The sequence below is a fragment of the Bradyrhizobium sp. LB14.3 genome, assembly GCF_040547985.1.
GTDB lineage: Bacteria > Pseudomonadota > Alphaproteobacteria > Rhizobiales > Xanthobacteraceae > Bradyrhizobium.
Map to the genome: position 1 here is coordinate 56,538 of NZ_JBEPQT010000009.1, position 56,309 is coordinate 112,846.

At 64.9% G+C, this 56,309-nt stretch carries 52 protein-coding genes, 1 tRNA gene and 2 pseudogenes (2 of these 55 cut by a window edge); 22 read left to right on the forward strand and 33 right to left on the reverse strand.

Annotated elements, in window-relative coordinates; translation table 11 throughout:
* Nucleotides 1-101, reverse strand: partial view of a hypothetical protein gene (locus ABIB00_RS18525; protein WP_354105338.1) — the 5' end (the start) only. It extends 1,438 nt beyond the left edge of the window; 101 of the gene's 1,539 nt are visible here — the first part of the coding sequence; its start codon is at nt 99-101; its stop codon lies beyond the left edge, outside the window.
* 93 nt (nt 102-194) lie between these two features.
* The gene (locus ABIB00_RS18530; protein WP_354105474.1) at nt 195-1,169 is read right to left on the reverse strand and encodes a hypothetical protein; all 975 of its coding nucleotides are present in this window, start codon (nt 1,167-1,169) and stop codon (nt 195-197) included.
* Nucleotides 1,170-1,458: 289 nt separating this feature from the next.
* Here ABIB00_RS18530 and ABIB00_RS18535 point away from each other — a divergent pair, with 289 nt between their 5' ends.
* Both ABIB00_RS18535 and ABIB00_RS18540 read left to right on the forward strand, forming a co-directional pair.
* Nucleotides 1,459-1,830 carry a Crp/Fnr family transcriptional regulator gene (locus ABIB00_RS18535; protein WP_247348750.1) on the forward strand — a complete coding sequence of 124 codons (372 nt, stop codon included), beginning with the start codon at nt 1,459-1,461 and terminating at the stop codon, nt 1,828-1,830.
* Nucleotides 1,827-2,639 carry an MBL fold metallo-hydrolase gene (locus ABIB00_RS18540; protein ID WP_354105339.1) on the forward strand — a complete coding sequence of 271 codons (813 nt, stop codon included), beginning with the start codon at nt 1,827-1,829 and terminating at the stop codon, nt 2,637-2,639. The genes ABIB00_RS18535 and ABIB00_RS18540 overlap by 4 nt, the downstream gene beginning before the upstream one ends.
* Before the next feature lie 155 nt (nt 2,640-2,794).
* On the opposite strand, the gene ABIB00_RS18545 is transcribed toward ABIB00_RS18540, so the two are convergent.
* The 3 genes from ABIB00_RS18545 to ABIB00_RS18555 form a co-directional block, all read right to left on the reverse strand.
* Entirely contained in the window at nt 2,795-3,292 is a 498-nt protein-coding gene (locus tag ABIB00_RS18545; RefSeq protein WP_354105340.1) for a TPM domain-containing protein, read from the reverse strand.
* A gap of 3 nt (nt 3,293-3,295) precedes the next feature.
* Nucleotides 3,296-4,198: a TPM domain-containing protein gene (locus ABIB00_RS18550; protein ID WP_354105341.1), complete on the reverse strand. Its 903-nt coding sequence runs from the start codon at nt 4,196-4,198 to the stop codon at nt 3,296-3,298.
* 138 nt (nt 4,199-4,336) lie between these two features.
* Nucleotides 4,337-4,939 (reverse strand): LemA family protein, encoded by a 603-nt coding sequence (locus ABIB00_RS18555; protein WP_354105342.1) that lies wholly within the window; start codon nt 4,937-4,939, stop codon nt 4,337-4,339.
* 185 nt (nt 4,940-5,124) lie between these two features.
* On the opposite strand from ABIB00_RS18555, the gene ABIB00_RS18560 reads away from it, so the two are divergent.
* From ABIB00_RS18560 to ABIB00_RS18570, 3 genes and pseudogenes are all read left to right on the forward strand, one after another.
* The gene (locus ABIB00_RS18560) at nt 5,125-5,979 is read left to right on the forward strand and encodes an enoyl-CoA hydratase (protein WP_354105343.1); all 855 of its coding nucleotides are present in this window, start codon (nt 5,125-5,127) and stop codon (nt 5,977-5,979) included.
* Between the two features lie 5 nt (nt 5,980-5,984).
* Nucleotides 5,985-7,132: pseudogene (locus tag ABIB00_RS18565) on the forward strand (acyl-CoA dehydrogenase family protein).
* Between the two features lie 15 nt (nt 7,133-7,147).
* Nucleotides 7,148-8,344, forward strand: coding sequence for an acyl-CoA dehydrogenase family protein (locus ABIB00_RS18570; protein WP_354105344.1), 1,197 nt, complete (start codon nt 7,148-7,150; stop codon nt 8,342-8,344).
* 107 nt (nt 8,345-8,451) lie between these two features.
* Here ABIB00_RS18570 and ABIB00_RS18575 read toward each other — a convergent pair whose 3' ends face one another.
* From ABIB00_RS18575 to ABIB00_RS18585, 3 genes and pseudogenes are all read right to left on the reverse strand, one after another.
* Entirely contained in the window at nt 8,452-10,776 is a 2,325-nt protein-coding gene (locus tag ABIB00_RS18575; protein WP_354105345.1) for a xanthine dehydrogenase family protein molybdopterin-binding subunit, read from the reverse strand.
* A 115-nt stretch (nt 10,777-10,891) separates the two neighbouring features.
* Nucleotides 10,892-11,767, reverse strand: a complete 876-nt coding sequence (locus tag ABIB00_RS18580; RefSeq protein WP_354105346.1) for a dihydrodipicolinate synthase family protein — start codon at nt 11,765-11,767, stop codon at nt 10,892-10,894.
* A 115-nt stretch (nt 11,768-11,882) separates the two neighbouring features.
* Nucleotides 11,883-12,072: pseudogene (locus ABIB00_RS18585) on the reverse strand (VOC family protein); the annotation flags it as partial.
* A 184-nt stretch (nt 12,073-12,256) separates the two neighbouring features.
* On the opposite strand from ABIB00_RS18585, the gene ABIB00_RS18590 reads away from it, so the two are divergent.
* Together ABIB00_RS18590 and ABIB00_RS18595 are read left to right on the forward strand one after the other, a co-directional pair.
* A complete protein-coding gene (locus tag ABIB00_RS18590; RefSeq protein ID WP_354105347.1) occupies nt 12,257-13,123 on the forward strand; it encodes a S1C family serine protease in 867 nt (288 codons plus the stop codon).
* On the forward strand, nt 13,120-13,491 hold the full coding sequence (locus ABIB00_RS18595; protein ID WP_247339405.1) for a response regulator transcription factor: 372 nt from the start codon (nt 13,120-13,122) through the stop codon (nt 13,489-13,491). Before ABIB00_RS18590 ends, ABIB00_RS18595 begins: the two co-directional genes overlap by 4 nt.
* Nucleotides 13,492-13,503: 12 nt before the next feature.
* Here the strand turns inward: ABIB00_RS18595 and ABIB00_RS18600 are convergent, their stop codons facing one another.
* The 4 genes from ABIB00_RS18600 to ABIB00_RS18615 all read right to left on the reverse strand — a co-directional run bounded on the left by ABIB00_RS18600 (nt 13,504) and on the right by ABIB00_RS18615 (nt 18,519).
* On the reverse strand, nt 13,504-14,580 hold the full coding sequence (locus ABIB00_RS18600) for a sensor histidine kinase (RefSeq protein ID WP_354105348.1): 1,077 nt from the start codon (nt 14,578-14,580) through the stop codon (nt 13,504-13,506).
* Complete coding sequence (locus ABIB00_RS18605) at nt 14,567-15,259, reverse strand: response regulator transcription factor (RefSeq protein ID WP_354047650.1); 693 nt, start codon at nt 15,257-15,259, stop codon at nt 14,567-14,569. The genes ABIB00_RS18600 and ABIB00_RS18605 overlap by 14 nt, the downstream gene beginning before the upstream one ends.
* Nucleotides 15,260-15,356: 97 nt before the next feature.
* The gene (locus ABIB00_RS18610) at nt 15,357-15,890 is read right to left on the reverse strand and encodes a hypothetical protein (RefSeq protein ID WP_354105349.1); all 534 of its coding nucleotides are present in this window, start codon (nt 15,888-15,890) and stop codon (nt 15,357-15,359) included.
* Between the two features lie 295 nt (nt 15,891-16,185).
* On the reverse strand, nt 16,186-18,519 hold the full coding sequence (locus tag ABIB00_RS18615; RefSeq protein ID WP_354105350.1) for a Tex family protein: 2,334 nt from the start codon (nt 18,517-18,519) through the stop codon (nt 16,186-16,188).
* Nucleotides 18,520-18,817: 298 nt separating this feature from the next.
* Between ABIB00_RS18615 and atzD the strand changes: the two genes are divergently transcribed.
* On the forward strand, nt 18,818-19,921 hold the full coding sequence (atzD, locus tag ABIB00_RS18620) for a cyanuric acid amidohydrolase (protein WP_354105351.1): 1,104 nt from the start codon (nt 18,818-18,820) through the stop codon (nt 19,919-19,921).
* Between the two features lie 132 nt (nt 19,922-20,053).
* Entirely contained in the window at nt 20,054-21,523 is a 1,470-nt protein-coding gene (locus ABIB00_RS18625) for an amidase (protein WP_354105352.1), read from the forward strand.
* A 179-nt stretch (nt 21,524-21,702) separates the two neighbouring features.
* On the opposite strand, the gene ABIB00_RS18630 is transcribed toward ABIB00_RS18625, so the two are convergent.
* Nucleotides 21,703-22,020 (reverse strand): hypothetical protein, encoded by a 318-nt coding sequence (locus ABIB00_RS18630; protein ID WP_247441543.1) that lies wholly within the window; start codon nt 22,018-22,020, stop codon nt 21,703-21,705.
* Between the two features lie 146 nt (nt 22,021-22,166).
* Between ABIB00_RS18630 and ABIB00_RS18635 the strand changes: the two genes are divergently transcribed.
* Nucleotides 22,167-23,075, forward strand: coding sequence for a PaaI family thioesterase (locus ABIB00_RS18635; protein ID WP_354105353.1), 909 nt, complete (start codon nt 22,167-22,169; stop codon nt 23,073-23,075).
* A 67-nt stretch (nt 23,076-23,142) separates the two neighbouring features.
* Nucleotides 23,143-23,508 (forward strand): hypothetical protein, encoded by a 366-nt coding sequence (locus ABIB00_RS18640; RefSeq protein ID WP_247339388.1) that lies wholly within the window; start codon nt 23,143-23,145, stop codon nt 23,506-23,508.
* Here ABIB00_RS18640 and poxB read toward each other — a convergent pair.
* The 3 genes from poxB to ABIB00_RS18655 form a co-directional block, all read right to left on the reverse strand.
* A complete protein-coding gene (gene poxB / locus ABIB00_RS18645; RefSeq protein ID WP_354105354.1) occupies nt 23,505-25,241 on the reverse strand; it encodes a ubiquinone-dependent pyruvate dehydrogenase in 1,737 nt (578 codons plus the stop codon). The two genes, ABIB00_RS18640 and poxB, sit on opposite strands and share 4 nt — an antisense overlap.
* An 80-nt stretch (nt 25,242-25,321) precedes the next feature.
* Complete coding sequence (locus tag ABIB00_RS18650) at nt 25,322-25,954, reverse strand: 2-dehydro-3-deoxy-6-phosphogalactonate aldolase (protein ID WP_354105355.1); 633 nt, start codon at nt 25,952-25,954, stop codon at nt 25,322-25,324.
* A gap of 13 nt (nt 25,955-25,967) precedes the next feature.
* Complete coding sequence (locus ABIB00_RS18655) at nt 25,968-26,882, reverse strand: 2-dehydro-3-deoxygalactonokinase (RefSeq protein ID WP_354105356.1); 915 nt, start codon at nt 26,880-26,882, stop codon at nt 25,968-25,970.
* Between the two features lie 240 nt (nt 26,883-27,122).
* Here ABIB00_RS18655 and ABIB00_RS18660 point away from each other — a divergent pair, with 240 nt between their 5' ends.
* A complete protein-coding gene (locus ABIB00_RS18660; protein WP_247339375.1) occupies nt 27,123-28,220 on the forward strand; it encodes an LLM class flavin-dependent oxidoreductase in 1,098 nt (365 codons plus the stop codon).
* Between the two features lie 55 nt (nt 28,221-28,275).
* A complete protein-coding gene (locus ABIB00_RS18665) occupies nt 28,276-28,830 on the forward strand; it encodes a flavin reductase family protein (RefSeq protein ID WP_354105357.1) in 555 nt (184 codons plus the stop codon).
* A 43-nt stretch (nt 28,831-28,873) separates the two neighbouring features.
* On the opposite strand, the gene ABIB00_RS18670 is transcribed toward ABIB00_RS18665, so the two are convergent.
* The 5 genes from ABIB00_RS18670 to ABIB00_RS18690 form a co-directional block, all read right to left on the reverse strand.
* Nucleotides 28,874-30,304, reverse strand: a complete 1,431-nt coding sequence (locus ABIB00_RS18670; RefSeq protein ID WP_354105358.1) for an FAD-binding protein — start codon at nt 30,302-30,304, stop codon at nt 28,874-28,876.
* Between the two features lie 176 nt (nt 30,305-30,480).
* Nucleotides 30,481-31,368: a LysR family transcriptional regulator gene (locus tag ABIB00_RS18675; RefSeq protein WP_247339372.1), complete on the reverse strand. Its 888-nt coding sequence runs from the start codon at nt 31,366-31,368 to the stop codon at nt 30,481-30,483.
* A 122-nt stretch (nt 31,369-31,490) separates the two neighbouring features.
* Nucleotides 31,491-33,362: a sigma-54-dependent Fis family transcriptional regulator gene (locus tag ABIB00_RS18680; RefSeq protein ID WP_354105359.1), complete on the reverse strand. Its 1,872-nt coding sequence runs from the start codon at nt 33,360-33,362 to the stop codon at nt 31,491-31,493.
* 105 nt (nt 33,363-33,467) lie between these two features.
* A complete protein-coding gene (locus ABIB00_RS18685) occupies nt 33,468-36,773 on the reverse strand; it encodes an acetyl-CoA carboxylase family protein (protein WP_354105360.1) in 3,306 nt (1,101 codons plus the stop codon).
* A 190-nt stretch (nt 36,774-36,963) separates the two neighbouring features.
* Nucleotides 36,964-37,563, reverse strand: coding sequence for a TetR/AcrR family transcriptional regulator (locus ABIB00_RS18690; RefSeq protein WP_354105361.1), 600 nt, complete (start codon nt 37,561-37,563; stop codon nt 36,964-36,966).
* A 110-nt stretch (nt 37,564-37,673) separates the two neighbouring features.
* On the opposite strand from ABIB00_RS18690, the gene ABIB00_RS18695 reads away from it, so the two are divergent.
* Entirely contained in the window at nt 37,674-38,051 is a 378-nt protein-coding gene (locus ABIB00_RS18695; RefSeq protein WP_354105362.1) for a tautomerase family protein, read from the forward strand.
* Between the two features lie 10 nt (nt 38,052-38,061).
* Here the strand turns inward: ABIB00_RS18695 and ABIB00_RS18700 are convergent, their stop codons facing one another.
* From ABIB00_RS18700 to ABIB00_RS18715, 4 genes are all read right to left on the reverse strand, one after another.
* Nucleotides 38,062-39,033 carry a CobW family GTP-binding protein gene (locus ABIB00_RS18700; protein ID WP_354105363.1) on the reverse strand — a complete coding sequence of 324 codons (972 nt, stop codon included), beginning with the start codon at nt 39,031-39,033 and terminating at the stop codon, nt 38,062-38,064.
* A 3-nt stretch (nt 39,034-39,036) separates the two neighbouring features.
* On the reverse strand, nt 39,037-40,527 hold the full coding sequence (locus tag ABIB00_RS18705; protein WP_354105364.1) for an amidohydrolase family protein: 1,491 nt from the start codon (nt 40,525-40,527) through the stop codon (nt 39,037-39,039).
* Nucleotides 40,528-41,370: 843 nt separating this feature from the next.
* Entirely contained in the window at nt 41,371-42,180 is an 810-nt protein-coding gene (locus ABIB00_RS18710) for a DNA adenine methylase (RefSeq protein WP_354105365.1), read from the reverse strand.
* 165 nt (nt 42,181-42,345) lie between these two features.
* Nucleotides 42,346-42,906, reverse strand: a complete 561-nt coding sequence (locus ABIB00_RS18715; RefSeq protein ID WP_354105366.1) for a phage head morphogenesis protein — start codon at nt 42,904-42,906, stop codon at nt 42,346-42,348.
* On the opposite strand from ABIB00_RS18715, the gene ABIB00_RS18720 reads away from it, so the two are divergent.
* Nucleotides 42,878-43,411 carry a hypothetical protein gene (locus tag ABIB00_RS18720; RefSeq protein WP_354105367.1) on the forward strand — a complete coding sequence of 178 codons (534 nt, stop codon included), beginning with the start codon at nt 42,878-42,880 and terminating at the stop codon, nt 43,409-43,411. The two genes, ABIB00_RS18715 and ABIB00_RS18720, sit on opposite strands and share 29 nt — an antisense overlap.
* On the opposite strand, the gene ABIB00_RS18725 is transcribed toward ABIB00_RS18720, so the two are convergent.
* Nucleotides 43,363-44,490 carry an acyltransferase family protein gene (locus ABIB00_RS18725; protein WP_354105368.1) on the reverse strand — a complete coding sequence of 376 codons (1,128 nt, stop codon included), beginning with the start codon at nt 44,488-44,490 and terminating at the stop codon, nt 43,363-43,365. The two genes, ABIB00_RS18720 and ABIB00_RS18725, sit on opposite strands and share 49 nt — an antisense overlap.
* Before the next feature lie 586 nt (nt 44,491-45,076).
* On the opposite strand from ABIB00_RS18725, the gene ABIB00_RS18730 reads away from it, so the two are divergent.
* Nucleotides 45,077-45,778, forward strand: coding sequence for an SEC-C metal-binding domain-containing protein (locus tag ABIB00_RS18730; RefSeq protein WP_354105369.1), 702 nt, complete (start codon nt 45,077-45,079; stop codon nt 45,776-45,778).
* A gap of 251 nt (nt 45,779-46,029) precedes the next feature.
* The gene (locus tag ABIB00_RS18735) at nt 46,030-47,055 is read left to right on the forward strand and encodes an alpha/beta hydrolase (RefSeq protein WP_354105370.1); all 1,026 of its coding nucleotides are present in this window, start codon (nt 46,030-46,032) and stop codon (nt 47,053-47,055) included.
* A gap of 94 nt (nt 47,056-47,149) precedes the next feature.
* Here the strand turns inward: ABIB00_RS18735 and ABIB00_RS18740 are convergent.
* A tRNA-Glu gene (locus tag ABIB00_RS18740) sits at nt 47,150-47,224 on the reverse strand.
* A gap of 57 nt (nt 47,225-47,281) precedes the next feature.
* The gene (locus ABIB00_RS18745) at nt 47,282-47,626 is read right to left on the reverse strand and encodes a hypothetical protein (RefSeq protein WP_354105371.1); all 345 of its coding nucleotides are present in this window, start codon (nt 47,624-47,626) and stop codon (nt 47,282-47,284) included.
* Between ABIB00_RS18745 and ABIB00_RS18750 the strand changes: the two genes are divergently transcribed.
* The 3 genes from ABIB00_RS18750 to ABIB00_RS18760 all read left to right on the forward strand — a co-directional run bounded on the left by ABIB00_RS18750 (nt 47,625) and on the right by ABIB00_RS18760 (nt 50,281).
* Nucleotides 47,625-48,632 carry an RluA family pseudouridine synthase gene (locus ABIB00_RS18750; RefSeq protein ID WP_354105372.1) on the forward strand — a complete coding sequence of 336 codons (1,008 nt, stop codon included), beginning with the start codon at nt 47,625-47,627 and terminating at the stop codon, nt 48,630-48,632. The genes ABIB00_RS18745 and ABIB00_RS18750 overlap by 2 nt on opposite strands.
* A 219-nt stretch (nt 48,633-48,851) precedes the next feature.
* Nucleotides 48,852-49,751, forward strand: a complete 900-nt coding sequence (gene rpoH / locus ABIB00_RS18755; RefSeq protein WP_247339355.1) for an RNA polymerase sigma factor RpoH — start codon at nt 48,852-48,854, stop codon at nt 49,749-49,751.
* Nucleotides 49,752-49,939: 188 nt separating this feature from the next.
* On the forward strand, nt 49,940-50,281 hold the full coding sequence (locus ABIB00_RS18760) for a hypothetical protein (protein ID WP_354105373.1): 342 nt from the start codon (nt 49,940-49,942) through the stop codon (nt 50,279-50,281).
* A gap of 4 nt (nt 50,282-50,285) precedes the next feature.
* Here the strand turns inward: ABIB00_RS18760 and ABIB00_RS18765 are convergent, their stop codons facing one another.
* From ABIB00_RS18765 to ABIB00_RS18780, 4 genes are all read right to left on the reverse strand, one after another.
* On the reverse strand, nt 50,286-50,924 hold the full coding sequence (locus tag ABIB00_RS18765; protein ID WP_354105475.1) for a peptidoglycan recognition protein family protein: 639 nt from the start codon (nt 50,922-50,924) through the stop codon (nt 50,286-50,288).
* A 37-nt stretch (nt 50,925-50,961) separates the two neighbouring features.
* Nucleotides 50,962-52,173, reverse strand: a complete 1,212-nt coding sequence (locus ABIB00_RS18770; protein WP_354105374.1) for a GGDEF domain-containing protein — start codon at nt 52,171-52,173, stop codon at nt 50,962-50,964.
* A 569-nt stretch (nt 52,174-52,742) separates the two neighbouring features.
* Nucleotides 52,743-53,354, reverse strand: a complete 612-nt coding sequence (locus ABIB00_RS18775; protein ID WP_247441518.1) for a LysE family translocator — start codon at nt 53,352-53,354, stop codon at nt 52,743-52,745.
* A gap of 55 nt (nt 53,355-53,409) precedes the next feature.
* A complete protein-coding gene (locus tag ABIB00_RS18780) occupies nt 53,410-53,784 on the reverse strand; it encodes a response regulator (RefSeq protein ID WP_247441517.1) in 375 nt (124 codons plus the stop codon).
* A 132-nt stretch (nt 53,785-53,916) separates the two neighbouring features.
* Between ABIB00_RS18780 and ABIB00_RS18785 the strand changes: the two genes are divergently transcribed.
* Entirely contained in the window at nt 53,917-54,747 is an 831-nt protein-coding gene (locus ABIB00_RS18785) for an SDR family NAD(P)-dependent oxidoreductase (RefSeq protein WP_354105375.1), read from the forward strand.
* 63 nt (nt 54,748-54,810) lie between these two features.
* Here ABIB00_RS18785 and ABIB00_RS18790 read toward each other — a convergent pair whose 3' ends face one another.
* Nucleotides 54,811-55,617 carry a lytic murein transglycosylase gene (locus tag ABIB00_RS18790; RefSeq protein WP_354052539.1) on the reverse strand — a complete coding sequence of 269 codons (807 nt, stop codon included), beginning with the start codon at nt 55,615-55,617 and terminating at the stop codon, nt 54,811-54,813.
* 582 nt (nt 55,618-56,199) lie between these two features.
* On the opposite strand from ABIB00_RS18790, the gene ABIB00_RS18795 reads away from it, so the two are divergent.
* Nucleotides 56,200-56,309, forward strand: partial view of a hypothetical protein gene (locus tag ABIB00_RS18795; protein ID WP_007596614.1) — the 5' portion only. 127 nt of this gene lie beyond the right edge of the window; only the first 110 of its 237 coding nucleotides appear in the window; it begins with the start codon at nt 56,200-56,202; its stop codon lies off the right edge, out of view.

Consider the following 56,309-nt stretch of genomic DNA (forward strand, 5'->3'; position numbering starts at 1 on the left):
GCCGTGCCGCGCGTGAGTGACGCGGTCTCTGCCGCCAAAAGCGAAACAACGCCGCCAAAAAATACGACGGCAGCAACGAAAATTCGCAACGCGCGGTTCATGCCTTAGGTAACACCGCGCGGGGACGGCTATTCAAGCAAAAAGGCGCTTCACATCGTGGTGAAGCGCCTCTTTGGAATTCGGATATCAGTCGCTCAGCGCGCGACGATCAGCCCCTTGCTGGTGACGACCACCCAGCGGCCGTCCTGGCGGCGGATCGCATCGACGCGGCCGACCCCAGGGATGGGGTCACCGGCATAGACCTCGTAGAGGCCATTGCGGCCCTCGACCAGCGCGCCGCCGTTGGATACGTCGCGCAGCACCCAGCCCTCAACCGTCGGCAGCCGGCCGATCTCGGTCTTGGGTGCGGCAGGAGCCGGCGCGGCTGCGGCGGTCGCAGCCTGGGTCGGCGCAATCGAGCCGGTGGTCTCCCTGGCGGCCGCGGCCTGGGTGGGCGCCGCGGGCGGGGTGGCACGGAGCTTGTCGACGGACTCGGACAGCTTTGCGATTTTGGCCATCGGCTCGGCCTGCGCTTTCTCGAGCTTGTCGAGGCGGTCGTTGGTCCGGTTGAACTGACCCAGACCGGTCTTGGAGGTGTGCTCGACATTCGCCTTGAGCGCGACGACATCGGCGTCGATCCGGGCGACCGAGGATTCCAGCGCGCTGGTGTCGGCGACCTGCGCCGGCGCGGGGCTTGCGAAGTGCATCATGCCGGCGGTCGCGAGCGCGCCGCTGATCGCGCCGACGCTGGCCGCGATCGCCACCACAGCTGCCATAGCCGACAGGCGGCGCTTGCCGCCGGCTTCGCGCGGCTCGTCGGCCTTCACATGCGGGGCAAATTCTTCGCGGTCCCAGGACCGCTCCGCGGGCGCCATGACGATGAGCTTGCCGGGCTTTGGCTCGGGCTTGGTCTCTGCCTTGGGTTCGAGCTTCGGCACATCGAGCCTCGATGCCTCGATTTTTGGCGGCTCGACTCTGACCGGATCAGGCTTCACTGGATCAGGCTTGGGCGGCGTCTCGTGGTCGGGGGCGATCGAGGGGGCCTCGATACCGGCAGCAGCCGCGACGGCCTGCGGCACGGTCGCTGCGGCTTCAACGGCGCCAGTATCCTGGACGGCCTGCTCGGGCATTGGTTCGCTCACGGCTCAAATACTCCAGTCTCGGTTGACTTTTTGGTAACTTTCATTGCTTGCGAATTCCTTACCTGCGGACCCGCTTACCAAAATTTTAGGAACTCATCCGGGGCCGAATTTGGCCGGCAAAGTGGAACCGGTGTGGCGGCGTGCAACAAATCGTCAGCGAATGCTGCCCTGCGGCAGGCCACGCTCTCTCCGAACGGGCTGTTTGCCCGCTCCTGTTACCCGGCTAACATGACTGTCCTGTCAGCCAGAACGGCTGCAGAAGGCCCTTGGGGGTGTCATGGCGATCGAGAAGTGCATCAACGAGTTTGGCGTCGATGACATCATCTTCGAGGAGGGCTCGACCGGCCGGGAGCTGTTCGTCGTGCTCGACGGCGAAGTCGAGATCGCCAAGCTGAGCGGCGCCAGCAAGACCACCATCGTCAAGCTCGGCAGGGGCGAATTCTTTGGCGAGATGGCCGTGATTGACGGCTCGGCGCGCTCGGCGACCGCAATCGCGGCAGCGCCGAGCACGAAAGTGATGAGAATCAATCACGCCCGCTTCGTCTATCTCGTCAGCCAGCAACCGGCCTTTGCGCTGATGGTGATGGATGCACTCTCCAAACGCCTGCGCGCGTCCAACGATGTCACCTACCGGGCAGCGCAGTCATGAGCGAGCGCAAGCCCACTTCGTTTCCAATCCTGATGAAGAACGACATCTGCTCGCTGATCCAGGCGGCGGACGACGTCTATCAAATTCGCTTCTCCAACCGCGCCGCCAACGTCTATCTCGTTCGCGGCTCGGCGCGCACCATCCTGATCGATGTCGGGCTGTCGTCGAATTACCCTGCGATGGTGGAATGTCTCAACTTCGCCGGCTGCCCGCCGGAGAAGATCGACATGGTGGTGCTGAGCCACGAGCATCTCGACCACATCGGCGCCACTTGGCACTTCAACGAGCGCCGCACTTTTGTCGCCGCCCATCGGCTTGCCGCCAACAAGATCATGCTGCGCGACGACTTCTCGATGCTGCGGAAGATGTTCAACGAGCCGAACGTGCCGATCAATATCGACATCTGGCTAGAGGAAGGCAATCTGATCGACCTCGGCAATTTCCGTCTCAACGTGATGCACACGCCGGGGCACACCTCGGCCTGCATCACGCTGTACGACCAGGACAAAGGCCTGCTGTTTGCCGCCGATACGCTCATGCCCGGCGGCGTGATGGGCGGCGTGTTCGGCTCGGGCAGCATCGCCGACTACATCCAGTCACTGGAGCGGCTCAAGGGGCTGAATTCGAAGATATTGCTGTCGGGACACGGGCGGCTGTCGGACACGCCACAGGAGGACGTCCGCATTGCGATTGCGAGGTCACACGGCTTACTGGAGGACACCGCACAATTGTTCGACGCACTGGATGCGCGCTCGAACTTCGAGCCGATCATGCAGTCGGTGCGCGATTTGAACAAGCTGGATGATTAGGTGGGCTTTCGGCTGCGTGTGCCTCTTTGCAAAGAAACACGGCGCTTCAACGTCGTCATTGCGAGCGCAGCGAAGCAATCCAGAGTCCCACTGCGGAGACAGTCTGGATTGCTTCGCTGCGCTCGCAATGACGGAGTGTGGGTTATCAGCCGGGGCTACATCACCACCGGTGCGTCCGGCAGTTCGTTGCGATGCGGTTCCTGCGGCGGGAAATGCCGCGCCAGCTCCTGCGACACGGCCTCGATGCCGCCGATCACGCCGCGTTCGAACTGGCTAGATCCGAACTCGGCTTCCATCGCGCGGCAGATCTGTTCCCAGCGCTTCACATCAACCTTCGCGTCGATGCCGCGATCGGCGACGATCTCGACATCGCGGTCGGCGAGCAGGAGATAGATCAGGACCCCGTTGTTGTGCGCGGTGTCCCAGATGCGCAAATGCGAGAACACGTCGAGCGCGCGCTCGCGCGCCGGCTGATTGCGAAACAGCGGCCCGCCGTCGAGCGCGCCTTCGACGACGAACCGGACCTGGCCGGAATGCATGGCTTCGCCGCGCTTGATCGCCTGCTCGATGCGGTCGAGCACCCCTTTTGGAAACACCCGCTTGGCCCGCCAATGGTGCTGGAGCAGATGCCGGGTGATGCGCTTGATGCTCATGACCTACCAGCTCCCCGAGGCGCCGCCGCCGCCAAAACTGCCGCCACCGCCGCTGAAGCCACCGCTCGACGACGATCCGCTGCTCCAGCCGCCGGATGACGAGCCGCTCGACCAGGAGCGGCCGCGCGAGGACCCCGTGCCCGATCCCGCCCCAAACAGATCGGCGATAAACGTCAGGATAGCGCCAAGCACACCGACGCCCAACCCGATGACCGCAGAGCCAATCACGAACCAGGCGAGGACACCAACGATCGCTCCAGTTATCCCCGAGCCGAATAGCCGCCCGAACATGGAGCGCAGGATGCCGCCGATGACCAGCGGGCCGAACAGCAGGAAGAAGAAAAGCGGCTCGATGTCGTTCCAGTTGCCGAAATTCACGCTGCGCGAGGGCGTCGGCAGCGGCTCGCCGTCGATGACGCGAATCACGCGATCGACGCCCGCCGCGATGCCGCCGGCGAAATCGCCACTCCTGAATTTCGGCGTGATATCTTCGTCAATGATGCGCCGCGAGGTGACGTCGGTGAGCGCGCCCTCGAGGCCGTAACCGACCTCGATGCGCAAATGCCGGTCGCTCTTGGCGACCACCAGGATCGCGCCGTCGTCGACCTTCTTGCGCCCGATCTTCCAGGCCTCCGCAACGCGGATCGCGAACTGCTCGATCGTCTCCGGCTCCGTCGTCGGCACGATCAGGACGACGAGCTGGCTGCCCTTGCGCGTCTCGAAGTCCCGCAGCTTTTGCGACAGCGCGGCGATGTCGGCGCTGGAAAGCGTGCCGGTCTGATCGACCACGCGGCCGGTCAGTTGCGGCACGGCGACATCGGCTGAGGCCGGGAAAGCAAAGGCGAAGAGCAGTGCGAAGACGAACAACGAGAAGCTCGAAACGGCACGCCACAATATCGCTGTCATCGCCAGCGAAGGCGGGCGATCCAGTATTCCAGAAGCAGCAGCGCTTGAACCGAGGAGCCGCGGCGTACTGGATTCCCCGCCTTCGCGGGGAATGACGGCTGTGGTCGGGGTTGGGCGCATGCGCGAAATCGAACGCACTTACTTCGAGGGCGCTGGATTGAAATCGACCTTCGGTGCGGTCGAGATTTCGTTCTCGTTTGCGACCGAGAAGTTCGGCTTCTCCTTGTAGCTGAACATCATCGCAGTGAGGTTGTTCGGGAATGAGCGGATGGTGACGTTATAATCCTGCACCGCCTTGATGTAGCGATTGCGCGCCACCGTGATGCGGTTCTCGGTGCCTTCGAGCTGCGACATCAAATCCTTGAACAGCGCATCCGACTTGAGCTGCGGGTAGTTTTCGGTGACCACGAGCAGTCGCGACAGCGCGCCGGAGAGCTCGCTTTGGGCGGCCTGGAATTTCTGGAATGCGGCGGGATCGTTCAGCACCTCGGGCGTCGCCTGGATGCTGCCGACCTTGGCGCGGGCATTGGTGACGCCAAGCAGCACGTCCTTCTCCTGCTGCGCAAAACCCTTCACCGAGTTGACGAGGTTGGGCACCAGATCGGCGCGGCGCTGATACTGGTTCACGACTTCGGACCAGTTGGCCTTGATCTGCTCGTCCTCGCTCTGGATGGCGTTGTAGCCGCAATTGGTGAGACTCAGCGAGGCCAGCGCCGCCAGCACGGTCAGGATCTTGCGCATCAAATTTCTCCCGGTGGAATCGGGCGCAAACTACCAGATTGCACGCGCGAGACGCCAGACATCTTGCATCCAGGCTGAGGCTTGCGAAAAGCAGCCGATTTACGCAAGCCTCTTGCTTAATCCCGGCTGTAATAGTCAACTCAAGAGAACAATAATACCAAGACGGAAACGCCGGGGGGAACGCGATGACCTCGTTCGAGACCATCCTCGTGGAGAGGCCGGAGCCGGCGATCTCGAGGATCGTGATGAACCGGCCCGACGCGCGCAACGCGCAGAACCTGCAAATGACCTACGATCTCAACGCCGCGTTCGATGAGGCGGTGCAGGACGATGCGGTCAAGGTGATCATTCTCGCCGGCAACGGTCCGCACTTCTCCTCAGGGCATGATCTGCGCCCCGGCAGCAAGAATGTTGCGGGTGTCGATTTTCCGCCGATCGGAAATTGGGGCGGCTTCGCTGAACCAAACGCCCATGGCCGCTTCGCGCGCGAGCAGGAGATCTATCTCCAGATCACGCGGCGCTGGCGCAATCTCGCCAAGCCAACAATTGCGGAGGTGCACGGCAAGTGCATCGCCGGCGGCCTGATGCTGGCCTGGGCCTGCGATCTCATCGTCGCCAGTGACGATGCGCAGTTCTGCGATCCCGTGGTCACCATGGGCGTCTGCGGCGTCGAATGGTTCGTTCATCCCTGGGAGCTCGGCCCGCGCAAGGCCAAGGAGTTTCTGTTCACCGCCGATAGCTGGAGTGCACAGGAGGCGCATCAACTCGGGATGGTCAACCGGGTCGTACCGCGCGCAGAGCTTTCATCCGCCGTCCTGTCGCTGGCGCGCAAAATCGCATCAAAACCGTCCTTTGCGCTGAAGCTGACCAAGGAAGCCGTGAACCGCTCGGTCGACGTGATGGGCCAGCCGGCCGCGATCGACCAGGCCTTTGCGCTGCATCAGCTCTGCCACGCGCATAATCTTCAAGAATTCGGCATGGTGGTCGATCCATCCGGCCTGCATCCCTCCGTGCGCAAGCCGCCGGCAGCCGCGGAGTAGACAGGATGGATCTCAATCTCAGTGACGAGCAACGTCTGCTGCGCGAAAGCGCGGAGCGCTTCGTGGCCGAAAGCTACGATGCCGGTCACCGCCGCAAGATGGCGAACGATCCGCTCGGCTTCAGCCCGGCGGTGTGGAAGCAATTCGCCGAGCTGGGCTGGCTGGCGTTGCCGATCGCGGAAGAGTTTGGCGGGCTCGGCGGCGGCGCGGTCGAGATCGGCATTTTGACGGAAGCCTTTGGCCGCGGGCTGGTGTCGGAGCCGTATATCGCAACGGTGGTGCTTGGCGCAGCACTGGTCGAGCGATGCGGCGGCACGGTGCAGAAGCAGGCAATCCTGCCGAAGGTCGCCGACGGATCGCTGAAACTCGCCTTTGCGCATTCGGAGCGCGCGGCGCGGTTCGATCTCGCCAAGGTCGCGACCATTGCCAACAAGACGGCGCAAGGCTGGCGACTCTCCGGCAGCAAGGTTGCGGTGCTCGACGGCCACGCCGCCGGCGAGATCATCGTCTCCGCGCATATCCATGATCATCAGGGCCCCTCCGGCCGCATCGGCCTGTTCCTGGTGCCGGCAAAGACGCCGAGCGTTGCCGTCAGCGACTATGAGCGCCTGGGCGGCGGGCGCGCCTGCAATATCGAACTGTCGGACGTGCAACTGCCGCAAGCCGCCTTGCTCGGTGACGGACACGACGCGCTCCCCGCGATCGAATGGGCCGTCGATCGCGCCATGGCCGCGCTCGACGCCGAGGCCGTAGGCATCATGCAGGTGCTCCTGGAGACCACGCTGGAGTACACAAAAATCCGCAAGCAGTTCGGCCGGCCCCTTTCGGCCAACCAGGTGATCCGCCACCGCCTCGCCGACATGGCGGTGCAGGTCGACGATCGCGCTCGATGGCGCTGCGCGCCGCGCTGAAGGTCGATGCCAATCCAGTCGAGCGCGCGCGGGCCGCGTCGGGCGCGAAGGCGAAGATCGGCAGATGTGCGCGCTTTATCGGCGAGCAGTCGATCCAGCTCCACGGCGGCATGGGTGTCACCGAGGAGCTCGAGGTCGGCGCCTACTTCAAGCGGCTGGTCGCTTTCGACACGCTGTTCGGCGGCAGCGCTCACCATTATAGCCGCCACGCCCAGCTCGGCCGCAACGTCATGCCTGCCTGACACAAGGAGCGCATCATGGACCTGTCGTTCAACACTGAGGAGCGCGCCTTTCAGGACGAGGTGCGCGGCTTCATTGCGAAAAACCTCACCGAGGAGATGAAGCGCGCGACGGCGCTGACGCCGTCGGTGTTCTCCGACCCCGACATCGGCATGGCCTGGCAGCGCACGCTGCACAAGCGAGGTTGGGGCGCGCCGGGCTGGCCGGTCGAGCATGGTGGGCCGGACTGGACGCCGGCGCAGCGCTGGATCTTCGAGGCCGAAAGCGCGCGCGCCGGCGTGCCGAACGTCAACGTGATGGGCGTGAAGATGGTCGGGCCCGTCATCATCGGTTTCGGCAGCCCTGAACAGAAGAACTTCTACCTGCCGCGCATCCTCTCCGGCGAGGACTATTGGTGCCAGGGCTATTCCGAGCCGGGCTCCGGTTCCGACCTCTCCTCGCTGAAGACGCGCGCGGTGCGCGACGGCGACGACTACATCATCAACGGCACAAAAATCTGGACCACGCATGCCCATCACGCCAACCGCATGTTCGCGCTGGTGCGCACCAGCGACGGCCCGCGGCAGCAGGACGGCATCAGTTTTGTCCTGATCGACATGAATGCGCCGGGCATCACGACGCGCCCCATCCTCACCATCGGCGGCGACCACGAGGTCAACCAGGTGTTCTTCGACGACGTGCGCGTTCCCGTGGCGAACCGCGTCGGCGAGGAAGGCAAGGGCTGGACCTACGGCAAGTACCTGCTCGAATTCGAGCGCGGCTCCGGCATCGCGTCGGCGAAGCTGCGCGAAGGGCTGAAGGCGATTGCGGAGCTTGCCGAGTCGGATTTGACGGGACGCGCGATCGACAGCCCTGACATCGCGACCCGCATCTCGGAGGTCGAGGTCGACATCGACGCGCTGGAGATGACGGAGTTGCGTGTGCTGTCGGCGCTGCAGACCGGGCAGAATCCCGGCGCTGTGTCGTCGATCCTCAAGCTGCGCAACAGCGAGATCCGCCAGGCGGTGACCCGGCTGGGGGCCGATGTGATCGGCCACGACGCGCTCGCGGTCGAGCCGATGCGCCCGCTCTACAGACTCAACCACGAGCCGGCGATGCCGGAGGAGATGCTGACGGTGGTGCCGGAATATCTCAACGGCCGCGCCTACACGATCTTCGGCGGCACCTCGGAGATCCAGCGCGATATTATTGCGAAGATGATGCTGGGGATTTAGCTCGCGACCCTCTCACCCGTCATTGCGAGGAGCCCTTGCGACGAAGCAATCCAGGCTGCCTCCGCGGAGGGATTCTGGATTGCTTCGCTGCGCTCGCAATGACGGTATTAACCCGCCACTTTCGCATCCCGGATCGCCTTCCAGATCTTCTGCGGCGTCAGCGGCGTATTGAGCTGCGTGATGCCGAGCTCGGCGAGCGCATCCATCACGCCGTTGGTGACGCAAGGGGGTCCGCCGATGGCGCCGGATTCGCCGCAGCCCTTGGCGCCGAGCGGATTGGTGCGGCAGGGCGCGGAATCATCCAGCGTCACCACGATCGGCGGGACGTCGTCGGCGCGCGGGATGCAATAGTCCTGGTAGCTCGCGGTCAGGAGCTGGCCGTCGGAATCATAGGACACGCCCTCATACAGCGCCTGGCCGATGCCCTGCGCGACACCGCCATGGATCTGGCCGGTGACCAGCATCGGATTCACCGCGACGCCGACGTCGTCGACGGTGGTGTAGCGCACGACCTTGGACACGCCGGTCTCGGGATCGATCTCGACCTCGCAGATATGCGTGCCGTTCGGCCAGCTCGGACCGTCGACCTCACCTTCGGAATCAACGCTGAGTTTCGCGCCGCCTTCTTTCTCGGCAATGTCGAACAGGCTGATGCGGCGGTCGGTGCCGACCACGGTGAGCATGCCGCCCTGGTATTCGATGTCCTCGACCGAGGTCTCCAGCACGTTCGCCGCCTTCTCGCGCGCCTTCTGGATCAAATCGTTGGAGGAGACCGCAACCGCCGTGCCGCCGACGAACAGCGAACGCGAGCCGACGCTGCCAAAGCCTGTTGCCAGATCAGTGTCGCCCTGGACCACGTCGATCTTGTCCATGGCAATGCCGAGCGTGTCGGAGATCATCTGGGTGTAGGTGGTCTGCAACCCCTGCCCCATCGCCATGGTGCCGGAATGCAGGACAACGCGGCCCTGCGCGGTCGCGTGCATACTGACCTTCTCGGTATGAGCGCGGCCCCCGGTCCATTCGATATAGGAGGTGAGCCCGCGGCCGTAGAGCAGGCCTTTCTTCTTCGCCGCCTTCTTGCGCGCGGCAAAGCCGTCCCAGTCCGCAAGCTTCACGGCACGGTCGAGCATGTGCGCGAAGGCGCCGGAATCGTAAACCTGTCCCGCCGCATTGGTGTAAGGCAGTTGCGCCGGCTTGATGTAATTGGCCTTGCGGATCGCGCGCGGATCCATGCCGATTTTCCGCGCGGCAGCGTCGAACAGGCGCTCGACGATGAACACGGCCTCGGGACGACCCGCACCGCGATAGGCCCCGACCGGCGCGGTGTGGGTCATCACCGACTTCACCTCGAAATGCACCAGCGGCAAATCGTAGACGCCGGTCTGAACGAACGGCCCCAGCACCAGCGGAATGATGTTGGCCGCGCCCGAGGAATACGCGCCGGTACAGCCGATCGAGCTGACGCGATAGGCCAGCACCTTGCCCTTCTCGTCGAGCGCGAAGGAAGCGGTCGAGGTCAGATCGCGGCCATGGGTGCCACCGACGAATTCGTCGGTGCGGTCACCGCGCCAACGGATCTTCTTGTTCAGTTTGGTCGCGGCATAGGCGACGATGCCGTCTTCCGGATAGAGATTGGTCTTCTGGCCAAAGCCGCCGCCGATATCGCCGACCAGCACGCGCACGCTGTCCTTGGGACGCTTCAGCACGGCTTCGGCCAGCACGTCGCGGGTCGAGGCGGGCGTCTGCGACTGCACGTGCAAGAGGAGCCGTCCGGTCTTTTTGTCGATCTCGGCGATGGTCGAGCGCGGCTCCATGGCCGACGGCACAAGGCGCTGGCTGACGAGATCGAGCTCGACGGTATGCGCCGCCTTGGCAAAAGCCTCGCCAACCTTGGCGGCATCGCCGTAAGCCATCGCGCCGACGATGTTGTCGGGTGCCTCCGGCCACACCACGGGCGCGCCGGGCTTCACCGCCTCGACGGGATCGACCACCGCCGGCTGCACGTCATATTCGACAACGATCGCTTCGGCCGCGCTCTGGGCGTCAGCACGCGAGGAGGCCACCACGGCGGCCACGGCTTCGCCGGCGTAGCGCACGATTTCGTGCGCCAGCAGGCGGCGTGGCGGCACCGTCATCGGCTTGCCGTCGGGGCGCTTGAAGATGCTCAGCGTCGGGATGACGCCGATGTCGTCCTTGACGAGGTCGGCGCCGGTATAGACCGCGGTCACGCCGGGCATCGCAGTGGCGGCGCCGGTGTCGATCGAGACGATCTTCGCGTGGGCGTGCGGCGAGCGCAGCAGGTACAGCCACAGCGCGCCCTCTTCCGGCTTGTCGTCGATGAACTGCCCCTTCCCGGTGAGAAGCCGCTGATCTTCCAAACGCTTGACGGGCTGCCCCGCTCCGAAACGCAAATTGCCGGGAAGAATGTTCATTCCGTGGGGTCCCTTAATCTCTCAAATGCGGCAGCCTTTTAGCGGATCGAGGCATGCGAGGCCAGCCGCGGTTTTGGGCGGTATATCCACGATTTCGTCATGCCGGGTATGGCGGCTAGCCCAGCTCCCGCAACGCCGCTTCCACGATTTTGCGCGCATCTTCGGTGAGAGCGGCCTGCGGCGGGACGGGATCGCCAACGTCGTAGCCCTGGTTGGCCAACCCGGCCTTGATGCAGGCGGCGAGATTGAAGCGGGCAAAAGCCTCGTTGATGCGCCACAGCCTGCGCTGGAGCGCCATCGCGTGGTCCCAGCGGCCGGCCTTGCAGAGATCGTAAAGCGCGACGCTCTGGCGCGGGATGATGCAGGCAGGGCCCGCCATCCAGCCGAGCCCGCCGATCAGCATCACCGCGGCCGGGATGTGGGCGGAGGCCGAGAACACCCGCAAGGCATCGCCGCAGCGGTTCATGATCGAGAGCAGCCGGCCGGTATTGGTCGAAGCGTCCTTGATGTAGCCGATGCGCGGATGCTCGGCGAGGCGCGCGATGATATCGAGGGTCAGATCGGAGCGCTGGAATTGCGGATTGGTGTAGATGACGACGGGGATGTCCACGGCATCCGCGATGGCGCGGAAATAGGATTCGATCTGGGCATCGGCGAGCGGGAAATACGCTTCCAGGATCGCCAGAATGCCGTCGGCGCCGAGCTTCTGATACGCTTTCGCCTGCGCCACCGCGTCCGCCGTCGAGGTGGAGGCGACGCCCGCGACGACCGGCACACGTCCCTTCGCCGCCTCGATCGTGGTCCGCACGACCGCCGTGCGTTGCGCGGCGTTGAGATAGGCGAACTCGCCGGTCGAGCCCAGCGGCGTCAGGCCGTGCACGCCGGCGCCGATCAGATCGTCGCAGAGCCTGCTGAGCACGTTCGTCCGCACCGCGCCATCGGCATCGACAGGCGAGACGAGATAGGGAAAGACGCCGTGAAAGTCGGACATGGCAGGTGTGAATCCCGGAAACTAGCTAACGCCTGACCGGTCTTACCAACGCTCGCGCCGGCGATCAAACCCTGATCAGCCGCGCCCGCGTGCCCCAGGGATCGACGGCCTCCACGCGGTCGGCATAGACCTCGATGCCGTTACCCTCGGGGGTCGTCGAGATCGACCGACTCGCTGACGAGGTGATCGGCGAAGCCCGACATCGGCACCCGATACGAGGCGGCGTGCACCAGCCAGCGCGCGAGGTCCTTGCGTGTCGGCATCAGCAATGCGGTGTGGTAAAGGCCGGCGGCGTTGCGTGGCTCGCTGAAAATCGTGGAGGTGGCGCAATTTCGCGATTGCAACACGTTCGCGTGAGCGGCTCCCAATCCCATATTCGTCGGCCGTGGTCTTACGGACCAGCTTTCCAGATGAGCTTTCCTGGCCATCCGGCCAGTTTCACAATCCGCCGCGACATCCCAGATTGGGGGCAGCTTACAGGAGCCTGCCATGACCGACCCCACTCCGCTGTCTTCACTGTCGTCCGCACTCGCGGATGTGGTGGCGCGCACCGCGCCGTCCGTCGTCGCCGTGCATTCGCATCGTGCCCGCGCCACCGGCTTCGTCTGGAAACCCGGCCTGATCGTCACCGCCGACGAGGCGCTGGCCGACGAGGGCGAAGTCGAGATCGGCCTCCCCGACGGCAGCGCCACGGCCGCCACGATTGCCGGCCGCGACCATACGACGGATATCGCACTGCTGCGCGCCGATACTGCGCTTGCCCCGGTCAAGCTGGCCACAACGGTCCCGCCCCTCGGCGCGCTGTCGGTCGTCATCGCCACCAACCGCGACACGCCGAGCGCCGCGCTGGGGATGGTGTCGCTGTCCGGCACGAGCTGGCGCAGCCTGCGCGGCGGCGATATCGACGCGCGGATCGAGCTCGACGTCCGCCTGCGCGCCAGTCAGCAGGGCGGCCTCGCGCTCGATGCATCGGGCGACGCCTTCGGCATGGCCGTGCTCGGCCCGAGGCGTGTGCTGGTGATCCCGACAGCGACGATCGAGCGGGTCGCAGCACAATTAGAGGCGCGCGGCCGCATCGCGCGCGGATATCTCGGCCTCGGGCTCCAGCCGGTCCGGCTCGACGACGGCGTCGGCGCGATGGTGATGAACGTCGACAAGGCCGGACCTTCGGCCGTGGCCGGCATCCGCCAGGGCGACGTCATCGTCGCCGTCAACGACCAGAAACTGTCAGGCGTACGTGCGCTGTCGCGGACACTGGGTCCGGCGAGCGTCGGAGCGGTGGTCGACGTGGCCGCGCGCCGCGGCGGCGAGCCGGTCAGCTTCAAGGTCACGGTCGGCGAGAGGCCCGAGGCGTGAGCGAGGACATCGCGCCCGAGATCGTGCTGTCCCTGGAGATCGACGATCCCGCCCTCGCCGATCGCCTGGCGGCTCTGCTCGGCAATATCGCCGGGGTTCGCCTCGCCGGACCCGGCGAGAAGGCCACGGCGACGATTGTCACCCGCGATGCGCGTATCATGCCCGACGATATCGCGCTGACGCAGCGCGAGCTCGACGTGCTGGCGCTGATGGCGGAAGGTGGCTCCAACAAGATGATCGCGCGTCAGCTCAACATCTCCGTGCACACCGTGAAATTCCATGTCGGCTCGCTGCTCGACAAGCTCGATGCCACCGGCCGCACCGATGCGGTGGCTCATGCGGCACGGCGCGGCGTGATCGAGCTTTGACACGATCGGGCTTCATTGCGCCGACGTCTTGGGGAAGCTTAGCCGGACCGTGAGGCCCGGCACATTGTCATGCAGCGCAATCTCGGCGCCATGGAGGCCGGCAACTGCCGCCACCAGGCTCAAGCCCAGACCGTTGCCCGGCGTGTAGCGGCTCTGTTCGAGCCGGTAGAGGCGCTTGAACACGTGATCGCGCTCCTCAGTGGGAATACCCGGACCATCGTCGGCGATCGCGATCGTCGCACCGCCGTCGGCGCTGCGGCAGGTGACGCTCACCTGCCCGCCTTTGCAGCCGTGCTTGATCGCGTTGTCGACGAGATTGGCGATGGCGTCGAACAGCAGGTCGCGATCGCCCGTGATCGCCACCTCGCGGTCGCCACCCAGGTTGAGCCGGGTCGCAACCTGTTCGGCGGCGGCATCGTAGAGCTCGACGACCTCGCCGGCGATCCCGGCGAGATTGAGGGTGCGAAACGCGCTACGGCGGGCGCGGGTCTCGATCTCCGAAATGCGGGTGATGGAGGCGAACATGCCGAGCACCGCGTCGAGATCGGCGATGGTGTCACCGATCAGCGCTGCGTCGGCCTCACCGTTGCGCGAGGCATGATAGGCCTTTTCCAGCCGGCCCCGCATGCGCGTCAGCGGCGTGCGCAGATCGTGCGCGACGTTGTCGCTGACCTGCTTGACCTCGCCCATCAGCGTCTCGATGCGGTCGAGCATCTGGTTGAGGTTTTCGGCGACGCGGTCCCACTCGTCGTGACTGCCGCGCAAGGGAATGCGCTGATCGAGGCCGGACATCATGATGGCGCGGCTGGTGGCGTTGATCTCCTCGATTCGCCCGACCGTGCGCCGTGTCACCAGCACCGCGGCGAGCCCGGCGAGCACCAGCATCAGCACGGCGACCGCGGCCATCGCGAGCTCGATCATCGCGGTGAAGCCGCGGTGATCGCCGGCATCGCCGACACGGCTCTTCACATAGGCGATCGTGCCGAAATAGACATAGGCCATGATCGCCGCGACGATCAGCCCGAATGCCGCGATCGCGATCAGTGCCAGGCGGAAGGTCGAGGAGCGGAGCGTTTTAACCAGGAGCACGGAGACAATATCCGATGCCGCGAATGGTGTGGATCAGCGGATAGGCCTGGGCATCGTCGACCTTGCGGCGGACGCGGCCGACATAGACGTCAATGATGTTGGTGGAGGGATCGAAGTGCAGATCCCAGACATGCTGGAGCAGCATCGCGCGGGAAACGACCCGGCCCGCGTTGCGGACGAGATATTCGAGCAACTGAAACTCGCGCGGCAATAGCGGAATCTTCCGGCCGCGGCGGCTGGCGTTGCGCGCGATCAGGTCGATGGCGAGATCGCCGACCCGCAAAATCGTCTCCTTGGCGACCGTGTCGCTGCGGCGGCCGAGTGCCTCCAGCCGCGCCAGAAGCTCGACGAAGGAGAACGGCTTGACGAGATAGTCGTCGCCGCCGGCGCGCAAGCCGCGCACGCGGTCGTCGACCTCGCCGAGTGCGGAGATGATCAGGAACGGCGCGGCGATGCCGTCGTCGCGCAATTGGCGCATCACGGTGATGCCGTCGATGTCGGGCAGCATGCGGTCGATGGTGATAACGGCATAGTCGCGCGCGGCGCCGTGGCTGAGGGCTTCGCGCCCCGTGGCGGCGAGATCGACGTCATAGCCAGAAATCGTTAGCTCCTCGACGAGCTGGCCTGCGGTTTCCGCATCGTCCTCGACGACCAGAATGCGGCGGTGACCTCCGGTCATGACAAACTCCGCGCGACGATCGCCATCAGACTATCCCGTTCCGGGGCTGAGCGGAACCGCCCGATGACGATCGCGACAATGGTGCGGTACGGCGATGCTAGTACCAAGAGTCTCCGCACACATTGACCCATTGCCGCCCATAAGGCGTCCAGTTCCTGCGCCAGCAACCGTCGTCATAATAATTGGCGTAGTAGAAGGGGGCGCCAACGAAGGCGAACCGGTGGAAGCGATGGTGGCGGAAGAAAAACGCGTGGCGGCCGATGAAGGGCCTGCCGTGCCAGCCAGCGCCGGCGAAACGCGGCCCGAAGGCGGCGCGGGTGGCTAGTGGCGCACCGGCAAAGCGCGGCCCAAAGGCGGCGTGGGCCGCCATCGGCGAGCCAGCAAAGCGGGCGCCACCGAAGTGAGCACCGCCCATGCCGCCGAAGTGCATGCCACCGCCGCCCATACCGCCGGCGTGCATCCCCCCGCCGCCAAAATGCCCGCCGCCACCACCGCCAAAACCGCCACCGCCAAAACCACCACCGCCATGTCCGCCACCACCGCCGCCCCCGCGGGCGAGAACGGGCGAGGCGACCGCCATCGTCGCAGCAACTGCCGCTGCGACGATGCCTGTGAGAAGCCTGTTGTTCATCTAAGTATCCTCCTTGTCGCGGCGATGGTCTCGCCACTCCGGAGGCTCAGATGAGGAAAACCCGCCCTCACCTTCAACTTACAAATGCGCCAGATTCTGACGCGGGAGTTAGAAAGGCGGACCCGCGCTCTCTCCTTGTCATTGCGAGGAGCCCTCGCGACGAAGCAATCCAGAGTGCCTCCACGCAGGCAGACTGGATTGCTTCGCTTCGCTCGCAATGACGACGCGGATGGAGCTCGCCATACGTCGAGCGGCTCACCTCTCCCGCAGAAGGACGGGGAGAGAAGTTAAGACATCACGCCCGCTTGCCGCCGTTCTTCTCGGCGGCACGGCGCAGCGCTTCGGCAAGGGCGCCGCCGCCGGAAGATTCCTGTTGGCGCGGTGCGGACGAGGTCATGCGGGAGGGGTTGCGCGAGCTGTTGTCGCGCTGCATGCCGGGCGCCTCCTTGGCGCCGACCTCGTCGTCGAGGCGCAATGTCAGCGAGATGCGCTTGCGCGCGACCTCGAAGTCCAGCACCTTCACCTTGACGATGTCGCCGGGCTTCACCACCTCGCGCGGATCCTTGATGTAGGACTTGGACATCGCCGAGATGTGCACGAGGCCGTCCTGGTGCACACCGATGTCGACGAATGCGCCGAACGCGGCGACGTTGGTCACGGTGCCCTCGAGGATCATGCCCTTCTTGAGATGCTTGATTTCCTCGACGCCGTCCATGAACACCGCGGCCTTGAACGCCGGACGCGGATCGCGGCCGGGCTTTTCGAGCTCGCGCAGGATGTCGGTCACGGTCGGCAGACCAAACGTCTCGTCGACGAAATCCTTCGGCTTCAGCGTGCGCACCATCTCGCTGCTGCCGATCAACGCCTTGATGTCGCTCTTGGTGGCGCTGAGAATCCGGCGCACCACCGGATACGCTTCCGGATGCACGCCAGAGGCATCGAGCGGATCCTCGCCGCCGACGATGCGCAGGAAGCCCGCGCACTGCTCGAACGCCTTGGGTCCGAGCCGCGGCACGTCCTTCAGCGCCTTGCGCGACTTGAACGGGCCGTTGGCGTCACGGTACGCCACGATGCTCGAGGCGAGACCGGAGCCCACGCCCGACACGCGGGCAAGAAGCGGCGCCGAGGCGGTATTGACGTCGACACCGACCGCGTTCACGCAGTCTTCGACCACTGCATCGAGCGATTTGGCGAGCTTGGCCTGGCCGAGATCGTGCTGATACTGGCCGACACCGATCGCCTTGGGCTCGATCTTGACCAGCTCGGCTAGCGGATCCTGGAGGCGGCGGCCGATCGAGACCGCGCCGCGCAGGGTGACGTCGAGATCAGGCAATTCCTCCGACGCGAAGGCCGAGGCCGAATAGACCGAGGCCCCGGCTTCCGACACCACGATCTTGGTCATCTTCAGTTCGGCGAGGCCCTTGACGAGATCGCCCGCGAGCTTGTCGGTCTCGCGCGAGGCGGTGCCGTTGCCGATCGCGATCAGCTCGACGCGATGTTTCAGCGCGAGCTTGCCGAGGATCGCCAGCGCCTCGTTCCACTGCCGCTGCGGCTCGTGCGGATAGATCACAGCGGTATCGACCACCTTGCCGGTCGCGTCGGTGACGGCGACCTTGACTCCGGTGCGGAAGCCGGGATCGAGCCCCATGGTGACGCGGGTGCCGGCGGGCGCGGCCAGCAATAGATCGCGCAAATTGGAGGCGAACACACGCACGGCCTCGGTCTCGGCCGCATTCCACAGCCGCATGCGCAGGTCGATGTTGAGATGCACCTGGATCTTGGTGCGCCAGGCCCAGCGCACCGTGTCGATCATCCAGCGGTCGCCGGCGCGCTTGAGGTCGGCGATGCCGGACCGCTTCATGATCTTCAGCTCATAGGCACTCGGCACGCCCGGCGGCGATGCTTCGGCCTCGGCCTGAATCTGAAGGTCGAGGATCTCTTCCTTTTCGCCGCGGAACATCGCGAGGATGCGGTGCGAGGGCAGCTTGGTCAGCGGCTCGGAGAACTCAAAATAGTCGGCGAACTTTTCGCCCTCGGTTTTCTTGCCGTCACGCACCTTGGAGACCATGCGCGCATTGGTCCACACCTCCTCGCGCAGGCTCCCGATCAGGTCGGCGTCTTCGTCGAAACGCTCGACCAGGATGGCCCGGGCGCCGTCGAGCGCCGCAGCGGCGTCGGCAACGCCCTTCTCGGCATTGACGAAGGTTTCCGCCACCACCTTCGGATCGTTGGTGGGCTCTGCCATGAGCTGATTGGCGAGCGGCTCGAGGCCGGCTTCCCTGGCGATCTCCGCCTTGGTGCGGCGCTTCGGCTTGAACGGTAGATAGATGTCTTCGAGGCGCGCCTTGCTGTCGGCAGCGAGAATGGAGGCTTCGAGCGCGGCATCGAGCTTGCCCTGCTCGCGGACCGATTCGAGGATGGCCTTGCGGCGGTCTTCGAGCTCGCGCAGGTAACCCAGGCGCTCTTCCAGAGTGCGCAATTGCGCGTCGTCGAGCGCGCCGGTCGCTTCCTTGCGGTATCGGGCGATGAAGGGAACCGTGGCGCCGCCGTCGAGCAGCGTCACCGTCGCCTCGACCTGCTCCGCCCGAACCCCAAGCTCCTGCGCAATTTTCTGGTTGATATTTGCCACGCGAGAACCCCTCTATCCAAGCACGCACCGCGGCGGCGAGCCACCGGCTGCGGGACGCCGCTTATGGACCAACCGGGGCTGATTCATCAAGGTGCGGCGAGCGGCCGTCGACAAGGGATTTTTTGTCGAAGCGATGCGATCTCGCCACAATCGTGGGGACGCCGCAAACGGCGCACATATTCCGCCGTCTTCCTGGCGTTCAGGACGACGTCGGAGGATAGCCTCGACACCTTGACAGGCGCCCCGGTTCGACGGCTGTTTCACGAGCCGGACCATCGAACTCCCATGAGGACGAGCAATGCGGACGACATCGGTCGGCGTGATCAGGATTGCCACCAAAGGCCCCGGCGACGTCTCCGGCCTCCTGGACATGATCGCCTCCGGCGCGATCGATCCGACATCCATCCTGGCCATCCTCGGCAAGACCGAGGGCAATGGCGGCGTCAACGATTTTACCCGGGAATATGCCGTTGCCGCGCTGTGCGCGGCGCTGGCGCCGCAGCTCGGCCTGTCGCCGCAGGAGGTCGAGCAGCGCATCGCTTTCGTGATGTCCGGCGGCACCGAGGGCGTGCTCAGCCCGCACATCACTGTGTTCACGCGCCAGGACGTCCCGCAGCGACCGGCAGGCTTATCAGGCAAACGCCTGAGCATCGGCATGGCGCACACCCGCGATTTCCTGCCCGAAGAGCTCGGCCGCTCCGCGCAGATCACGGAGACGGCCAAGGCCGTGAAAGCCGCGATGGAAGATGCCGGCATTGCTGACCCCACCGACATCCATTTCGTGCAGATCAAGTGCCCGCTGCTCACCAGCGATCGCGTCGAGGCGGCGAACGCGCGCGGCAACAAGACGGTGACGACCAGCGCTTACAGCTCGATGGCCTATTCGCGCGGCGCCTCCGCGCTCGGGGTTGCGGTCGCGCTCGGCGAGATCGCCTCCGACATTCGCGACGACGACGTGCTGCAACGTTACGATCTGTTCTCGAGGGTCGCCTCGACTTCGTCCGGGATCGAGCTGATGCACAACGTCGTCATCGTGCTCGGCAACGCGATGTCATCGACGAGCGAATTCGAGATCGGGCATGCCGTGATGAGCGATGCCATCGACGCCGCCGCCGTGCTTGCCGCGCTGGAGAGCGTCGGGCTGGACGTCGCGACGACGGGCCGCGAGCTCGTCAACATCTTTGCCAAGGCCGAGGCCTCGCCTGATGGCAGCGTGCGCGGCTTCCGCCACACCATGCTGGAAGATACCGACATCAGCTCGACGCGCCACGCCCGTGCCGCCGTCGGCGGCCTGATTGCCGGCCTCGCCGGCACCGGCGCGGTCTATGTCTCGGGCGGCGCCGAGCATCAGGGGCCGGCCGGCGGCGGGCCGGTCGCGGTGATCGCAAAGCTCTCGAATTGATGCATCCGCATGCAATGTGGGTTTGCAGCCGACCTCTCCATCCGGCGCAACCCTGCCCTTCGCGTCGCCTCAGTTGTTTAAAGTGCTCCTGTGCGAAACTAAGATGGCGCCGCACGAAGAGGTTTGGATCGCATGACTTTCCCGATGAGCTGGAATGAATGGGCGCAGCACGACGGCGTGGGACTGGCGGCGCGCGTCCGCAAGGGCGAGCTGACGGCGAAGGAATTGGCCCGCCAAGCCGCTGCGGGCGTCGCCAAGGTCAATCCGGCACTGTCGGGCGTGGTCGAGCTGTTCGAGGACGTGATCGCCGATCCGGCCAAGGACGGCGCCAATCTCGCCGGGCCGTTCGCCGGCCTGCCCTTCCTGATGAAGGACCTCGGCCCGACCATGAAGGGCCGGCTCCAGGAAATGGGCTCGCTGTTGATGCGCGGCAATCGCGCCGCGGCCGATACGTTCCTGACCGGCAAATTCCGCCAGGCCGGGCTGAACCTGATCGGACGCACCACGACGCCGGAATTCGGCGTATGCAGCTCGGCCGACAATCCGGCCGTCTACGTCACGCGCAATCCCTGGGATACCGACTACACCACTTGCGGCTCGTCCGCGGGGAGCGCCGCGATGGTCGCGGCCGGCGTGGTGCCGATCGCACATGCAACCGATGGCGGCGGTTCGATCCGCATTCCCGCCGGGGTCAACGGCAATATCGGTCTTAAGGTCTCGCGCGGCGTGTTCTCGCTCGCCCCGCACATGTCGGACCTCACCGGGCTGGTCTCGATCCAGGGCTGCCAGTCGCGTAGCGTGCGCGACACCGCCGCCTTCGTCGATCATGCAAGGGGAGCGGCGCCCGGTGAATTCATGCCATTCTGGACCACGGCGCAGCCCTATTCCGAGATGATCAAGCGCGATCCGTCAAAACTTCGCATCGCGCTGTCGCACACCTGGGGCGACTACACCGCGACGCCTGAGATCGCCGCCGAGCTGGAGAAAGCTGGCCGCTTCCTCGAAGGCCTCGGCCATCACGTCGATCACGCCTTGCCCGAGCTCGACTTCCGCGCCGCGTTCGAAGCGCAGACCACCTGCTACATCTCGAATTTTGCCGTGGTGATCTCCAACATGCTCGCCGCACGCGGGCTGGAAAAGCCGCCGGAAGATCTCATCGAGCCCATGAACATTCGGATCTGGGAAGCCGGCCGGAACACGAGCTTTGCCGAGCGGGCGAAGATGCAAGGCGTGTTCAACACGACCTCACGCGCCTTCGGCGCCTTCTTCGAACAGTGGGACGTGATCCTGACGCCGATCACCGCGCTGCCGACGCCGAAGGTCGGCACCAGGGAATATCTCACCATTTCCGACAATCCTGACGTGCTCGACTGGTTCGGCAATCTCTGGCGCTTCTTCGCCTTCACGCCGCTCGCCAATCTCTGCGGCATGCCGGCGATATCGATGCCGATGGCCACGCAGGAACACGGCCTGCCGCTCGGCATCCAGGCGATTGCGAAGCAGGCCAATGACGGCCTCCTGCTGCAACTCGCCGCCCAGATCGAGCGCGCGCTCGACGGCAAGTGGAACGATGGCAGGAAGCCGAAGGTGCATGTGGGCTGAAGGAAGGCTATCTGCATCCGACAATCGACATGCTTGCGGCCATCCTTCGAGACGCCCGCCTTTGGCGGGCTGCTCAGGATGAGGTCATCCTCGCGGCGATATCTTTGACCCTCATGGTGAGGAGCGCCGCCTTACGGCGCGTCTCGAACCATGAAGGCCCTGCGATCACGTTGCCTGCTTCAATTCTTCACCGCCGGAATTTCCTCTGTCGGCTGCTGCTGGCCCTGCTGATACATCGCCAGCGCCTTTTCGAGCGCTTCGCGCAGCGCCAGCGCGGCGGCCACGCTGCAGCGCAGATGCGCGGTCTGAACGACGTCAACCCTGACAGCGGCGCCGACCGGCATCAACAGGTTCGCCGCAAGCTCGATCTGGATCGCGCCGTTATGGTGGCCGAAGCAGGATGCGCCGTCGAAATAGATGATCGGCGCCCGCTCCGAGCTCGAGGTCGAAATGATGACGGGCCCCTGGCTGGTGGCGGGCGTTTCGGGATCGGCCATGGGCACACTCCTTACGGCTAGTCGATAGGACGAAGCGCCCACCATCGTTGCTTCGGCCCGCCCTGTCGAGGCCAAACCCGGCACACCTGCCGTGGACGCGCATTCGGGGTTTTGCGCCGCACCCGACACTGGTCTAGAACGTCGTCATGTCCAGCTCACCGACCACACTTCTGTTTGAGGAACTCGCGGAGGCGATCCGGGGACGCCGCTCCGATTACGGCCATATCAGCGGGCTCCAACTCGACCGCTTCGCGCCTGGCGAGGCCTGGTCCAGCCTGCGCTACCGCCCCGTCTTCGTCGGCGACACCGAGACCGGCGTGCTGCATGGCGGCGTCGTCACCGCGATGCTGGACGAGAGCTGCGGCATGGCGGTGCAGCTCGCGCTCGACGGCACGAGCGCCATCGCGACGCTTGATCTGCGCATCGACTACCAGAAGCCGGCAACGCCGGGCCTCGACATCAAGGCGCATTCAGTCTGCTACCGCACCACGCGCTCGATCGCCTTCGTGCGCTCCACCGCCTATCAGGAATCCGAGGACGATCCGGTCGCGACCGCCACCGCCTGCTTCATGATCGGCGCCAACCGCACCAACATGCTCGCGGATCGCAGGATGGATTCGCCCAGCATCCCGTCGCTGGAAGCGCCGGACGATCCGGCGGGCCCGTTCGCCAACAGCCCGTTCGCGCGCTGTCTCGGCATTCGCGTCAATGACGACGGCACACTGACGATGCCGTTCTCGCCAAAGATCATCGGCAACCCGATCCTGCCCGCGATCCATGGCGGCATGACCGGCGCCTTCCTCGAGACCACCGCGATCTTCGGAGTGGCGCGCGAGCTCGGCGCGGCCGCATTGCCCAAGCCGATCGGACTGACCGTCAACTATCTGCGCTCCGGCCGCGCGCTCGACACGTTCGCCAACGTTTCGATCGTGAAGCAGGGCCGGCGCATCGTCGCCTTCGAGGCGCGCGCCTGGCAGGACGATGCGGACAAGCCGATCGCCACCGCCTTCGGCCATTTCATGCTGCGGCCGACGCCCGGAAACGACGAGGAATAGGCGCATTTTCCCTTGACGGCCGGGGCCCGGGCCACAACGATAGCGCGATTCTGCGAGAGGTATTGGGTTGCGGCATCCGCTCGACATCGTCGCCATGTTCGCCGCGCTCTGGCTGCTGGCATCGATGGTGCTCGACGCGCTGACGCCGAAGGAGCTGACGGCGGTGATGATCGGCATCGCCATCGGACCCGCCGTCGTCATTACCGCCGTGTTCTACTATCTGCGCTGCCCGCGCCTGGATTTCGTGGTGATGTTCGCCGCATTGTGGCTGATCTCCGATATCGGCATCGCGTTCATCTCGCCGACGCAGCTGCCGCATTTCCTGATCGCACTCGGCTTCGTGCCGGCGCTGCTGATCGGCATCGTGCTGCACTGGCAACGCTTCCAGCGCCGCCACGAGCGGCTGCCCGTGCCGTCGGTCAAACGGGGCTAGCGCGGTAACAGATTGGTCTTGGCGAGATCGAGCACCTCATCGCCGCGGCCGTTCATCACGGCGCGCAGCACCCACAGGCTGAAACCCTTGATCTGCTCGGGCGTGATGGTCGGCGGCATCGACAGCTCCTGCTTCGCGGTGACGACGTCGAGCAGCGCCGGTCCGTTGTGAGCCAGCATCTCCTTCACCGCGCCTGGAAGCTCGCCCGGATCTTCGACGCGCCTCGCGAAGATGCCCATCGCGCGCGCCATCGCCGCGAAGTCGGGGTTTTCCAGATCGACATTGGTGTCGACGAAGCCGGCCGCCTTCATCTCCAGCGCGACAAAGCCGAGCACGCCGTTGTTGAAGATGACCACCTTCACCGGCAGCTTCATCTGCGTCAGCGTGATCAGGTCGCCCATCAGCATGGTGAAGCCGCCGTCGCCCGAGAGCGAGATAACCTGGCGGCCGGACTGCGCGGCCTGCGCGCCGATCGCCTGCGGCATGGCGTTGGCCATCGAGCCGTGCACGAAGGAGCCGATCAGCCGGCGGCGGCCGTTCATGTCGAGATAGCGCGCTGCCCACACCGTCGGCGTGCCGACATCGGCGGTGAAGACGGCATCGTCAGACGCATGGTCGCTGATGACCTTTGCGAGATATTGCGGATGGATCGGCTTGCTGCCCGGTGTGCCCTTGGCGAGAGAATCCAGACCTTCGCGCGCCTTCTTGTAGTGCGCGATCGCATCGTCCAGATGCTTGCACTGCGTCTTGGCCTTGAGCAGCGGCAGCAGCGCCTCGATGGTGAGCTTGACGTCGCCGACGAGACCGAGATCGATCTTGCAGCGCCGCCCGAGATTTTCCGGACGAATGTCGAGCTGCGCGACTTGGCAATCAGTCGGGAAGAATTGCTTGTAGGGAAAATCAGTGCCGAGCATCACCAGCGCGTCGCAGGCGTGCATGGCGGCGTAGCCCGAGGAGAAGCCGATGAAGCCGGTCATGCCGACGTCGTAGGGATTGTCGTATTCGACATGCTCCTTGCCGCCAAGCGCATGCACGATCGGGCTCTTCAAGACCTCCGCAAGCTGCATCAACGGCGCATGCGCGCCGGCGCAGCCGCGGCCGCAGAACAAGGTGACGCGCTCGGCGCCGTCGAGGAGGTCCGCGAGCGCCTTCAGTTCATCAGCGTGCGGCACCACCTTTGGCGCCGACAGCGTAAGGCCACGCGCCGTCGACAGCGCGCGCTTGGGTGGGCTACGGAAGGCGACATCGCCGGGCATGGCGATGACGGCAACGCCGCGCATACCGACCGCCGCGCGGATGGCGTTTTCCAGCACGTAAGGTAGCTGACTCGGATCGGAGACCAGCTCGCAATAATGGCTGCACTCGCGGAACAGGTTTTGCGGATGGGTCTCCTGGAAATAGCCGCTGCCGATCTCGGCGGTCGGGATTTGCGCAGCGATCGCCAGCACGGGAACGCGGCTGCGATGGGCGTCGAACAGGCCGTTGATCAGATGCAGATTGCCGGGGCCACACGAGCCCGCGCACACCGCAAGGCTGCCCGTCATCTCCGCTTCCCCGGCAGCGGCGAAGGCCGCGACCTCCTCGTGCCGGACGTGAATCCATTCGATCGTACCGCGCCGCCGCAACGCTTCGGTCAGCGCGTTCAGGCTGTCGCCGACGATGCCGTAGATGCGCTTGACGCCGGCCTGTTCGAGCGTTGCCACGAACAGATCGGCTACATTGTTGATCGCCATGTCGGTCTCCTGATCTCGCTGGTGCAGCAAGATAGGATAACGCGCGACCGTGACGGCATCACGGCTTGTTTATTGCGGGCTCAGTCTTTCGCAATCGCCCGATCGTAGGCCGTGATCGTCAATTTTGCGCGAGCGGCAACGTCCGTTGCCGTCATGCCGGGCTTGTAGAGGCTGGAGCCCAGCCCGAACGCCGTCACGCCACCCTTGATGTACTCGGCAAAATTCTGATCGGACACGCCGCCGACGGCGGCGATCGTCACGCCGGCCGGAAGCACGGCGCGAATCGCGCCAATGCCGGACGCACCGAGCACGCTGGCTGGAAAGAATTTGAGGCCCGATGCCCCCGATCGCGCCGCGAGCAGAGCTTCGGTCGGCGAGAACACGCCGGGCATCGTGATCATGCCGTACTGATGCGCGCGTGCCAGCACCTGGGTGTCGACGTTCGGCGAGACCATCAGCTTGCCGCCGACGTCGTTGAGACGATCGACATCTGCCGTCGTCAGCACGGTGCCGGCGCCGATCAGCACGCCGGCGGGCGCTTGCTTCACCGCCGTGGCGATCGAACGGAACGGATCCGGCGAGTTCAGGGGGATCTCGATTGCGGTCATGCCGGCTTCGATCAGCACGCCGACGATGGCCTGGATCTCCTCAAGCTTCACGCCGCGCAGGATCGCGACAAGTGGTCGCTTCATCGCCGGAAAGGGAACGCTCATCTCAATAGTCCTCTCATTTCGCCCAGATCGCGGCAGCGGCCATCGACAAACCGCGGCGAACGGCTTCATCCGCATCGATCGGCATGGCTGTCACTGACAGCGCCTCGAAAGCCAGCCTGTACAGCATCGCGAGCCGCCCCGAGGCAATCAGCGTGATGCCTGCTTTCGGCACCACGCCGGAGAGCCCTGCTGCCAGCTCGACACCAATCAACGTGCCCGACACCGTTTCGCGCGCCGCGGCCGGTGTGCCCTCGAACAGGAGCTGACGTGACCGCGCGGTGAACAGAAGATTGGCCGCGAAGGCCGGAGCTTCGTACGCGGCCTTCACCGCCGCCTTGAAGCTCGCGACATCCTCGGCGTCTTCGGCGCCTGCGACCGCGAGCGATAAAATCGTTTCGCGCGACACGACGCTGAACAACTCGCCGGTCATGAAGGTGGAGAAATGCGCGACCGTTCCGTCCTTCACCCGCACCCATTTCGAATGTGTGCCGGGCATACAGACCAGCGCCTCGCCAGCGGTATCGAGACCGAGCGCACCGAGCAGTTGCGTCTCCTCGCCTCGCATCACGTCCGGCGCTTTTGTATCGCGCTGCGCGATGCCCGGCAGGATACGGATATCGCGCGTCTCGCCCGGCACCCGCGCAGCCTGCTTCAGAACGGCAGAGAGTAGCGCCGGCGTGTCGACATAACCGGCCTCGACCCAGCCGGTACGCGCGCCGGCCATGCCGCAGACGAGAACCGGCAGATGATCCGGGGCCTCGACCGCCGCAAGATGCGATTGCAGCACGGCAGCGAAGCCGGCCTTCGCCGCCGCCAGCATGCCCTCGTCGCTGCGGCGCTCGGTCAGCACCTTGCCGGCGCGGTCGATCAACCAGAGCCGGAAGCTGCTGGTGCCCCAGTCCACCGCGACATAGGCAGGTTCGGTCATCTCAATTCGCATCCTCGTCTCACCGCCAAGACGCCGTCTCGCGACAATGAGACGAGGCCTCGCAAATCTGCCCCGGGATATCGGCTATTGCGGCTGCAAACCAGCGTTTTCTCGCAGGTCTGAGGTGCCGCTCGCGTTGGCACACCGCTTGCGAAGAGGTGGCACACCGCTTGCTAAAGTGTCCCCGCTCACGTCCGTGAACCGCGCAACAAGACGCGTCAACATTAGATGAGGAACCCCATGGAGATCGGCTATTTCACGATGCCTTCGCACCCGCCGGAGTGCGGCCTGAAGGAAGGGAACGACTGGGACCTGCAAGTCATGCGCTGGCTCGACGAACTCGGCTATCAGGAGGCCTGGGTCGGCGAGCACCACACCGCGCCCTGGGAGCCCAATCCCACGCCCGATCTGCTGATCGCACAGGCGCTGATGCAGACCAAGCGCCTGCGCATCGGACCGGGCGGCTTCCTGCTGCCCTATCACCACCCGGCCGAGCTCGCCAACCGCGTCGCGATGCTCGATCATCTCTCTGAGGGCCGGCTCAATTTCGGGGTCGCGGCCAGCGGCCTGCCGAGCGACTGGGCGATGTTCAACGTCGACGGCATGAGCGGGCAGAACCGCGACATGACCCGCGAGGCGCTGGAGATCATTCTGAAGATGTGGAGCGATCCCGCGCCCTGGACCTACAAGGGTAAATTCTGGACGGTGACCAAGCCGGACACGATGTTCGACTTCCTCAAGCCTCACATCAAGCCGTTGCAGACACCGCATCCGCCGATCGGCGTCGCCGGGCTCTCGAAGAACTCGGACACGCTGAAGCTCGCCGGCGAGCGCGGCTTCATCCCGATGAGCCTCAACCTCAACCCGGCCTATGTCGGCAGCCATTGGGATTCGGTCGTAGCAGGTGCCGCCAAGACCGGACGCAAGCCGAACCGCGCGGATTGGCGGCTGGTTCGCGAGGTGTTCGTCGCCGACACCGACGAGGAGGCCTGGAAGCTCTCGACCGGCGACATGATGGGCCGGATGATGGGCGAGTACTTCCTGCCGCTGCTCGGCCATTTCGGCTTCAAGGACTATCTGAAGCACGCGCCCGACGTGCCCGATAGCGACGTCACCGTCGAATATTGCGCCAAGCGGAACTGGATCGTCGGTTCGCCCGCGACCGTCGCCGAGAAGATCGAGAAGATCTACGACGAAGTCGGCGGCTTCGGCGTGCTGCTGGTGTTCGGCTTCGACTACAAGCACAAGGCTGAAGCCTGGCATCACTCGCTGTCGTTGCTGAGGAACGAGGTGATGCCGCGCCTGAAGCATCTCGGCTCCGCGATGAAGGCGGCTTGACCCGATGCGGGTGCGGCGCCATCGTGCCGCACCCGTTCTTTCTGGAGATTATCGCTTGAGCGTGGACGCAAAGGATTTCAAGCAGGCGATGCGCCAATGCGCCGGAGCCGTCGCGCTGGTGACGGTCGGCGCCGAGCACGGCAAGCGCACGGGGTTGACGGTGACCTCGGCCTGCTCGCTATCGGACTCACCGCCGTCGCTAATCGTCTGCGTCAACCGCAACGCCAGCGCGCATGCCCGCATCCGCGAGGAAGGCGCCTTCGCGATCAATTTCCTGCACGAGGACCATGCACTGCTGGCGCTCACCTTCAGCGGCCAGAAGGGCGTCAACGGCGACGATCGTTTTGCGTTCGGCCAATGGAAGCGCGGCGAGACCGGCGCGCCGGTGCTGAGCGATGCGGTCGCCGCATTCGACTGCGTACTGGCGCAGGAGTTCGAGACCAGGACGCACTCGATCTTCGTCGGCGAGGTGCGTGGCGTCTCGCATTCCGACGGGGTCGCGCCGCTGGTGTATCTCCGCAGCAGCTTCCACGTCCCTCACGAGATCCGCGGCACCGTTACAGTCGGCGACCTCGATTCGCGACATCTGAGCTGGAGCGATTTCTCCTGAATTCGAGACGCCATGCGAATGCGGCCGCCGGGATCCGTTCCCGCTAGAGCAGATTGTAGCCGGGCGTGAGGTGGTTGCCTGGATCGTGGCGACGCCTGGCATCGCGCAGCAACGGCCACTGCACCCCGAAATGATCGGCCCAATCCTGGGACGACATGGGAAACGCGCTCGCCGGGTACAACACGCCGCCGGCGCCGCGAATACGGTCGTACAGCTCGCGGTTCTGCGCGACCAGCCGTTCGGCATTCGTCTTGTCTGCCGATACCGGGATACGGATCAGATTGAACACGAACACGATCCGCTCGTCGGGCAACCGGACCAGTGGCGTGCGGCATTCATCCGTGATCATGGGATAGCAGGTGATCCGTCCGAACGGACCGATGTCCTCACTCTTCATCCCGGCAACGACCTCGCTCGCGATCTCCAGCGCGTTGCTGCCGCGCAGGAACACGAGAAGCCACGGATGCGGATTGAACCATTGACCGTTCGCCCTCAGAAGCGCTTCCAGCTTTGCAAACGCATTGGCATCGTCGCGGAAGGCAAAGTCGATGACGACGGCGCTCCCGCGGCGATCCGACAGACCTGCAAGCAGCGCCTCGTCGTCGGGATGAGAATCGCCGTCATGGAACACGCCTGCTTCCAGCAGGTATCGCCAGCCACCGGCCGCCTCTGGCACGACGGCTCCCTGCAGCTGATCGAAGCGCGCCTCCGCCAGGACACGGCGCTGATCGGCCGTCAGCGAGGGGAGATCCGGGTAAGAGAGTTGGAAGCGTCGGACCTGTTCGGGCGCACGCACCAGCCGAAGCGTCGCCCTCGTGATGATCGCGCATTGGGCAAGCCCGGCCCGAACGGCATCATAGAGCTCGGCGTTGGACGTTGGCGAGCAGGTCAATTGCCGGCCCTGGCCCGTCACCACATCGAGCTCGATAGCCTGGTCCGTCAGCAGGCCATGTCGCGACGACGATCCGCCGATTCCGCCGATGGCGAGGGTGCCGCCCACGGACAGGCCGAGGTAGTTGGTCAGGACCGGCGGAACCAGCCCTTTGGCCAAGGTCGCTTCCAGCACCGCGTGCCAGGTCGCACCTGCATCGACCACGACACGGTCCGGCTCGATCCGATGGATGGTGGCCAGCGCGCCGAGGTCGATCACAATGCCGCCTTCCGTCATGACACGACCATAGATGCTATGGCCCTGCCCGCGCGCGGCAACCGTCAGCCCTTGCTCCGCGGCCCATCGCAGAATCCCCGCGATCCCGGGAATCGTCGTCGGCCTGAACACGGCACGCGGCTGCTTGTGGATGATGTGACCGAAATCCTCACCCGCGGCCGCGCAAGTTTCCGGGTTGCAGTTCGATGCGGCACTGGCAAATGGTCCATCGGCCGGGCCGCGCGACTGGCCGGCAAGAGCGAGGGAAGCTAGCGTCGCGGTGGCGCTGACACCTGCATGCAGCAGCGCGCGTCGATTGGGGGTCATGGTGCGGTCCTTCACGCCGGACCGGGCGGATAAGTGCCCGTGGCCCGCAAACTGCGATCGCCCGCGCCTCCGAACAACCGGCACATCGCGGGATACACATTCCCGCAAACCGGGAGAATGCGGACGGAACGCACGCCGGCGATGCACGTGGCCAATGGGTAAGAGAGCCGGGGCTCTTAGAGCCGCTCGCGCTTCAATCGCCCCGCCAGCAGATCGACGAACAGGCGCGTCTTGGCCGGCGGCGCCGCGCTCGGCGGGACTACGGCGTACACCGGCATGCGCGGTGCCTCGAAATCCTCCAGCACGATCTCCAGCGCGCCATCATCGACGCGATCGCGTATCAGCCAGAACGGCGCATAGCCGACGCCGATGCCATGGCAGGCAGCCGCCTGCGCCGCCGTCGTATTATCGGTCCGGAAGCGGCCGTTCACCTGCACCATCTTCACCTCGCCGCCGATCTGAAACCGCCACGCTTCCGTGTCACCCGGGCCGGTCCTGCGCAGAATACATTGATAGTCTGTCAGGTCGTCGGGATGATGCGGACGCCCATGGCGCGCGAAATAGCCGGGTGCGCCGTAGACAACCGTGCGAAGCTCGCCGAGCCGCCGCGCCTTGAGCGAGGAATCCGGCAATTCCCTGATCCGCACGGCCAGATCGAATCCATCGGCGACGACGTCGATGGGCCGATCGGAGACATGGAGATCGGTTTCGATCCGCGGAAAGCGCGCCATGAAATCCGCAATCGCCGGCACGACGTGGGTCGATCCGAACAGGACGGGCGCGGCGACCCTGAGAAGACCCGACGGCTCGACGCGGCGGTTGGCCGCTTCCAGGCGCGCCTCGCTGATTTCGGCAAAGGCCGGCTTGACGCGATGATAGAACGCAAGTCCCGCTTCAGTCGCCAGCGATCGCCGCGTGGTCCGCCGCACCAGCTCAACACCGACGTTGCGTTCCAGCGCCGCCAATGCCCGGTTGACGGACTGCAGCGACCGTCCCAATTGTCGCGCGGCCGCGGTCTGGCTGCCGGCCTCGACGACAGCCAGAAAGACTTCGATCTCCTCCATCGAATCCTCTCCTCTCGCAATTTCTGGAAATGCACGTTCGCGACGGCCTGTCCGCCGCGCGAAGACCCAGGCGCGCCAGCATTTTCCGACTGCTTTCGGCGGAGCCGGGATGTCGAACCGGTCTAGTATGAACCCGAGTCGATCTTCAACTGCTTGATCTTGCGATACAGCGTCGCGCGGCTGAGTTTCAACGCACGCGCCGCATCGGTGACACGGCCGCCATGCTTGCGCAACGCCTCAATGATGGTCGCGCGTTCGGCTACGGCAAGGTCCGGCTCCGCCGCCCGTCCACCAAACGGCGGCAGATCGAGGTCGGCGTCGGTGATGACGCCGTCCTCCGCCGTGCAGCCGGCGAGCCGCAGGACATGCCGGAGCTGGCGCATGTTGCCGGGATAGGGGTAGGCCGCGAGCTGCGACCACGCCTCGTCCGAGAGCCGGCAGTTCGGCGCTTCCTCGCGCGCGATCTGGCGGATGACGTCGTCGCGGTCGGCGCGCTCGCGCAAGGCCGGCAGCCGCACTTCCATGCCGCGCAGACGGAAATAGAGATCGGCGCGGAAGGCGCCCTGCTCGGCCATGCGCCCGAGGTCGCGATGGGTGGCGCTGATCAGGCGAATGTCGACCGGCACGGGCTTCGGCGCGCCGAGCGGCCAGACTTCGCGATTCTCCAGCACGCGCAAGAGCCGCGTCTGCAGCGCGATCGGCATGTCGCCGATCTCGTCGAGGAACAGCGTGCCGCCGTCGGCCTGCACGATCAGGCCCTTCGAGCCGTCGCGGCGCGCGCCGGTGAAGGCGCCGGCCTCGTAGCCGAACAGCTCGGCATCGATCAGGCTTTCCGGCATCGCCGCGCAGTTCAGCGCGACATAGTTGTGGCGCGCGCGATTGCCGGCCGCGTGAATGGCGCGCGCGAACACATCCTTGCCGACGCCGGTCTCGCCGTGCAGCAGCAACGGCAGATTGTGATCGCCGATGCTCCTGAGCCGCTTCACGCTCTTGATCAAGCCGGGGTCGCGGCCGGCGAGCCGGTGCAGCGCGTCGAAGCGATCGGCAGGTGCATCGCGGCGCGGCGCGAGCGGACGGGTCGATGACCTCGCCCGCAGCGGCGGCGCGACATGGCCATGCCCCAACGGACTGCCATCGGCCCGGCGCAGCTCGACGGTGTCGTCTGCGTTGCGCGCGGCAGGATGATCGAACTTGACGTAGCGCGACAGATCGATGCCGGATGCGATCAAGCCGTCGGTGAGACCCAGCAGTGCGCGCGCCGAACGGCAGGCACCGACGATGCGGCGATCGTCGTCATAGGCGAGCAGGCCGCTGCCGCCGTCGCCCGGCACGGTCGCGATCCAGGCGTTGCGGAAATGACCGCGGAAGATCGCACCCTCCATGCGCCGCGTCGCCTCCATCGTCACCGCGAGCGCAAGCTGATGCGCGGTGCGTTCGAGGTCCTCGCGGCAGGAGGTGATGTTCACCGCACCGGCGAGGCGACCGGCCTGGTCGAACAGCGGCGCCACGGCACACGAGAACATGTGCCACTGCGCGCGAAAATGCTCGTCGCGATGCACCAGGATCGGCTTCTGCTCCGCAAGCGCCGTGCCGAGCCCGTTGGTGCCTTCGAAGGCCTCGGAAAAATTCGAGCCGGTATAGACCTTCCAGCGCATGAAGATCTCGGCATCGGCCGCGCCGGGCACCCGGCTCCACAGCATCGTGGCGCTGGGATCGGCGAGATTGACGCAATAGCCGGTCTGGCGCAGCACGCGGGCGAGATCTTCCAGCTCCGGCGTTGCGAGCCGGATCAGCTGCTCCATCGGCTCGGCGACATGCCGGACCTCCGCCTCGGTCAGCGTCTGCGGCGGGCCCTGGCGGGCGGGATCGAGCTTGTGGCTGATCAGGCAGCGCCGCCAGGAATCGGCAATGCGCGACGAGGCATCGACGTCGGCCACGTGATTGGCGACGGACAAGACACGGGCGACATGGTTCGAGGCCGAAAGGCTGGCCATCGCGGACGTCTCCACCCTGTATTATTGTGCAAAGTCTGGCACCGCAGGCGGGGATGTCAATCGGGAACCGGAAACGGTCGTGCAATCAAGATTGCTGCACCGCCCTCACCACGTATCGATGCACGGCCGCTTCTTGCCCGTCCTCGCAGGCGGCTTCGGCACCGACCGCAGACCCGCCATGATCCAGCGTCGCGTCTCGGAGGGGTCGATGACGTTGTCGATTTCGAACACCGATGCGATCGAGACCGCCTTGCCGTTGGCATAGAGCTCAGCGACCTTGTTGCGATAATAGGTTTCGCGCTCGACGGGGTCGGCGATCGCCTCCATCTCCTTGCGGAAGCCGAGACGAACATAACCCTCCAGGCCCATGCCGCCGAATTCGCCGGTCGGCCAGGCCGCGGTGAAGAACGAGGCGTGGAAGCCGCCGCCGATCATCGACTGCGCGCCGAGCCCATAGCCCTTGCGCAGTACGATGCCAAACAGCGGCACGGTCAGGCTCGCGCCCGTCACGAACATGCGCGAGACGTGGCGCACGATCGCGGTCTTCTCGGCTTCCGGGCCGACCATGAAGCCGGGCGTGTCGCACAGCGAGACGATCGGCAGGTCGAACGCGTCGCAGAGCTGGAGGAAGCGCGCGGCCTTGTCGCCGGCATCGGCGTCGATCGCGCCGCCGAGATGGCGCGGATTGTTGGCGATCAGGCCGAACGGCCTGCCCTCGATGCGGATCAACGCGGTGATCATGCCGACACCATAGTCGCGGCGCAGCTCCAGCACGGTATCCTTGTCCGCGACGAGGTCGATCACGCTGCGGATGTCGTAGACCCGCAGGCGGTTCTCGGGGATCGCGCGGCGCAGCAGCCGCTGGTCGGCGGCCTGCCACTCCGTCACCGCACCCTGGAAATAGGACAGGTATTTTTGCGCAATGCGCGTCGCCTCCTCCTCGTCCTCGACGAGGATGTCGATGACGCCATTCGGCGACTGGAACGAGACCGGGCCGACTTCGGCCGGGTGATAGACGCCGAGCCCGCCGCCCTCGATCATGGCCGGGCCGCCCATGCCGATCGAGGCGTTCTTGGTGGCGATGATCACGTCGCAGCAACCGAGCATCGCGGCATTGCCGGCGAAACAATAGCCAGAGACGATTCCGACGACCGGCACGAGGCCGGAGAGCCTTGCGAACTGCACGAACGACGGACCGTCGAGGCCGGTCATGCCGAGCCGGTCGGTATCGCCGGGCCGGCCGCCGCCGCCTTCGGCGTAGAACACCAGAGGCACGCGCCAGTCTTCCGCGAGCGTCAGCATGCGGTCGATCTTCTTGTGGTTCATGTGGCCCTGCGTGCCCGCGAGCACCGTGTAGTCGTAGGCCACGACGATGCAGCGCCCGCCCTCAGGGCCGAACTTCTCGGCGTTGACGGTCGCGACACCCATGACGAGGCCGTCGGCCGGTGTGTTCTTGACGAGATCGTCGAGCTTGCGCCGGCGCCGCTGCGCCGCAATCGCAAGGCTGCCGTACTCCATGAACGAGCCGTCGTCGACGAGTTGCGCGACGTTTTCGCGTGCGGTGCGCTGGTTGGTGTTGCGGCGGCGCTCGACCGAGGCCGGGCGATTTTCGTCGAGCGTGTTGGCCTGGCGCGCGATCATTTCGGCGAGATCGGGACGGATGTGGTCGAGATCGATATCCGCTTCCTGCGCCGAATGATCGGCGGCGACGTCGAGCGGCTCGAGGTAGAGAATGGCCTCGCCATGCATCAGCGTGACACCGTCGCCGGCGACGAGCTTCATGACCCGTCCGCCCTGCTCGGCCATCACGAGATGCTCCATCTTCATGGATTCGATCACGGCGAGCTGCTGGCCGGGGCGCACGATCTCGCCTTCCCTCACCTGGATGGTCACGATGGTCCCCTGCAAGGGCGCCGCGACCATCACCGCGCCTTCCGGCACGATCTGTGCGGTATGCGCCTCGGTGCCGTGGCCGCTGCTTCGCTCCGTCGCCGCAAAATAGAGCGGCTTTGCAGCGCCATCGGCGGCCTCCACGAGCTTCGCGACATTGCGGTCGATGAAGTCGGTCGCGATGCGGTTGGTCCTGAAATCGGGATGCGCCAGCACCGCCTGAAGGAAGGCGATGTTGGTAACGACGCCGTCGATCCGAAATTCGCGCAACGCCCGCGAGGCTTTTGCAACCACGTCGTGCCAAGCCTCTCCCGGCGTATGCACGATGACCTTCGCCAAGAGCGAGTCGAAGGCGGCGCTGGTCTTGTAGCCGGCATAACCAAAACTATCGACGCGGACGCCGGGGCCCGACGGCGGTTCGAACACGGCAAGCACGCCGCCGGTCGGATGAGTCGCGCCTAGCTCGTCCAGCGTCTCCATGTTGACGCGGAGCTGCATGGCATAGCCGCGCGGCTTCGGGATCGAACCTTGCGCCAGGCCAAGCGAGGTAAGCGAGGCGCCGGCGGCGACCGCGAGCTGAGCGCGGACGAGATCGAGGCCGAGCACCTCTTCCGTCACGGTGTGCTCGACCTGCAGCCGCGGATTGGCTTCGATGAAGGCAAAACTGTCTTCGGCGGTGCCGTCGACCAGGAACTCGAACGTGCCGAGACTGTCGTAAGACGCGGCTGCGGCGAGCTGCTTCGCTGCCTCGATGATACGGCCGCGCAAGCCTTCGCCGAGCGACGGGCTCGGCGCCACCTCGATCAGCTTCTGGTGCCGGCGCTGGATGGTGCATTCGCGCTCCCAGAGATGAGAGATTGCGCCGTGGCGGTCGCCGATGATCTGCACCTCGATATGGCGCGCCTGCCGGATCAGGCGCTCGGCATAGACGCCGTCGAAGCCGAACGCGGCCTTGGCCTCGGACTGGCAGCGCGCATAGGCCTCCGCGAGATCGGATGCGTTCTCGACCACGCGCATGCCGCGGCCGCCGCCCCCGGCCATCGCCTTGATCACGATCGCGGCGCCTTCGCCAAGGGATTCGAAGAATGCCGTGATCTCCCCGAGCGACGAAGGCCCGCTGGTGCCGGCGATGATCGGCACGCCGCAACGTCTTGCCAATTGCCGCGCCGCGACCTTGTCGCCGAACAGTTCGAGCGCCGCAGCCTTCGGCCCGACGAAGGCGATGCCTGCATCGGCGCAGGCCTTCGCAAACGCAGCGTTCTCGCTGAGGAAGCCATAGCCGGGATGCACGGCATCGCAGCCTGCGCTCTTTGCCGCCTTCACCACGGCCTCGATGTCGAGATAGGCCCGCGCGCCGCGGCCGGGGATTTCGGTCGCCTCATCGGCAACCCGCACATGCAGCGACAGCGCATCGTCGGCCGGGTGGATCGCGACCGTCGCGATGCCGGCATCAGCCGCCGCGCGCGCGATGCGGATGGCGATCTCGCCGCGGTTGGCGATCAGGAGCTTTTTGAACGACATGCAGCGTCTCCATGCCCGCGTGTCCAAGCGCGGGTCGGCAGGTCCGATGGTTCTGCTTCGTCGCTTTAGCCGAGGCCGTCAAGGGTGGAGGACGCCGGTCGCGATGCCCGTTCCCACGAGCTGGAATATCAGTTGGTCACGCGCGCTGCCTTGCGCGGCCTGCTGCATCGCGCTCGCTTTCTGCCGACACCTAGCGGCCCCGTTTGTCGAGCACGAGATCGATGGTGTGGGCGGCGATCTCGCGCAGCTGCGGCTCGTCATCGAAGGCACGCTCGATTACGGCGAGGCCGCGCGTCACGGTGATGATGTGCAGCGCTGCGGCCGCGGGGCTGCCGCTGAATTCGCCGCGCTTTGCGCCCGCCGACAACGCATCCTGAACCAGAGCGGTGATGCGCGAGATGAGGTTCGCGAAGGCCTGGCGCGCGTGCTCATCCAGCCCCTCGCCTTCGACCGCGCCGAGCTCCATCAATCCGCGCGTGGTCGGGCATCCCCGCGGCGGTGAGCCGGAGCGGAAATTGGTGATGGTCAAGTCAAAGAACGCGGTGAGGCGCTTGCGCAATGAGCCCGTACCGAGCGCCTTTTGCAAGGCGATGAGATAGTCGCCCGCATAGCGCTCATAGGCCTGCAGGAACAGCGCCTCCTTGCTGCCGAACGCGTTGTAGAGGCTGCCGCGCTGGACACCGGCGTCGCGCGCGATGTCCGACAGCGAAGTGCCGCGCACGCCGTTGCGCCAGAACTGATCGAACGCGATGCGCAGGACATCGGCGTGGTCGAACTCGCGCGGTCTCAAGCTTCGCTCCTGTCCGGTATATTTGACACGGTGTCAAAAACATGCATTCTAGACGCTGCGTCAAAAACAAATTGGGGCCGACGCCCCCTTTCGTCAATGAGGAAGTCGCGATGCCTCTCCTTCACATCTCGATGCGCGCCGGAAAGCCGGAAGCCTACCGGCAGGCGATCCTCGACGGCCTTTACCGCGCCATGCGCGAGGCACTGAACGTGCCGGAAGGCGACGAGTTCATGACGATCACCGAACACGCCGCCGCAAACTTCCGCTGCGGCAATGCCTACGACGTCAAGCGCAGCGACGACGCCGTGCTGATCCAGATCACCGTATTCGCCTCGCGCACTCCTGAGCAGAAGAAGGCCCTGTACCGGCGGATCGCGGACCTGCTCGGCGAAAATCCGGGCATCCGTCCCGAAGACGTGTTCGTCAACGTGCTCGATGCGCCGGCAGAGAACTGGTCCGTCGGCCACGGCGTCGCGCAATTCGCTTGAAGCGCCAGCTTCACCGATCCGCAACGCACGTCTCCATGATTCCATCGAGCTCCGCTTTCGAGAGCACCCCGAGTTCGGCGATGAAGACGATCCGCGCGCGCGGCACGTCTTCGGCCGGCGCATCGCAGGGGGCGAGCGCGGCATCGCCGGGGGCGAGCGCGGCATCGCCAGGGACGAGCGTGGCGCGGCCGGCGGCGAATTGAAACAGCATCTGGCGCCCGGGCTGCTCGACGGTCTCGAACAGGCCTTTTGCCCGCGCGAGTTTTGGCGCCAGCTTGCCGATCGCCTTTTGCACGCGCGGCAGCGAGAGCGGTTGGTCCGAGGTCCAGCTCAGCGTTTCGAAGCGCTCTTCTGCCGGCCGGCGCGGCCCGGGATCGCGCGGCGCGGACGCGCGATCGACGGTCGCGGGGAACAGCAGCGCGGACGGAATCTCGCCGTGCGGCGCGTCGACCACCACGGCGGGGACGCGCTGCGCGCGGATGGCCTCGCGCATCCGCCCGCCCGCGCCCTCGTCCGCCAGATCCAGCTTGCTCAACGCCACGATGTCGGCAACGCGCAATTGCGAACGCTGAAGCGCATCGTCCAGGGCGGCCAGCGGTGTCGCCGCATCCATCACGCAGAGCACCGTTTCGAGCGGCGCCTCGCGCAGGATCACGGGATCCATCAGGTTACGGACGATGTCGGCGGGATCGGCGACGCCGCTGGTCTCGATGACGATGTATTCCGGTTTCGGATCACGCCGCAGCAGCGTCGAGAGCGTGCGCAGGAGGTCGCCTTGGAGCGAGCAGCAGATGCAGCCATTGGCGAGGCTGACCACGCCGTCGCTCGCGCCGGCGATCAGCTCGGCATCGATGTTGATCGCCCCGAAATCGTTGACGATTGCGGCGATCCGCCGCCCCTCCGCATGCGCCAGCAGATGGTTGACGACAGTCGTCTTGCCCGCTCCCAAAAAGCCTGTCACCAGAAGAATGGGGACCGGCATGGGTCAGCCCTCGACGACGGTGCGGCGCACGGGCCGGCCGGGCCGCGCGGCCACGTCCAGCACACCATCTGTGATCAGCGGCTGGCCGCTGACGAGGAGATGCCGCACGCCCTCCGAGGGACGGTTCATCGCCGTGAACGTGGCGCGGTCGCTGAGCTTCTCGTAGTCGAACACGACGATGTCGGCATCGGCGTCTTTCGCAAGCCTGCCCTTGGCGCGCATCGCCGGCGTGCTCTGCGACAGGATCTCCGCCGGGATCAGCGCGCATTTGCGCACGCCTTCCAGCAGCGACACGGTCTTGCGCTCGCGCACCCATTCGCGGATGAATCTCGTGAAGCAGCCGGCCGAACGCGGATGCGAGGTGGCGTCATCCGGCAGCGGCCAGGCATCGCCGGTGTAGGTCTTGCCGTCCGAGGTCGTCCACGGCATCGCGTCGGAGGCGATCGCGCCGCCGGGATAGAGCACCGACATGTCGAGGAGGTCGCGATGATGCGCGTTGTTCTCGGTGTCGAGGATGTGCCACAGCACCAGCGAAGACGGTTCTTCGGCCTGCGCCTTCAAGAGCTCCTCGCGATCGCTGAAGCGATGGCCGTCGGTGACCCGCTGCACGGAATCGTAACCGGTGCCGTTGCGCTCGACGAATTCGGGGTCGCTGAAGAAGGCAGCCGCCAGCACGGTCGAGCCGGTGCCGTACGGATAGGCCTCGACCGTGATGGGCAGGCCCTGCGCCTGCGCTTTCGCGATCAGCACGCGGCAGCGCTCGACATCGGTCTTGCTCGACGAGTTGAAATGGCAGATGTGCATATGCGCGCCGGTGGCGCCGGCATAGCCGATCAGGCGAATGTAGGCTTCCGCCGCGCTCTCGGGGTCGACGCGCGACATGTAGGCGACGTGGGTGAAGGTCGGCACGTCCTGCGCAGCCGCGAGCTGGCAGACCGCGGTCAGCTCCTGCACGCCGGCGCCCGGCGCGTAGGCGTTGAGGATGCCGATACCGATGCCGCCCTCGTTCAGGCCGCGTGCGAGGCGCTCGAGGATGCCGGCGACCTCCGCATCGCTCGCCACGTTGTCGATCCAGCGACGATCGCGCATGGCGTTGCCGAACGCCTCCAGCGAGCTTTCCGCGTTGGAGCCGGTCATCGCGCCGATGCGCGCAAAGGCCCAGTTGGCGGCGGCGCCATAATTCAGCACGCGTCCCTTCCGCGCCTGGCGCTCATACCAGGACCCGACCGGCAGCACGCCTGCTTCGAGATCGAGCGTCGTCGTCACGCCGTCGAACGCCTGCATGCGGTCGGCCGGGATCGACTGGCCATGTGCGTGCAGATCGATGAAGCCAGGTGCGACCACGAGCCCGGTCGCGTCAATCACCCGCTCGGCGCCGCCGAGCGAGGAGCCGACCGCGGCGACCTTGCCGTCCACCACCGCCACATCCCCGATGGCGTCCATTCCGCTGGCGGGATCCACCACCCGGCCGCCAGAGATCACCAAGCCGCTCATATCGTCACTCCCTCCACGCTGAATTCGCATCAAGGCAGATTCCGGAAGGTCCGACCACCTCCACCGATGCCGACGCATCATGCTCGCAAGGGAGGTCAATTCACATGCGCGTCGCAGACACGCGCTCGCAGTCTCGCGGCAGGTTTGCCCGAGCTATGCTTCTCGCTTCACCCCTCCCCAAAGAAAGGGCGCAGGGAAGACCGGGCGCCGGCTGGCACCCATAAAAACCCCTATGCGAACTGATTGCACACGCAATGCACAGGGGAGACACAGGGCAGCCGAGACCAGGCCTTCCCTGCGCGATGGTTTGACGGCCTATGCCGCGCTCTCCCCGGAGACGAGTTCCTTCTTGCCTCCGTCACCCCCGCGAAATCCAGGGTACCGCGCCGGTTGACGCGATGACGCCTTCGCAAAGGCTTGACCGTAGCAACGACGGCCAGGACCACACGGTTTCGCCGTACGCGAGCTGCCTTGCGTCGCCAAAGGGTCCGCAAGACTTGAGCGCCGTCCTGTGACGCGCAGTTTCATATGACACCTCCCGGGATCAGCCGGGATTATCCGGGAAACGACGGGAAGTGATTGAACTGCAAGGGCTTGCGCGGCCCTCGGCGCACTTCGGCGGCACAGACGGCGCGCAAGTTCAAATGTCACCTTCAGCCGGCGGCGCGCCGCAAACAGGCTTGAAAACACGGGGCTGGCTTTTGAACTCGGACTCAAAACGGCGGTTCGGCGCCGGCGAGTCCGAGTTCAGCACGAATGGCGCTAAACGATTGTGCTGCAACGACTTAGCGCCGATCCGCCCAAGCGTCGTGCTGCCGAACTCGGACTCGGAACCCGGACTCTTCAGGGCCTCCGATTGCGGGCGGTGATGATCAGCTCTCGGGCCTGGTGCGCCTTGTTGCTGCGGGCCATCGAATAGGTCAGCTGCCCCGGCCGCAGGCGGAAGCCGCCGAAGGTTTTCCGGATGTCCGGGACGTCGTTGATCGACATGATGAAGCGGCCTTTCAAGCTCCTTAAAACGTCCGCCATCTGGGCGTATTCCGACCGCTCGAACAGGCCGGCGCCGTAGTCCTTCTCGCCGCCGTAGTACGGCGGGTCGAGAAAGAACAGCACGCCCGGCCGATCGTAGCGGCTGATGAATTCGGCCCACGGCAGGCATTCGATCGTGACGCCGGCAAGCCGCTCGTGCAGCTCGTCGAGCATCGGCGCGAGCTTCGCCACGTTGAAGCGCGCGCCGGCCGGATCGACGCCGAAATTGCGGCCCGCAACTTTGCCGCCGAAGGCCGTGCGTTGGAGATAGAGGAAGCGCGCGGCTCGCTCCAGGTCGGTGAGCGTCGCCGGGTCGGATGCCTTCAGCCGCTCGAATTCCGCGCGCCCGGTGATCTGCCACCGCAACAGGTCCATAAACGGATTGTAGTGGCGCTGGAGGATGCGAAAGAACGTCGCCACGTCACCGGAGCGGTCGTTGATGATCTCGCCCTTCCTCGGCCGCCGGCGGCGCAGGAAAACGCCACCCATGCCCACGAATGGCTCGGCATAGGTCTCGTGCGGAATCCGCTCGATGCATGCGACGATCGTTTTCGCCAGTTGCTTCTTGCCGCCGATATAGCCCGCGGCCGGCTTCACCGGCTTGTAGACAACCCCAATACTCATCTGCTCGAATCGCTCCGGCCCGCCTACGGTCGCCGCGCTGCGCAGCAGCGGCGGGTCGGCGGGAACGGTTCTCCTCGTCGTGCGGGTCAGTCTGCCAGGATCGGCCCGCGGTTTGCAGCGTTTGCGCGCTGTCGACCCCCGCCACTACAGCGCCGAGGGTAATTCTCATTGGTCGATCGCCTCGTCGAGGCTCGACGGCATCTCGCCGGGCCGATAGGCGAAGCCGGGATCGATACCTGCGGGGACGGTGACGCTCTTGGTGCTGCCGTCCGGCAGCGTGATCGTCTTCTCGACCATGCTCGATTCCGGCGCCTGGTCGGAAACGGTGTAGCCGTAGCGGCGCAGATCGTCGTCGGAGAGGCTGTCGACCCAGCAATGGCAGAACCAGCCGTTCGGCGGGTAATGCGTCTTCCACCATGGATCGTCCACGGGCAGAATCGTGCCGTCCCAGCTCTCGTGCTCCGGGCGCGGGTTCTTCTGGCCGTCGAGATGCCGATAGATCAGGTACGGACGCGTGCGCTTGACGCTCTGGATCTGCTCCCAGCGGCCGGCGGCATAGGCCGTGTTCATGTTGGTGTCGAAGATCACGCGCGAACGCCAGCCGCGCGAGCCGTTGTAGCTCCAGCCGTGCTCCTCGACGATCTTGTCAAAATCCTTGCGAAAGGATTCCAGCGTCTCGCCGCCCTCGATCGCCTGGTTGACGGCATCGATCAAGCGCCCCGACACGGGCGTCGTCGATTTCGTTTGGGATCTCGTTGCGAACGGCTCTGCAAACATCTCGTCGTTGGCGTCAGGTGCCTACACAGAATTTCGCCGCATCGGCTGCATGAAGACGGACGGCGCCAATTTTTGGGTCAAGTTCATTCAGCTCGGCGATAAATTTTTGTGGGCGGTGCCGACGCAGGACGATACGGCGGCGGTCGGCACTACGGCGGCGCTTGTGACGCTTAATGTGCCGACTGGAATTCAGGTGGACGCCGAGATTTTTGGGCTAGGCACCAATACGGCGAACGGCACAACCTGGCTCATTACTTCGCCCGATCAGGTTGACACGTTGCCAGCAACCGCGATTTTTTCGGGTATCGTCGGAGCCAATTCCGTCAACGCGACCTATTCGCAGACTGTGAGAACGAACACGTCCGGTCAGGTAAGAAAACGTGCAAGCGCCGCAACCACGACGATCTACATCAACACCTTCGGTTGGACTGATCGACGCGGCAGAGACACCTGAGGCGGGGCTGGTTCGTAACCAACCTTCGACTTCCATTTGAGGAAGGGGGTTTCGCAAAACCGGAAAGATAGACCCGCAACAATGAACGTCGCTGTCACGCACACGGTGGCATGAAATACGGCGGAGTAGCCGGGAATCTGAATGCGAAGGATGGGGACATGCCAGAGGTAAAGGCCGTATGAGATCACTCCAATATAGTTGATCGGACCCCATTCAAAAATTTTGGTGAAAAACGACCGCGGGTTAACCATCGTGTTCGAGATCATTGTAACACTGGTCAAGCCGACGAGCGTAAATCCCCATCGGTAAAGCTGGCCGTTAGCAATGCGCTCTTCCCAACTGAGCCAGATAAAAGCAGCCAATGAGGCCCAGGCTAAAACATTTACGATTGTTCTTGAGGCTTGCGATTTTGGAAGTAGGTCGCGACTGTAAATCCAAGCAAGGGTTGCGCCCCAAGCTAAGCCATCGACGTGGAGATGGGTCGAAAAATATATCGGATACGAAGGGCCAGATTCCCAAAGCCATATTCGTCCAAGCCACGGCCCGAACACTCCGAGCGCGAGAACAGCCGCTAAAACCGGTGTTGATGCTCTCAGTTTTAGCACCACGAGAAGCATTAACGGCCAAAAGATGTAAAATTGTTCTTCAACGGACAGCGACCAAAGATGGGTGAGCATCCCATTGCCGCCGAGGCCATAGGGGTTGAGCCACACAGCAATGCGCCAATTCCACATGTACGTGGCGACAGTAGCGAGATCCTTCAGCGTTCCCGTAAATTCGGTACGATCCATCGTGAACCACGCGTGAATCAGTACGAATACCACGACCGAGAACAGAGCAGGAAAGAGCCGCAGCGCTCGCCGAATATAGAAGCGGCCAATATTGATCGAGCCGGTCGTGCTGAATTCCTTCAGCAAAATTGTGGTGATCAGGAATCCGCTCAACACGAAGAATAGGTCTACGCCGACATGCCCGCCCGGAAATATGGATGGCGACGTGTGGGCGAATATAACGACTAGAACGGCGAGCGCGCGCAAACCGTTAAGTGCTGGAACGAACCAGTGTTCTTTGGAACCCATATCTCCCCCACCAAGCCGGTTCTTCCTTACCCGCCACAACCGGCCCGTGCAAGTTATCCACTAGCTACTTGACTTCCACCTCGCGGTGAGCCTCGGCCCGCGCTTTTCTCCGAGCAAGGCAAAGTCAGCACTGCATTGGGCCTGTACTCCTAAAACCTTCGCTTACCGGACAAATAGGGGACTCATTACATGCTCGACCTGCATGGCATTTCGCATGCCGCGGTCGACCTGAGCCGGTTCCATTACCCGCTCAGTCTGGCCGAATGGGAGGTGTCATTTGAACCTGCGCGAGGTGACATTTGAAATTGCGCGCTACACGTCCGTCTATCGCGGTTCGTACCATGCTCACGAGGTTCATCTCGCCCTGCACGCACAAGCCCGCCTTTAACGCCGCCCGCGTCTACCGCACTCCAGCCCGCGTTCGTGACGACGTACGACCGCCCCTTTGCTGGGCTGGGATGGGCGAGAGATACGCCAAATCAGAATTTCGGTAAAGTGGAATATTTTTGTGGGAAGGGATTGACGGCGATCGGGGTGTTTTGCCCGTCAGGCAGTTGGCGCCTGGAGAACAGGACGGCAGCGTCCCGTGATCACAACCGCGCAATGGCGGCCGCGTGGCTGCTGCGCGATCGGCCGGGGAGTTGCTCGGCTCGCCGCCGGCGCGCATATTGTCTCTTCGCTTGGCAGAGAATTTTTACGGCCGACCCGGTCGCTGGTGTTCGTAATGATGAATTCGAACAAGGTGGGACGAAACGATCCTTGCCCCTGCGGCAGCGGCAGGAAGTTCAAGAAGTGCTGCCTCATCTCGCAAAGGCCGGACGAGCCGTCATCCGGATTGCCCCAAGTCGATGCGCAGGCCCCGGACGTTGCCGGGTGGCCGCAGGAAGATGAAGCGATGCTGGAGTATGATCCATTCGTGGAGCCGGACCCGGATCAGTGGCTTGCGCTGGACGAGCAGGAACAGATTGATCTCGTCGTCGCGTACCACCGGCGCGCCGGGATCCGCTTTCCGCGCGAGCAAGCGCATGCCATCTTTCACGCCATCGTCGAGCGCCAGATTGCCGATACCGAGCTGCCGGTGCGCGGCACGGCCGAGCGGCTGATGTCCGAAGGGCTCGACCGCCACGAAGCCATTCATGCGATCGGCTCGGTGCTTGCCGCCCACATGCACGATCTGATCCACGGAGCCGAATCGGGCAGCGACCCCGACACGAGGTCCGATCCGAACGAGGCGTATTTCGCCGAGCTGGAAGCTCTGACCGCGGACGATTGGCTTCAGTCCGGCTGATCAACCCGTCAATACAGTCGGGCTGGAATGGCGCTCCCTGCCGGGCGTCAGCGGGTCCCATCCAGACGCCGCGCTTCGACCTCGAAACGGCCGAGAGTGCTCGCACCACTGATGAGGAAAATCAGATCCAACGGAGCGGTAAGAGACCGTGCAACCGACCGCGAAGCGGCTCCGCCGTCTTCTCGCCCCCATTGTCATCCAGGGAATTGGCGGGGCGGCGTTACGGTGGGCGAAGTTCCCAAAGGTTCCGTGTGATCATCCAACGTCTCCTGCAACGCGACTCCGGTCATTCTGTTTCGCGCCGCGCTCTGCTCGGCGGATTTGTGTCGGCGGGAAGTGCCCTCGCGCTCGGCGGATGCGCCGGCCTGGGTGCGACCGGCGCGCGCTTCGACGCGTCATCGCTCTCCATTGATCCAACCTTGCTCGTCGCCACCACACGCAAGCCCGCGAACGGCGCTCGCACGAAACCCTGGTTCGGCCCGGAGCGCGCGACCGCCATGACGGTCGCACGGGCGAAGCTGGTGGCGCCGGACGAGAGCCGACTTTCTCTCGCCTCTGTTGGACTTGGCGATTGGCGCCTCGACCGGGTCGAACCGGTGTCGGTCGACGTTGGCGATCTCGTCGCGCAGGCCGGCGGCGGCGACGTGCTGATCTATGTGCACGGCTTCAAGCAGACATTCGAGACGGCGGTGCTCGATGCCGCCCATCTCTCCGACGGGATCAAGTTCCGCGGCCGGACCATGGTGTTTGCCTGGCCGTCCAAGGCAGGGCTGTTCGATTATGCCTATGACCGCGACAGCGCGATGTGGTCCCGCGACGATTTCGAGCGCGTGCTCTCTGCGCTGGTGTCGGCTTCAGGCGCCGGCCGCGTGCACATCGTTGCGCATAGCATGGGAACCATGCTGGCGCTCGAAAGCCTGCGTCAGCTCTATGCGCGCTACGGCGACACGGTGACGGGCAAGATCGGCGCGGTGGTGTTTGCCGCACCCGATATCGACATGGACGTGTTCTCGTCGGCGATCCACCGCATCGGTCCGCTTGCCGGCAAGATCACAGTGATCGCCGCGACGAACGATCGCGCCCTCGCGCTGTCGGGACAAATCGCAGGTGGAATGACCAGGGTCGGCGCCGCCGAGAAGGCCGTCATCGCGCAGCTCGGTGTGCGCGTGGTCGATGCCTCGCAGGAAGGCTGGGGCCTCATCAACCATGATCTGTTTCTGTCGAATGCGGAAGTGCAGCGGGTGATCCGCCGCTCGATCGACGGCACGACCGCGTGAGAGGGCGCCCGCGCCGAGCTTGTTCCTGCGCACGCTCGTTGCGGCTTCAGGCGACAAAACGGCCGGGTTTGGACTGCCCAGTCTCGTACGCGAATGGCGCTCCCTAGGGGAATCGAACCCCTGTTTCAGCCTTGAGAGGGCCGCGTCCTAACCGCTAGACGAAGGGAGCGTGAGGGTTAGCCAATAACCTCGAAATTTGTCCGCCGCAAGGACCCGAATGGGCCTTTTACGGCTCATTGGCGAATTTCAGCTTTCCGGCCGGCTTCAAGGTGTGGGCGTCGAAGGTGCGGATCTCGATGACTCCGCCGACATCGAGCGTGACCACGAGGCGGTCGCCGGCAACCCCGGTCGAGACGATTCTGGCGCCCTTCGGCAGGGTGGCGGTGACGTCGCCTGCCGGCTCGGGTGCCCTTCCCTCCGACTTGAAAAGGCGGTAGCCCACCGCGATCAGCACGGCGCAGATTGCCAGCGCCGTGGTCAACCCCGCGATCAGCATCATCCGCCGCACCCGCGCGAAAATCGCGGCTTGCTCGGGGCTCGGTTCGGGAACAGCGGTATCAGACGTCGTCATGGAAAATTCAGGCTCTGCGCAAAGGTTGGAGGTTGTCGTCACCGGCGACGAGGACTCGACCCGGCTCGACCGCGTGCTGGCGGCGCACCTCGCCGACCTGTCGCGATCGAGGCTGAAAGCCCTGATCCTGGCGGGCGCGGTGAGCCTCAAGGACGCCGCGATCCGCGACCCCGCTTATCACGTCGCATCCGGCGATACGATCACAATCGACGTGCCGGAAGCAGTCTCGCCGGAGCCGAAAGGCGAGGATATCGCCCTCGACATCGTGTTCGAGGACGACGACATCGTCGTCCTCAACAAGCCCAGGGGGCTGGTGGTGCACCCCGCGGCGGGCCACGAGACCGGCACGCTGGTGAACGCGCTGATCGCCCATTGCGGAGGCTCGCTGTCGGGCATCGGTGGCGTGCGCCGGCCCGGCATCGTGCACCGGCTGGACAAGGACACCACGGGGCTGATGGTGGTCGCCAAGAACGACCTCGCGCATGCCTCGCTCACCGCGCAATTCGCCGATCACGGCCGCACCGGGCCGATGCGGCGCGGCTACATGGCGTTCGCGTGGGGGCTGCCCGGCCGCCATCGCGGCACCGTTGATGCGCCGATCGACCGCCACCCGCATGCGCGCGAGAAGATGGCGGTGCGCCAGGGCGGCCGCGAGGCCGTGACGCATTGGGAGCTTCTGGAGAGCTTTGCCGGGCGGGACCGCAAGCCGATCGCGGGCCTGCTCGCCTGCGAGCTCGAGACCGGGCGCACTCACCAGATCCGCGTCCACCTCGCCCATATCGGCCATCCCCTGCTGGGCGACGGCGTCTACGGCCCGCACTTCAAGACCAAGGCGAACCAGCTCGGCCCCGAGTCGCAAGCAGCGCTGGCCGCGCTCGGACGGCAAGCCCTGCACGCTTATTTGCTGGTATTGCAGCACCCCAGGACTGGAGAATTACTTCACTGGGAGACGCCGCTGCCGGAGGATTTGGTTCTCCTCCAGGGGGCCTTGAAAGCGGCGCTATGACGCAGGCAATTTCAGAAAACCCTTACCTTACAAAAAGTTATAGCTGCCACACGGGGACGTGACGTCAGCAATCCTTCCCTTTTTGCCCCCCGATGGGGTATATTGCGTCTGCGTTGGAAATGACCAACGCGGAACATCGCAGCTACGACCGGCTTTAACAAAGCGGTCGTCTGCCTGGCCCGCCGCTATCGGGGGCCTGAACCTTTGGAGGGCTTAACTATGGCCCGTACCGCTGCACTGCCGGTCCTTAATGGAGAATCCGGCCTTTCCCGTTACCTCGGCGAAATCCGCAAGTTCCCGATGCTGGAACCCCAGCAGGAATACATGCTCGCCAAACGCTGGCGCGAGCACGACGATCGCGACGCCGCACATCAACTCGTCACTAGCCATCTCCGGCTCGTGGCCAAGATCGCCATGGGCTATCGTGGCTACGGCTTGCCAATCTCCGAGGTCGTCTCGGAAGGCAATGTCGGCCTGATGCAGGCGGTGAAGCGGTTCGAGCCCGAGAAGGGCTTCCGTCTCGCCACCTACGCCATGTGGTGGATCAAGGCGTCGATACAAGAGTACATTCTGCGTTCCTGGTCGCTCGTGAAGATGGGCACCACCGCGAACCAGAAGAAGCTGTTCTTCAACCTGCGCAAGGCGAAGAGCAAGATTTCCGCGCTGGACGAAGGCGATCTGCGCCCCGACCAGGTGGCAATCATTGCCAAGCGTCTCGGCGTCACGGCTCAGGACGTGGTCGACATGAACCGCCGCCTCGGTGGCGACGCGTCGCTCAACGCTCCGATCCGCGACGACGGCGAAGCCGGAGAATGGCAGGACTGGCTGGTCGACAATTCGCCCAACCAGGAAGCCATGCTGGCCGAGCACGAGGAATATGATCACCGCCGCGACGCCCTCAATGGCGCCATGGGCGTGCTCAACCCGCGCGAACGCCGCATCTTCGAGGCCCGCCGCCTCGCCGATGAACCGATGACGCTGGAAGACCTTGCCGCCGAGTTCGGCGTGTCGCGCGAGCGCGTGCGCCAGATCGAGGTCCGCGCTTTTGAAAAGGTGCAGGCCGCGGTCAAGGGCACGATCGCAAAGGCCGAACAGGCCGCGCTGGAAGCCGCGCTCTAAGCGAGGTTGCTCTGGCGCCAGAGATTGGCGGATCGACAAGAGACAGAAAGCCGGCGGCAACGCCGGCTTTTTTGTGTGTGAGGTGCAGCATGTTCTTGGAGACGCGGGGCCAGGCACCTTGAACCCGCACTGCCGGTCGGCCGACCAAAAACATCGGACCGACAGCATCAAGAGAACGGACACGCACCGTGTCGATCATTTTGCAATCTACCGTGGGCGGGTTTTCCGCCCAGTTCATGCGCAAGTTGCCGCTGGTCGAGCAGGCGATGCGCGACCACGGCCTCGAGCCTTCGGAGTTCGTGATCTCGAAGGACTACGCCTCGACCGCGACGATCCCGATCATGGGCCCGTTCTTCTTCAATTACAGCGTCTTCTTCGGCGAGGAAGAATTCACCGTCACCGAGCCGAACGACATGGTGTTCCTGGATTACTTCATCAACCGCGTGCTGGCGGCAGACGAGCCGCCGGAATTGCCGCGGCGGCCGGGATTGATGCGGCGGCTCTTTGGATGGATGTCGGAGCCGGTGTAGCTCGTCACTCGCCCCTAAATTCTTTCCCCCAAGTCCTCGCCAGCGTCGCGAGCCAGCAGCCTTCGCAATAGCGCGCGTCCTTGTAGTCGATCCAGTTGTGCGCATAGACGTGGTCGAGCGGGATGCCGTAGCGCGCGCGCAGGATTTGGACGAGGATCTTCCACGCCGCGACCTGCGCCGCGGTCGGGCCGGTCGTGACGTCGGGATAGTTGCCGGCGAACTCGACGCCGATCGAATTGTCGCGCACCACCTGGCGATAGGTCGGCTTGTTGTCGATGTATTTGTTGTCGTTGCGGTTGGCGCCGTCGCCATGGGTCGGCACCAGATTCTCCGCCACCGCCCAATAGACCGTGCCGTCGGTTTCGACCCACAATGTGACGCCGCGACGCGTGGGATTCTTCGATTGCGCCTCGGCGCCCCCGCGGGCCGAGCCCGCCGGCCCCTCGGTCTGGTGCACGATGATGTTGCGCCATGGTCTTGCGTTACCGACATCGCCCCATGGCGCCAGCCACACGATTTTCAGACCGGGAATGTCGGGCGTGCCGGAGGCGCGCGCGAGTTTGGCCAGATCGGCGTCGGTTGCGTCTGCGGGCGCGATCAGAATGAGAGCGGCGAGTATGGCCGCGAGCAGGCGGGAGATCATCGTGCGGGTCCAATGCGGACCAGACATTAGCACGCCCTTACGCGAATTTGCGCAAGGCCTCGCCTGGACCGATCGGCTCAGGCAGGAGCGGCGGCGCCGGCTCGTAGACGGCAAAGTCATTTTTGCCGTTCTTCTTGGCTGCATAGAGCGCGTGGTCGGCATGCGCGATCAGGCGGTCCGGAAATTGGCCGATGCCGCGATCCCACTGCGCCAGCCCGATCGAGATCGCGATCGGAATGTCGCCCCCGGTGCAGCTGACGGCATCCTGACGGCAGACCTCGAGCACGCGGCGGGCGATCGCGGCCGCCTCGCGCAAGGACGACGACGGCAGCACGACGCAGAATTCGTCGCCGCCGGTGCGGGCGAGCATGTCGCCCGGCCGCAGCCGCGTTTGCGCCATCAGGGTGAAATGCTGCAGGCAGGCATCGCCCGCGGCATGGCCATGGGTGTCGTTGATGGTCTTGAAGCCGTCGAGATCGATCACCAGCAGCGAGAACGGCTCGCTGCTGCGCTCCGAGCGGGCGCATTCTTCACCCAGCCGCTGCAACAGATGCCGCCGGTTGGCGACACCGGTGAGATCGTCGAGTAGCGCGAGGTCGGCCACCTCGTTGCGCAGGCGGTCCATCGCCATCAGCAGGAAGCCGAAATTGAGCGTCATCGACAGGAACAGCAGCCCCAGCACCATAACCGCATGAGCCTGGCCGCCGGCGCTCGCCGAGAAATCGCCGCCGAGCAGATTGCCCACCGTGCGGACCGCGAGGATCGCGATAATGACGAGGATGACGATGCCGGACAACCGGGCGCCCGGGCTGACGCGGCCTTCCGGCGGCGCCAGCAACAGACGCAGCGACAGCACCAGCGGCAGGCCCTGACCGAGCGTGTAGCAGAGCATGCGCAGCGGCATGTGCTCGAAGCCGACCATGAAGAACACGACGCCGGCGAGGCTCAGCGCTCCCGCCGCGGTCATCATGCGCCACGAGACCGGCCGGTGATAGAAGCGTTGGATGCCCATGGCGGCAAGGCAGCTCGCCGCGATGACGCCGGCCGCGCCAAGTAGAAGTGGCAGCGGAGATGCGATGAACAGGCGGATCAGGGCCGTCATCGCGCCGGTCGCACCGATGAAGGACGATGCCATCCAGAACCGCGCGGCCGCGAATTTCGGATAAGAGCGCGTCACATAGGCCCAGATCAGGCCGAGCGCCAGAAAGTTGACGACGAACACCGTCCAGAGTGTCGGCACGTTCAGCATGGCGCGTGCCGCACGCGCAGTGTCGTGCTCTCCGTCCCTGGCAGCCGTCCGTCCATGACCCCGTCCCCGTTTTCTTGCGGGCAACAATGCGGCCGTCGCGCTTAACGGAGTCTCACTGCAAACTTTAAAAGCATGCCTTTGGTTTTGGATTCATGAACGGCCGGCGCGGTTGTCGGATCGTTAGGCATGTCGGCCGCGATGCGGATTCAAGAACCAAAAGCGCCCGGAAATGCATCTGAGCTGTGGATAACGCGATGACACGGATGTGACAGCGCGGGGCATATGGGCGCGAATCTGCTGAGCTTGTGGTCGAGGATGTTGCGAGGCTGGCCCTCCGCCGAGCATCCCTCGTGTCGCGTTTCACCATTAACCCTGAAGAGGATCCTATGGCTAAGAAAGCGAAGAAGGCGAAGAAGGCGACAAAGAAGAAGGCCAAGAAGGCAGCGAAGAAGAAGTAACGAGGCTTCTTATTTTTTGCCCGGGTGGAGTTCGCTCCGCCCGGGCTTCGGCAGAGGCGAGAGATTGAAGGCGGCGGGCGCGAGGCCCGCTTTTTTATGGGGTGAAGAAAACTACCGCTCGGCGAACGCGAGCTTGGCGCCAAGTGCGGCGAAGCCGGCGGCAAAACTCCGCCGCAGCCAGGCCATGACGCGCGGACGGGAGATGACGCGCTCGCGCACCGAGGCTGCGCAGAGGCCGTAGACCACGAACACGGCAAACGTCATCGCCATGAAGGCGCCGCTCAATTCCAGCATCTGCGCCAGCACATGACCCTCGTCCGCGGCGATGAACTGCGGCAGGAAGGCGAGGAAAAAGATCGACAGCTTTGGATTGAGGATGTTGATCAGGAAGCCGGTCACGATCACACGGCCGACCGAACGCTCGCGAATCTCGCCGTCGACCGCCAGCGCGCCGGTCTCGCGTAGCGCCTGCCAGGACATGTAGAGCAGATAGGCGACGCCGCACAATTTCAGCGCGGCGAAGGCGAGCGCGCTGGTGTGGAGCACGGCGGCGAGCCCCAGCATCGCGGCAATCATGTGCGGCACGATTCCGAGCGTGCAGCCGAAGGCGGCCGCGATGCTCGCGCGCGAGCCGCGTGTCAGCGCGGCGGCCAGCGTGTAGAGCACGCCGGTACCGGGCGAGGCGACCACGATCAGCGAGGTCAGCAGGAAAGACAAGGTCATGCACGGACCTTATCACCACATCTCGGGGCAAGAAAGCCGGCCCGCGGGATCGCCGTCAGGACAGCTGCGCGAGCTCGGCCTCGCGGAGCACGTCGAGCGGCGCCCATGGCTTGGCCCAGAACTTTGCGCCGTTCGGCAAGGGCTGCATCAAGGGGCGGCCGGAGGTGACGACGATGTCGAGCTTCGGATTTCGGTCCTTGGCGACGTGCGCGAGCTCGACCCCGTTCATGCGGCCGGCAAGCTGGACGTCCGTCATCATCAAGCAGAGCGCGCCGGCGCTTTCGTCGAGCACAAGCTCGGCTGCTTCGGCGCTCTCGCATTGAATGACGTCGTAGCCGCTTTCTTCGAGAAGAAGACTGAGCATCTCCCTCTGCATGAGGTCGTCTTCCACAATCAGTGCGGTTGCTCGAAATGGCTTTGCTTGTCCCATTGGCGGCTCCCAATGCTGCCTGTCTGTCTCTATCAAGTAACGTAGGTTAAGGTGGGAACAGCCATGCGGTTCAGTTCCATTATGAAAAAATGTAAATCATAGTTCCGCACAAGGGGCTTGATTGGGGGATTCATGACTGCGATTCGCGGCGCCGCCGCCATCACGGGAGCGGCCTGCGGCATCGGCCGCGCGCTGGCGATCGAGCTTGCGCGGCGCGGCTGCGATCTCGCGCTCGCCGATCGCGACGAGGCCGGGCTGAAGACGCTCGCGGCCGAGATCGGAGCCGCATGCAAGGTCAGCCTGCACCGCGTCGACGTCGGCGAGCCCGACGACATCGCGCGGTTCGCGAGCGAGGCGACAACAACGCATCCCGCGCTCGGCATCGTCGTCAACAATGCCGGCGTGGCGCTGATGGGCTCGTTCGAGGAGATCGACCAGGCGCAGATGGACTGGCTGTTCGACATCAATTTCTGGGGCGTGGTGCATGGCACGCGCGCCTTCCTGCCACATCTGAAGACGATGGGCGAGGCGCACATCGTCAACCTCTCCTCGATCTTCGGCATCATCGCGCCGCCGGGACAGTCGGTTTATGCCGCGGCGAAATTCGCGGTGCGCGGCTTTTCCGAGAGCGTGCGGCACGAGCTTGCGATGGCGGGAAGCCCTGTGAGGCTGTCGGTCGTGCACCCCGGCGGCGTCGCCACCGCCATCGCGCGCAATTCGCGCACCGGGGTCGGCGTCACCGACAACGCGCGTCGGTCGCAATCGATCGAGCGGTTCGAGAACGCGGCAAAGACCACGCCGAAGGACGCCGCGCTGCGCATCATCAAGGGCATCGAGAGAAACGAGCCGCGCATCCTGATCGGCAACGACGCCCGCTTCATGGATCTGTTGCAGCGCTTCCGTCCGGGGACGTACTGGGCGCCGTTGCAGCGCAAGCTGGAGAAGATGGCGAAGGGGAGCTAGCCCCGTGGTCCGCCGCCTCACTTTCAACGTCGTCCCGGCGAAGGCGGAGAGACATCACGCCCCTCACTGCCCCGCCAGCCGATCGGCAAAATACCCGATCGTCTTGCGATAGATCACCGCCCTGTTCCATTCGCGCATTGCCTCGAAATTTGCGGTGCCTTCGCCGTAGGGCTGGCCCATCTTGAAGCCGCTGGTGTGGAGCAGGTTCGCGGTCGACGCGAGCACGTCGGGGACGCTGTGGCGGAGATCGACGTGACCGTCGCCGTCGAAATCGACGCCGTATTTGATGTAGGAGGACGGCAGGAATTGGGTCTGGCCTATCTCGCCGGCATAGGCGCCGATCAGGTCGCGCAGCGGCAGGTCGCCGCGCTGCACGATCTTCAGCGCCGCAAGCAGCTCGCCCTGAAACAGATCCGTGCGGCGGCAGTCATGCGCGAGCGTCGCCAGCGTGCGGATCACGGGCAGCTTGCCGATGTCGCCCTTGCCGAAATCGCTTTCCAAGCCCCAGATCGCGACCAGGATATAGCGGGGCACGCCGAATTGCTGCTCGATGCGCGAGAGCAGCGCGGCATGGCGCTGCAACAGCGCCTTGCCGCCATTGATGCGGCCGGGGCCGACCCGGGTCGAGACATACTGCTCGAAACTCTTGTTGAAGGTGTAGCGCTGGCGCCGGTCGAAGGCGAGCACCGCGCCATCCTGGGCCACCCCGCTGAGCGCCGCGCTGGTCACGCCCGCCGAGACGCCGGCTCCTTGCGCTTCCGCGGTCATGCTGGCGACGAAGCTGTTGAAGTCGCCGCCGCAGCGCGCGGCCTGGGCCGATCCGCTGGCCAGACAGGCAATGAAGGCGATGGCCAAAGCGGGTCTCGACATACGGGAAAATCCTTTGAAGAATGAGCGCGAAAGCGGCACGCGATCATGCCCGGGAACCGGATTCGCGTCAAAGCGGCAAACCTCGCCAGAACCGGTCGCATCTTGGCTGCGACAAATGAAATGCGCTCGCCACTTCTGCGCATCGACGGGAAGACGCGCAGGCCAACGCGCTTTCTACATAGTGCACATAACGCTAGCTGCGTTGCAGCAGCGCGATAGATGAACAAACATTTGCTCATCGAAGCAGTTCGTTTGGGAACTCATGAACGTCGAAATCCGACGCATGTCTGATCCGCCGGCTGCGACATCGACGCCGCCCTGATTTGCCTTGCCATGGCATGGCGCAGCCTATAATCTTCTATTCTAGGTTGTCGCCCCGCCAGCCCCGGGCGACGCTGAAGACCAAAAATAAACGGCGGGCTTCGCGGCCCGCCGTTTATTGAGGAAGGGTCTCGGCAGACGGCAAGAGGGCGCCCGGCGCCCCGCCGGCAAAACGATTTCATTCGCGCGCGGCACCCCGCTCCGCGTGAATACGGGCAATTCACCATTTGACTGCGGCGCCCTGATCGACGACAAGCCGCCATGGCCAAAAAACCTGGAACCAATCCCAAAGGCGAATTCGCCTTTTTCAACGTCTTCTATGAAGACGGCTCTCAACGCTCCAACCGGCGCGTGCCCGCCGAATTGCTGGG

What these genes read in the sequence shown, in the direction of transcription:
- ABIB00_RS18530 (WP_354105474.1), bottom strand. Translation starts at nt 1,169, where the DNA reads ATGCCCGAGCAGGCCGTCCAGGATACTGGCGCCGTTGAAGCCGCAGCG.
- ABIB00_RS18535 (WP_247348750.1), top strand. Translation starts at nt 1,459, where the DNA reads ATGGCGATCGAGAAGTGCATCAACGAGTTTGGCGTCGATGACATCATC.
- ABIB00_RS18540 (WP_354105339.1), top strand. Translation starts at nt 1,827, where the DNA reads ATGAGCGAGCGCAAGCCCACTTCGTTTCCAATCCTGATGAAGAACGAC.
- ABIB00_RS18545 (WP_354105340.1), bottom strand. Translation starts at nt 3,292, where the DNA reads ATGAGCATCAAGCGCATCACCCGGCATCTGCTCCAGCACCATTGGCGG.
- ABIB00_RS18550 (WP_354105341.1), bottom strand. Translation starts at nt 4,198, where the DNA reads ATGACAGCGATATTGTGGCGTGCCGTTTCGAGCTTCTCGTTGTTCGTC.
- ABIB00_RS18555 (WP_354105342.1), bottom strand. Translation starts at nt 4,939, where the DNA reads ATGCGCAAGATCCTGACCGTGCTGGCGGCGCTGGCCTCGCTGAGTCTC.
- ABIB00_RS18560 (WP_354105343.1), top strand. Translation starts at nt 5,125, where the DNA reads ATGACCTCGTTCGAGACCATCCTCGTGGAGAGGCCGGAGCCGGCGATC.
- ABIB00_RS18570 (WP_354105344.1), top strand. Translation starts at nt 7,148, where the DNA reads ATGGACCTGTCGTTCAACACTGAGGAGCGCGCCTTTCAGGACGAGGTG.
- ABIB00_RS18575 (WP_354105345.1), bottom strand. Translation starts at nt 10,776, where the DNA reads ATGAACATTCTTCCCGGCAATTTGCGTTTCGGAGCGGGGCAGCCCGTC.
- ABIB00_RS18580 (WP_354105346.1), bottom strand. Translation starts at nt 11,767, where the DNA reads ATGTCCGACTTTCACGGCGTCTTTCCCTATCTCGTCTCGCCTGTCGAT.
- ABIB00_RS18590 (WP_354105347.1), top strand. Translation starts at nt 12,257, where the DNA reads ATGACCGACCCCACTCCGCTGTCTTCACTGTCGTCCGCACTCGCGGAT.
- ABIB00_RS18605 (WP_354047650.1), bottom strand. Translation starts at nt 15,259, where the DNA reads ATGACCGGAGGTCACCGCCGCATTCTGGTCGTCGAGGACGATGCGGAA.
- ABIB00_RS18610 (WP_354105349.1), bottom strand. Translation starts at nt 15,890, where the DNA reads ATGAACAACAGGCTTCTCACAGGCATCGTCGCAGCGGCAGTTGCTGCG.
- atzD (WP_354105351.1), top strand. Translation starts at nt 18,818, where the DNA reads ATGCGGACGACATCGGTCGGCGTGATCAGGATTGCCACCAAAGGCCCC.
- ABIB00_RS18625 (WP_354105352.1), top strand. Translation starts at nt 20,054, where the DNA reads ATGACTTTCCCGATGAGCTGGAATGAATGGGCGCAGCACGACGGCGTG.
- ABIB00_RS18630 (WP_247441543.1), bottom strand. Translation starts at nt 22,020, where the DNA reads ATGGCCGATCCCGAAACGCCCGCCACCAGCCAGGGGCCCGTCATCATT.
- ABIB00_RS18635 (WP_354105353.1), top strand. Translation starts at nt 22,167, where the DNA reads ATGTCCAGCTCACCGACCACACTTCTGTTTGAGGAACTCGCGGAGGCG.
- poxB (WP_354105354.1), bottom strand. Translation starts at nt 25,241, where the DNA reads ATGGCGATCAACAATGTAGCCGATCTGTTCGTGGCAACGCTCGAACAG.
- ABIB00_RS18650 (WP_354105355.1), bottom strand. Translation starts at nt 25,954, where the DNA reads ATGAGCGTTCCCTTTCCGGCGATGAAGCGACCACTTGTCGCGATCCTG.
- ABIB00_RS18655 (WP_354105356.1), bottom strand. Translation starts at nt 26,882, where the DNA reads ATGACCGAACCTGCCTATGTCGCGGTGGACTGGGGCACCAGCAGCTTC.
- ABIB00_RS18660 (WP_247339375.1), top strand. Translation starts at nt 27,123, where the DNA reads ATGGAGATCGGCTATTTCACGATGCCTTCGCACCCGCCGGAGTGCGGC.
- ABIB00_RS18670 (WP_354105358.1), bottom strand. Translation starts at nt 30,304, where the DNA reads ATGACCCCCAATCGACGCGCGCTGCTGCATGCAGGTGTCAGCGCCACC.
- ABIB00_RS18675 (WP_247339372.1), bottom strand. Translation starts at nt 31,368, where the DNA reads ATGGAGGAGATCGAAGTCTTTCTGGCTGTCGTCGAGGCCGGCAGCCAG.
- ABIB00_RS18680 (WP_354105359.1), bottom strand. Translation starts at nt 33,362, where the DNA reads ATGGCCAGCCTTTCGGCCTCGAACCATGTCGCCCGTGTCTTGTCCGTC.
- ABIB00_RS18685 (WP_354105360.1), bottom strand. Translation starts at nt 36,773, where the DNA reads ATGTCGTTCAAAAAGCTCCTGATCGCCAACCGCGGCGAGATCGCCATC.
- ABIB00_RS18695 (WP_354105362.1), top strand. Translation starts at nt 37,674, where the DNA reads ATGCCTCTCCTTCACATCTCGATGCGCGCCGGAAAGCCGGAAGCCTAC.
- ABIB00_RS18700 (WP_354105363.1), bottom strand. Translation starts at nt 39,033, where the DNA reads ATGCCGGTCCCCATTCTTCTGGTGACAGGCTTTTTGGGAGCGGGCAAG.
- ABIB00_RS18705 (WP_354105364.1), bottom strand. Translation starts at nt 40,527, where the DNA reads ATGAGCGGCTTGGTGATCTCTGGCGGCCGGGTGGTGGATCCCGCCAGC.
- ABIB00_RS18710 (WP_354105365.1), bottom strand. Translation starts at nt 42,180, where the DNA reads ATGAGTATTGGGGTTGTCTACAAGCCGGTGAAGCCGGCCGCGGGCTAT.
- ABIB00_RS18725 (WP_354105368.1), bottom strand. Translation starts at nt 44,490, where the DNA reads ATGGGTTCCAAAGAACACTGGTTCGTTCCAGCACTTAACGGTTTGCGC.
- ABIB00_RS18750 (WP_354105372.1), top strand. Translation starts at nt 47,625, where the DNA reads ATGGAAAATTCAGGCTCTGCGCAAAGGTTGGAGGTTGTCGTCACCGGC.
- ABIB00_RS18745 (WP_354105371.1), bottom strand. Translation starts at nt 47,626, where the DNA reads ATGACGACGTCTGATACCGCTGTTCCCGAACCGAGCCCCGAGCAAGCC.
- rpoH (WP_247339355.1), top strand. Translation starts at nt 48,852, where the DNA reads ATGGCCCGTACCGCTGCACTGCCGGTCCTTAATGGAGAATCCGGCCTT.
- ABIB00_RS18765 (WP_354105475.1), bottom strand. Translation starts at nt 50,924, where the DNA reads ATGATCTCCCGCCTGCTCGCGGCCATACTCGCCGCTCTCATTCTGATC.
- ABIB00_RS18770 (WP_354105374.1), bottom strand. Translation starts at nt 52,173, where the DNA reads ATGCTGAACGTGCCGACACTCTGGACGGTGTTCGTCGTCAACTTTCTG.
- ABIB00_RS18775 (WP_247441518.1), bottom strand. Translation starts at nt 53,354, where the DNA reads ATGACCTTGTCTTTCCTGCTGACCTCGCTGATCGTGGTCGCCTCGCCC.
- ABIB00_RS18780 (WP_247441517.1), bottom strand. Translation starts at nt 53,784, where the DNA reads ATGGGACAAGCAAAGCCATTTCGAGCAACCGCACTGATTGTGGAAGAC.
- ABIB00_RS18785 (WP_354105375.1), top strand. Translation starts at nt 53,917, where the DNA reads ATGACTGCGATTCGCGGCGCCGCCGCCATCACGGGAGCGGCCTGCGGC.
- ABIB00_RS18790 (WP_354052539.1), bottom strand. Translation starts at nt 55,617, where the DNA reads ATGTCGAGACCCGCTTTGGCCATCGCCTTCATTGCCTGTCTGGCCAGC.